At 40.6% G+C, this 57,671-nt stretch carries 55 protein-coding genes and 1 tRNA gene (2 of these 56 cut by a window edge); 26 read left to right on the top strand and 30 right to left on the bottom strand.

Going from position 1 to position 57,671, the window contains the following annotated elements; genetic code table 11:
* On the top strand, positions 1-1,239 hold the 3' portion of the coding sequence (locus WFY05_RS06575) for an McrC family protein (RefSeq protein ID WP_340111967.1). 114 nt of this gene lie to the left of the window's left edge; the window shows 1,239 of its 1,353 coding nt (coding positions 115-1,353); its start codon lies beyond the left edge, outside the window; it ends in the stop codon at positions 1,237-1,239.
* On the opposite strand, the gene WFY05_RS06570 is transcribed toward WFY05_RS06575, so the two are convergent.
* Both WFY05_RS06570 and WFY05_RS06565 read right to left on the bottom strand, forming a co-directional pair.
* Positions 1,201-1,785 (bottom strand): hypothetical protein, encoded by a 585-nt coding sequence (locus tag WFY05_RS06570; protein ID WP_340111966.1) that lies wholly within the window; start codon positions 1,783-1,785, stop codon positions 1,201-1,203. The genes WFY05_RS06575 and WFY05_RS06570 overlap by 39 nt on opposite strands.
* Before the next feature lie 248 nt (positions 1,786-2,033).
* Positions 2,034-2,105, bottom strand: a tRNA-Arg gene (locus tag WFY05_RS06565).
* Positions 2,106-2,241: 136 nt separating this feature from the next.
* Between WFY05_RS06565 and pheS the strand changes: the two genes are divergently transcribed.
* On the top strand, positions 2,242-3,261 hold the full coding sequence (gene pheS, locus WFY05_RS06560; protein ID WP_340111965.1) for a phenylalanine--tRNA ligase subunit alpha: 1,020 nt from the start codon (positions 2,242-2,244) through the stop codon (positions 3,259-3,261).
* A 320-nt stretch (positions 3,262-3,581) separates the two neighbouring features.
* The gene (locus WFY05_RS06555) at positions 3,582-3,749 is read left to right on the top strand and encodes a hypothetical protein (RefSeq protein WP_340111964.1); all 168 of its coding nucleotides are present in this window, start codon (positions 3,582-3,584) and stop codon (positions 3,747-3,749) included.
* Positions 3,750-3,818: 69 nt separating this feature from the next.
* Here WFY05_RS06555 and mgrA read toward each other — a convergent pair whose 3' ends face one another.
* Positions 3,819-4,805: an L-glyceraldehyde 3-phosphate reductase gene (gene mgrA / locus WFY05_RS06550; protein ID WP_340111963.1), complete on the bottom strand. Its 987-nt coding sequence runs from the start codon at positions 4,803-4,805 to the stop codon at positions 3,819-3,821.
* Positions 4,806-4,944: 139 nt separating this feature from the next.
* On the opposite strand from mgrA, the gene rbfA reads away from it, so the two are divergent.
* From rbfA to rsgA, 4 genes are all read left to right on the top strand, one after another.
* On the top strand, positions 4,945-5,289 hold the full coding sequence (gene rbfA / locus WFY05_RS06545) for a 30S ribosome-binding factor RbfA (protein ID WP_340111962.1): 345 nt from the start codon (positions 4,945-4,947) through the stop codon (positions 5,287-5,289).
* 46 nt (positions 5,290-5,335) lie between these two features.
* Positions 5,336-6,568 (top strand): ABC transporter permease, encoded by a 1,233-nt coding sequence (locus WFY05_RS06540; RefSeq protein WP_340111961.1) that lies wholly within the window; start codon positions 5,336-5,338, stop codon positions 6,566-6,568.
* Positions 6,569-6,773: 205 nt separating this feature from the next.
* A complete protein-coding gene (tdh, locus tag WFY05_RS06535) occupies positions 6,774-7,802 on the top strand; it encodes an L-threonine 3-dehydrogenase (RefSeq protein ID WP_340111960.1) in 1,029 nt (342 codons plus the stop codon).
* Between the two features lie 130 nt (positions 7,803-7,932).
* Entirely contained in the window at positions 7,933-8,883 is a 951-nt protein-coding gene (rsgA, locus tag WFY05_RS06530; protein WP_340111959.1) for a ribosome small subunit-dependent GTPase A, read from the top strand.
* Positions 8,884-8,899: 16 nt separating this feature from the next.
* Here the strand turns inward: rsgA and mnmA are convergent, their stop codons facing one another.
* From mnmA to WFY05_RS06495, 7 genes are read right to left on the bottom strand one after another with little or no spacing between them, the layout of a single operon-like run.
* Positions 8,900-9,955 carry a tRNA 2-thiouridine(34) synthase MnmA gene (gene mnmA / locus WFY05_RS06525; protein WP_340111958.1) on the bottom strand — a complete coding sequence of 352 codons (1,056 nt, stop codon included), beginning with the start codon at positions 9,953-9,955 and terminating at the stop codon, positions 8,900-8,902.
* Entirely contained in the window at positions 9,948-11,768 is a 1,821-nt protein-coding gene (gene uvrC, locus WFY05_RS06520) for an excinuclease ABC subunit UvrC (RefSeq protein ID WP_340111957.1), read from the bottom strand. Before uvrC ends, mnmA begins: the two co-directional genes overlap by 8 nt.
* Positions 11,769-11,771: 3 nt before the next feature.
* Positions 11,772-12,293, bottom strand: coding sequence for an adenine phosphoribosyltransferase (locus tag WFY05_RS06515; RefSeq protein ID WP_340111956.1), 522 nt, complete (start codon positions 12,291-12,293; stop codon positions 11,772-11,774).
* 25 nt (positions 12,294-12,318) lie between these two features.
* Positions 12,319-14,199 carry a tRNA uridine-5-carboxymethylaminomethyl(34) synthesis enzyme MnmG gene (mnmG, locus tag WFY05_RS06510; protein ID WP_340111955.1) on the bottom strand — a complete coding sequence of 627 codons (1,881 nt, stop codon included), beginning with the start codon at positions 14,197-14,199 and terminating at the stop codon, positions 12,319-12,321.
* Entirely contained in the window at positions 14,196-14,633 is a 438-nt protein-coding gene (gene ybeY, locus WFY05_RS06505) for an rRNA maturation RNase YbeY (RefSeq protein WP_340111954.1), read from the bottom strand. Before ybeY ends, mnmG begins: the two co-directional genes overlap by 4 nt.
* Entirely contained in the window at positions 14,630-15,013 is a 384-nt protein-coding gene (locus WFY05_RS06500; protein WP_340111953.1) for an ATP-binding protein, read from the bottom strand. Before WFY05_RS06500 ends, ybeY begins: the two co-directional genes overlap by 4 nt.
* A 23-nt stretch (positions 15,014-15,036) precedes the next feature.
* Positions 15,037-18,324 (bottom strand): DUF4175 family protein, encoded by a 3,288-nt coding sequence (locus WFY05_RS06495; RefSeq protein WP_340111952.1) that lies wholly within the window; start codon positions 18,322-18,324, stop codon positions 15,037-15,039.
* A gap of 434 nt (positions 18,325-18,758) precedes the next feature.
* On the opposite strand from WFY05_RS06495, the gene WFY05_RS06490 reads away from it, so the two are divergent.
* Complete coding sequence (locus tag WFY05_RS06490) at positions 18,759-19,130, top strand: response regulator (protein ID WP_340111951.1); 372 nt, start codon at positions 18,759-18,761, stop codon at positions 19,128-19,130.
* A 2-nt stretch (positions 19,131-19,132) separates the two neighbouring features.
* Positions 19,133-20,155 carry a Holliday junction branch migration DNA helicase RuvB gene (gene ruvB / locus WFY05_RS06485; protein WP_340111949.1) on the top strand — a complete coding sequence of 341 codons (1,023 nt, stop codon included), beginning with the start codon at positions 19,133-19,135 and terminating at the stop codon, positions 20,153-20,155.
* A gap of 21 nt (positions 20,156-20,176) precedes the next feature.
* Here ruvB and WFY05_RS06480 read toward each other — a convergent pair whose 3' ends face one another.
* Entirely contained in the window at positions 20,177-21,253 is a 1,077-nt protein-coding gene (locus tag WFY05_RS06480; protein WP_340111948.1) for a glutaminyl-peptide cyclotransferase, read from the bottom strand.
* 85 nt (positions 21,254-21,338) lie between these two features.
* On the opposite strand from WFY05_RS06480, the gene WFY05_RS06475 reads away from it, so the two are divergent.
* The 4 genes from WFY05_RS06475 (at position 21,339) to WFY05_RS06460 (ending at position 25,210) form a co-directional block, all read left to right on the top strand.
* The gene (locus WFY05_RS06475; protein WP_340111947.1) at positions 21,339-22,823 is read left to right on the top strand and encodes a lipopolysaccharide biosynthesis protein; all 1,485 of its coding nucleotides are present in this window, start codon (positions 21,339-21,341) and stop codon (positions 22,821-22,823) included.
* Between the two features lie 112 nt (positions 22,824-22,935).
* Positions 22,936-23,385, top strand: a complete 450-nt coding sequence (gene rpiB / locus WFY05_RS06470; RefSeq protein WP_340111946.1) for a ribose 5-phosphate isomerase B — start codon at positions 22,936-22,938, stop codon at positions 23,383-23,385.
* Positions 23,386-23,388: 3 nt separating this feature from the next.
* Positions 23,389-24,759, top strand: a complete 1,371-nt coding sequence (locus tag WFY05_RS06465; RefSeq protein WP_340111945.1) for a lactate utilization protein B — start codon at positions 23,389-23,391, stop codon at positions 24,757-24,759.
* 7 nt (positions 24,760-24,766) lie between these two features.
* Positions 24,767-25,210 (top strand): RrF2 family transcriptional regulator, encoded by a 444-nt coding sequence (locus WFY05_RS06460; RefSeq protein ID WP_340111944.1) that lies wholly within the window; start codon positions 24,767-24,769, stop codon positions 25,208-25,210.
* Here the strand turns inward: WFY05_RS06460 and WFY05_RS06455 are convergent.
* Positions 25,207-25,584 (bottom strand): VanZ family protein, encoded by a 378-nt coding sequence (locus WFY05_RS06455; protein WP_340111943.1) that lies wholly within the window; start codon positions 25,582-25,584, stop codon positions 25,207-25,209. The two genes, WFY05_RS06460 and WFY05_RS06455, sit on opposite strands and share 4 nt — an antisense overlap.
* On the opposite strand from WFY05_RS06455, the gene hemW reads away from it, so the two are divergent.
* The 5 genes from hemW to WFY05_RS06430 all read left to right on the top strand — a co-directional run bounded on the left by hemW (position 25,583) and on the right by WFY05_RS06430 (position 31,118).
* On the top strand, positions 25,583-26,710 hold the full coding sequence (gene hemW, locus WFY05_RS06450; RefSeq protein WP_340111942.1) for a radical SAM family heme chaperone HemW: 1,128 nt from the start codon (positions 25,583-25,585) through the stop codon (positions 26,708-26,710). The two genes, WFY05_RS06455 and hemW, sit on opposite strands and share 2 nt — an antisense overlap.
* A 110-nt stretch (positions 26,711-26,820) precedes the next feature.
* On the top strand, positions 26,821-27,255 hold the full coding sequence (gene dut / locus WFY05_RS06445; protein WP_340111941.1) for a dUTP diphosphatase: 435 nt from the start codon (positions 26,821-26,823) through the stop codon (positions 27,253-27,255).
* Positions 27,256-29,019, top strand: coding sequence for a tetratricopeptide repeat protein (locus WFY05_RS06440; protein ID WP_340111940.1), 1,764 nt, complete (start codon positions 27,256-27,258; stop codon positions 29,017-29,019).
* Complete coding sequence (gene lolB1, locus WFY05_RS06435) at positions 29,012-29,890, top strand: lipoprotein insertase outer membrane protein LolB1 (protein WP_340111939.1); 879 nt, start codon at positions 29,012-29,014, stop codon at positions 29,888-29,890. Before WFY05_RS06440 ends, lolB1 begins: the two co-directional genes overlap by 8 nt.
* A 37-nt stretch (positions 29,891-29,927) precedes the next feature.
* Complete coding sequence (locus tag WFY05_RS06430) at positions 29,928-31,118, top strand: murein hydrolase activator EnvC family protein (protein ID WP_340111938.1); 1,191 nt, start codon at positions 29,928-29,930, stop codon at positions 31,116-31,118.
* A gap of 155 nt (positions 31,119-31,273) precedes the next feature.
* On the opposite strand, the gene WFY05_RS06425 is transcribed toward WFY05_RS06430, so the two are convergent.
* From WFY05_RS06425 to WFY05_RS06415, 3 genes are all read right to left on the bottom strand, one after another.
* Complete coding sequence (locus WFY05_RS06425; RefSeq protein WP_340111937.1) at positions 31,274-31,633, bottom strand: hypothetical protein; 360 nt, start codon at positions 31,631-31,633, stop codon at positions 31,274-31,276.
* A gap of 2 nt (positions 31,634-31,635) precedes the next feature.
* Positions 31,636-32,472 carry a GNAT family N-acetyltransferase gene (locus WFY05_RS06420; RefSeq protein WP_340111936.1) on the bottom strand — a complete coding sequence of 279 codons (837 nt, stop codon included), beginning with the start codon at positions 32,470-32,472 and terminating at the stop codon, positions 31,636-31,638.
* Between the two features lie 74 nt (positions 32,473-32,546).
* A complete protein-coding gene (locus WFY05_RS06415) occupies positions 32,547-33,248 on the bottom strand; it encodes a Crp/Fnr family transcriptional regulator (RefSeq protein ID WP_340111935.1) in 702 nt (233 codons plus the stop codon).
* A gap of 160 nt (positions 33,249-33,408) precedes the next feature.
* On the opposite strand from WFY05_RS06415, the gene WFY05_RS06410 reads away from it, so the two are divergent.
* The 3 genes from WFY05_RS06410 (at position 33,409) to WFY05_RS06400 (ending at position 37,203) form a co-directional block, all read left to right on the top strand.
* A complete protein-coding gene (locus WFY05_RS06410; RefSeq protein WP_340111934.1) occupies positions 33,409-33,825 on the top strand; it encodes an OsmC family protein in 417 nt (138 codons plus the stop codon).
* A 355-nt stretch (positions 33,826-34,180) separates the two neighbouring features.
* Complete coding sequence (locus WFY05_RS06405) at positions 34,181-35,680, top strand: hypothetical protein (RefSeq protein WP_340111933.1); 1,500 nt, start codon at positions 34,181-34,183, stop codon at positions 35,678-35,680.
* Positions 35,681-35,838: 158 nt separating this feature from the next.
* Entirely contained in the window at positions 35,839-37,203 is a 1,365-nt protein-coding gene (locus WFY05_RS06400; RefSeq protein WP_340111932.1) for an NAD-dependent succinate-semialdehyde dehydrogenase, read from the top strand.
* A gap of 5 nt (positions 37,204-37,208) precedes the next feature.
* Here the strand turns inward: WFY05_RS06400 and WFY05_RS06395 are convergent, their stop codons facing one another.
* From WFY05_RS06395 to hemN, 5 genes are read right to left on the bottom strand one after another with little or no spacing between them, the layout of a single operon-like run.
* Positions 37,209-37,517: a hypothetical protein gene (locus WFY05_RS06395; protein WP_340111931.1), complete on the bottom strand. Its 309-nt coding sequence runs from the start codon at positions 37,515-37,517 to the stop codon at positions 37,209-37,211.
* Between the two features lie 5 nt (positions 37,518-37,522).
* The gene (hemH, locus tag WFY05_RS06390) at positions 37,523-38,539 is read right to left on the bottom strand and encodes a ferrochelatase (protein WP_340111930.1); all 1,017 of its coding nucleotides are present in this window, start codon (positions 38,537-38,539) and stop codon (positions 37,523-37,525) included.
* Between the two features lie 6 nt (positions 38,540-38,545).
* A complete protein-coding gene (gene hemF, locus WFY05_RS06385; protein WP_340111929.1) occupies positions 38,546-39,448 on the bottom strand; it encodes an oxygen-dependent coproporphyrinogen oxidase in 903 nt (300 codons plus the stop codon).
* 10 nt (positions 39,449-39,458) lie between these two features.
* A complete protein-coding gene (hemG, locus tag WFY05_RS06380) occupies positions 39,459-40,814 on the bottom strand; it encodes a protoporphyrinogen oxidase (protein WP_340111928.1) in 1,356 nt (451 codons plus the stop codon).
* A 2-nt stretch (positions 40,815-40,816) separates the two neighbouring features.
* Positions 40,817-42,193, bottom strand: a complete 1,377-nt coding sequence (gene hemN / locus WFY05_RS06375) for an oxygen-independent coproporphyrinogen III oxidase (RefSeq protein WP_340111927.1) — start codon at positions 42,191-42,193, stop codon at positions 40,817-40,819.
* Between the two features lie 82 nt (positions 42,194-42,275).
* Here hemN and WFY05_RS06370 point away from each other — a divergent pair, with 82 nt between their 5' ends.
* The 3 genes from WFY05_RS06370 (at position 42,276) to WFY05_RS06360 (ending at position 46,068) form a co-directional block, all read left to right on the top strand.
* Positions 42,276-42,728 carry a hypothetical protein gene (locus WFY05_RS06370; protein WP_340111926.1) on the top strand — a complete coding sequence of 151 codons (453 nt, stop codon included), beginning with the start codon at positions 42,276-42,278 and terminating at the stop codon, positions 42,726-42,728.
* Positions 42,729-43,068: 340 nt separating this feature from the next.
* Positions 43,069-44,703, top strand: a complete 1,635-nt coding sequence (locus tag WFY05_RS06365) for an amidohydrolase (RefSeq protein WP_340111925.1) — start codon at positions 43,069-43,071, stop codon at positions 44,701-44,703.
* 54 nt (positions 44,704-44,757) lie between these two features.
* Positions 44,758-46,068, top strand: coding sequence for an alpha/beta hydrolase family protein (locus tag WFY05_RS06360; protein WP_340111924.1), 1,311 nt, complete (start codon positions 44,758-44,760; stop codon positions 46,066-46,068).
* A 206-nt stretch (positions 46,069-46,274) separates the two neighbouring features.
* Here the strand turns inward: WFY05_RS06360 and WFY05_RS06355 are convergent, their stop codons facing one another.
* From WFY05_RS06355 to WFY05_RS06340, 4 genes are all read right to left on the bottom strand, one after another.
* Positions 46,275-46,874, bottom strand: a complete 600-nt coding sequence (locus tag WFY05_RS06355) for a methyltransferase family protein (RefSeq protein WP_340111923.1) — start codon at positions 46,872-46,874, stop codon at positions 46,275-46,277.
* 101 nt (positions 46,875-46,975) lie between these two features.
* Positions 46,976-47,908: an outer membrane beta-barrel protein gene (locus WFY05_RS06350; RefSeq protein WP_340111922.1), complete on the bottom strand. Its 933-nt coding sequence runs from the start codon at positions 47,906-47,908 to the stop codon at positions 46,976-46,978.
* A gap of 117 nt (positions 47,909-48,025) precedes the next feature.
* A complete protein-coding gene (locus WFY05_RS06345) occupies positions 48,026-49,054 on the bottom strand; it encodes a hypothetical protein (RefSeq protein WP_340111921.1) in 1,029 nt (342 codons plus the stop codon).
* A 17-nt stretch (positions 49,055-49,071) separates the two neighbouring features.
* A complete protein-coding gene (locus tag WFY05_RS06340; RefSeq protein WP_340111920.1) occupies positions 49,072-49,557 on the bottom strand; it encodes an RNA polymerase sigma factor in 486 nt (161 codons plus the stop codon).
* Positions 49,558-49,654: 97 nt separating this feature from the next.
* Here WFY05_RS06340 and WFY05_RS06335 point away from each other — a divergent pair, with 97 nt between their 5' ends.
* Complete coding sequence (locus WFY05_RS06335; RefSeq protein ID WP_340111919.1) at positions 49,655-50,512, top strand: TraB/GumN family protein; 858 nt, start codon at positions 49,655-49,657, stop codon at positions 50,510-50,512.
* 52 nt (positions 50,513-50,564) lie between these two features.
* On the opposite strand, the gene WFY05_RS06330 is transcribed toward WFY05_RS06335, so the two are convergent.
* The 3 genes from WFY05_RS06330 to dtd form a co-directional block, all read right to left on the bottom strand.
* Positions 50,565-51,614, bottom strand: coding sequence for a branched-chain amino acid aminotransferase (locus WFY05_RS06330; RefSeq protein ID WP_340112268.1), 1,050 nt, complete (start codon positions 51,612-51,614; stop codon positions 50,565-50,567).
* A gap of 221 nt (positions 51,615-51,835) precedes the next feature.
* The gene (locus tag WFY05_RS06325) at positions 51,836-52,171 is read right to left on the bottom strand and encodes a nucleotide pyrophosphohydrolase (protein ID WP_340111918.1); all 336 of its coding nucleotides are present in this window, start codon (positions 52,169-52,171) and stop codon (positions 51,836-51,838) included.
* Positions 52,172-52,627 carry a D-aminoacyl-tRNA deacylase gene (dtd, locus tag WFY05_RS06320; RefSeq protein ID WP_340111917.1) on the bottom strand — a complete coding sequence of 152 codons (456 nt, stop codon included), beginning with the start codon at positions 52,625-52,627 and terminating at the stop codon, positions 52,172-52,174. It abuts the gene before it with no gap.
* Positions 52,628-52,732: 105 nt separating this feature from the next.
* On the opposite strand from dtd, the gene WFY05_RS06315 reads away from it, so the two are divergent.
* The gene (locus WFY05_RS06315; protein ID WP_340111916.1) at positions 52,733-55,114 is read left to right on the top strand and encodes a TonB-dependent receptor; all 2,382 of its coding nucleotides are present in this window, start codon (positions 52,733-52,735) and stop codon (positions 55,112-55,114) included.
* Here WFY05_RS06315 and WFY05_RS06310 read toward each other — a convergent pair.
* From WFY05_RS06310 to WFY05_RS06300, 3 genes are all read right to left on the bottom strand, one after another.
* On the bottom strand, positions 55,111-55,617 hold the full coding sequence (locus WFY05_RS06310; protein ID WP_340111915.1) for an OsmC family protein: 507 nt from the start codon (positions 55,615-55,617) through the stop codon (positions 55,111-55,113). The genes WFY05_RS06315 and WFY05_RS06310 overlap by 4 nt on opposite strands.
* Before the next feature lie 148 nt (positions 55,618-55,765).
* Positions 55,766-56,773 carry an adenosine deaminase gene (locus WFY05_RS06305; RefSeq protein WP_340111914.1) on the bottom strand — a complete coding sequence of 336 codons (1,008 nt, stop codon included), beginning with the start codon at positions 56,771-56,773 and terminating at the stop codon, positions 55,766-55,768.
* 60 nt (positions 56,774-56,833) lie between these two features.
* A protein-coding gene (locus WFY05_RS06300; protein WP_340111913.1) for an acyltransferase family protein crosses the window boundary here: on the bottom strand, positions 56,834-57,671 show its 3' portion. 269 nt of this gene lie beyond the right edge of the window; the window shows 838 of its 1,107 coding nt (coding positions 270-1,107); the start codon falls outside the window, past its right edge; the stop codon is at positions 56,834-56,836.

The following is a 57,671-nucleotide window of genomic DNA, read 5'->3' as shown; positions in this document are numbered from 1 at the left end:
CAAAACTTAGTAGGCTTTGTAGCCGAAAATAATGATACAAACTCTGAGGTTGAACAAGCATTCTCATTTCACCGAAAAAGGGGAAAAGATTTTATTCGGGTTAAAAATTTTGTGGGTGTTCTCGAGACTCGTAGAGGTACTGTAATTGAAGTTCTTCCTAAAATATACAACGACAAATCATTAACTGACATTGAGAAAAAAAGCAAAAGCAAAACGCTACTCTTTAAAATGTTGCGTACCCTTCGTAATGCTCCTTTTAAAAGTATTGACCAAGCCCACCTAAAAGCAAGTAAGGTCCCAATTATAGAGGTTTTTATCGCTGTATTTATTATGGAAATGGAGCTGCTTTTAAAAAAAGGAATTAAGCATTTCTATAATTCATTAAACAGAAATCAAAGATTTCTAAAAGGAAGACTTCTTTTTACTGATAACCTAAAACACAACCTATCACATCGTGAAAAGTTTTTTGTTCAGTACGATGAATACAATGCTGACATACCACAAAACAGAATACTAAAGGCTACGCTTATTTATCTAAAAGAGAAAAGTCGTTCCTCCAAAAACATTAGCGAAATACAAAACCTGTTATCGCTATTTGAAGATGTGAGGATGCCGCCAAATATAGAAAAGGATCTTTTAAAAATAAATGGCCAAAGTAGGTTATTTTCACATTATCAAACTGTTCTTCAATGGGCTAAAGTGTTCTTATTAAATAAGTCATTCCTAAGTTACAATGGCAATCACCTCAATACTGCCATTTTGTTTCCAATGGAAACATTATTTGAGTCGTATGCGGCATATCGAATTAAACAGTTTGATAGTAACTGGGAGGTAAGTATTCAGGACCGTAAACATTATCTTTTGCATGATCTGGGCCTTGATACTGACAAATTCAGGCTAAAACCAGATATAGTTATTAAAACAGCTACAAATACAACCATTGCTGATACAAAATGGAAATTGATAAACGAGGATTTACCTAAAATCAATTATAACATCTCACAATCAGACATGTATCAACTATATGCGTACGGAAAAAAGTACCAAAACTATGACGAAAACATTCACCTGGTTTTAATCTATCCCAAGTCAGAAACCTTTACAAATTCATTACATTTTAAATTTGAATCTAACTTGTTTATTGATGCTATTCCTTTTGATTTTGAAGAGGAACAATCATCTTTAAGCATGTTAAATGAATTAGCTCCATTTATCGAAAGGAATCCTGTTACGTTTTAAGAGTTCTCTATCGACATCATATAAAAGATTATCTTCAGCCTCAATAAATGGATCATACCAATCAGCCTTCCTTCGTGCCCAGGCTAACCAGTCTTGAAGTTTTACATCATTTTTCAAAGCCTTCTCTTCATACCTGTTTATATAATTCCTGAGATTCTCTGCCTTATGCCATCTTTGTGAATCTAAAAGCAAACTCCTGAAGGAAACAAGTTCTGCATCCATTTTATCCTCACGCTCCTCGTGTTTTTGACGTCGAATTTCAATCTGCCTTTCTTCTTCTTCTCTTTGTTCTCGCCTTATTCTACTTTCCTCTCCTCTTAATTCAATCACGGCGACAATTCTGGAAAGCTGATCTTCAAGTTGCTGTTTTCCATCTTTGTATTCTGTGTTTACCCAACGGTCAACAAAAATCGCCAGAGTTCCCTTCGGTTCGTATGGATTTGTCCAAAAATCCTTTCTTTCTGTTTTGCGAAGTTTTTCCTTTACAACCTTATATCCATGTTGTAGTTTTGCCCAGTATCCTATCTTTGGAGTTGGAATATTCATTCGGTTGCAGATTTTTCTTAAACCTACATCTGAAATATTAAATCACTTTGATAATTGAACCATGGATTCCGACCACACTAATTCATAAAGTTCTTGTCGGGTAAATGTCTTTTTCATTTGAATTTGATATTTGATATCAAATATCGACAGAAAATAGAAAATTTCGAATCCGTTGACTAATGGTTGACTAAAAACAAAAAAGAGAGAACTTAAAATCCTCTCTTTCAGCCTTAAAACAAATATAAAAGTAGTCCCGACGGGAATCGAACCCATATCTACAGTTTAGGAAACTGCTATTCTATCCGTTGAACTACGGGACCAAATTTCCGGCGCAAAAGTATACAAAAAGCCGTTCTCCGGCAAATCAATGTTAATTTAGGTATTTATGCCTGGCTTTTCAATTCTGTTTGTTTGAATTGGATTGATTATCTTTGCCGTTCATTTAAACAGGCGATAATGTTAGATAAGATCAAGGCATTACAGGAAGAGATTGACAAAGTAGTGGCTTCGAGCAAAGAAGAAGTTGAGGAGCTGCGTATAAAATACATTAGTAAAAAAGGGCAGATCAGTCAGTTGTTCAACGACTTTAAAAATGTTCCGCCAGAGCAGAAAAAAGAAGTTGGACAGGCGATTAACACACTGAAAAACTTTGCGCTAGATAAAATCAATTCACTTAAAGATGGGTTCGAAAAAGGAGCCGACGAGAAGTCGGGTCTAGATCTGACCATGCCAGGTGAGTCGATGAAACTGGGTACACGCCATCCGCTTTCGCTGGTGAAAAACGAGATCATCGGTACTTTTGCCCGCCTTGGTTTTACGGTAGCGGAAGGTCCTGAAATTGAAGACGACTGGCACGTATTCTCGGCACTGAACTTCCCGCCGGAACATCCTGCCCGCGACATGCAGGACACTTTTTTTATTGAAAAAGATCCGGACGTTTTATTGCGCACACACACTTCAAGCGTACAGATCCGTGTGATGGAAAGAACACAGCCACCAATCCGCATGATCTTCCCGGGACGTGTTTTTCGTAATGAAGCCATTTCTGCACGTTCACACTGCATTTTCCACCAGATTGAAGGTTTGTACGTGGACGAGAACGTTTCGTTTGCCGACCTGAAACAAACACTCCTTCAATTTGCCAAAGAATTGTTTGGCGAGGACACTAAGATCAGGCTGCGCCCTTCATACTTTCCGTTTACCGAACCCAGCGCCGAAATGGATGTAAGTTGTTCGATTTGTGGTGGCGAAGGCTGTAACGTATGTAAATACACCGGCTGGCTCGAAATCCTGGGCTGCGGAATGGTGGATCCGAACGTACTGGAATTGTGCAATATCGACAGCCGGAAATACACCGGATTTGCATTCGGAATGGGAATTGAACGAATTACAATGTTGCGCTATGGCATAAAAGATATTCGTCATTTCTTTGAAAACGATGTCCGTTTCCTGAAACAATTCGAATCGGCTTCATAATTATTAAATTCTTCGAATAATTTATCGGTAAAGCTTCACTGTTCTAACACCTTTTATGGGTGTTCCAGGGCTTATTATTTTCATTTTAAAAGTCGATGCTTTTTGTAAACCGAACAGTAAAATTTTGTAATCATCACGTTAACACCAATTTAACAAACAGGGAAATAAGCACATGTTAAAAAGCATGTTTACTTCAAAAGGCGTATATTTGCAACAGACTTTTTAGTCTTTTATTTAAAAGAAGGCAAATAAAGCAATAATATTTCCGAAGAGTAGAATAGGAAAACGAAAACAATATTCGGAATAATAAATAGAAACAAATGGAAACACAAACAAATCAGAATCAGATTGTTATAAAGACAAATCCTGAGAATGAGAAGAAAATGCTACCACGGGACATGATGTTCACGCTGGCAGCAGGTGCGATTGCCGGAATGGCAATTATTTTCGCGCTCTTTTGGGGAGTGGAAAAATTATTTGGAATGTAATTCATGTACTATAATCAAAAGAAAAGCTTGCCCTTTGGCAAGCTTTTTTTATGTCTGTTAATTTCAATTTTAAGCTTTAAGCACTTCTTCAATCATCGTTAATTCTTCCTCGAAAAACGCCAGTTTATTCAGTGCCTCTACGTTTTGTTCGATCTGTTTTGCCGAACTCGCTCCAATTAAAACCGAAGTAATTCGTTTATCGCGCAATACCCACGACAGCGCCATTTGGGCCAACGATTGCCCGCGCTGCATAGCAATTTCATTCAGTTGAACAATCTTTCCATGTGCCAAATCAACATGTTCTTTCTTGAGGAAAACTTCACGTGCTGCTCTCGATCCTTCGGGAATACCGTCGATGTATTTATTGGTTAGCAAGCCCTGCGCGAGTGGCGAAAACGGAATACAACCAATTCCTTCCTGTTCCAATACATCAAGTAATTCATCTTCTACCCAGCGCTCAAACATCGAATACCTGAGTTGATGGATTAAACAAGGAGTGCCCAGTTCACGCAGAATTTTCGCGGCTTCGCGGGCCATATCAGCCGGATAATTTGAAATACCAACATAAAGAGCTTTTCCCGATCGAACAGCGCGGTCGAGCGCCATCATGGTTTCTTCAAGCGGCGTATCCGGATCTGGTCGGTGCGAATAAAAGATATCGACATATTCAAGCCCCATCCGTTTTAAACTCTGGTCGAGGCTGGCCAGCACATACTTTCTGCTTCCCCACTCGCCATAAGGTCCGGGCCACATCAGGTAACCAGCTTTCGACGAAATGATCAGTTCGTCGCGATAAGCCTTAAAATCTTGCTTCAAAATTTTGCCAAAATTCTCTTCAGCCGATCCCGGAGGAGGACCATAATTATTCGCCAGATCAAAGTGTGTGATTCCCAGATCGAAAGCTCGGTGCAACATTGCCCGGCCATTTTCGAATACATCTATTCCTCCGAAATTGTGCCATAAACCCAGCGAAACAGCAGACAGTTTTAAGCCCCATTTTCCGCATCGGTTATATTTCATGGTATCATAACGACGATCGTCAGCTAAATATGTCATAAATTGTGTTTTATTGTTGATTTAAAGGTAATAATTTTGAGGTTGTTCACAGAATACCGCGGCATTCAACCAAGGCTAGAGGTAAATAAATTCCGGTATTCGGCATTTTAAATTAATTTTGAACCAATAAAATACAATTATGGAACAATACAGCACCCGGCAAAATAAAATTGCCCGCCTGATCCAGCGCGAAATGGCCGATATTCTTTTAAAGCTGAATAAATCCCGTTTTTCAGGAAAACTGATCAGTGTAACCGTTGTGCGTGTAACAAAAGATATGGGAATAGCACGTGTTTATCTTAGTGTCTTTCCCTCAGAATTTGCACAGGAAATACTTGAAGATATACGTATACATAGCAGCCAGTTACGAGGTGATTTGGGTCGAAAACTGGGCAAAAGTCTTCGGGTAATTCCGGAACTGGAGTTTTACATCGATGACAGCCTGGACTACATCGACAACATTGATAAACTGCTCGATTCCTGAACCAATAATATGCGAACTTAAACGTTCGATTACAAAAACTCTTCGGGTGAATTTACCGTTTTATATTGCCAAGCGATACCTCGTTTCAAAAAAGAAACAGAACATTATTAATATCATTTCAGGTATTTCCATGGCCGGCATTATCGTCGGAACCATGGCCATCATTATTATCGTATCGGTAATGAACGGTTTCACACAACTGATCGGTGTTTTTTACAGCGATTTCGATCCCGATTTGAAAATCACTCCGGTTGAAGGTAAAATGTTTGATCCCTCAACAATTAACACCAATGCCATCAGGGATTTGACTGAAGTAGTACAATATGCCGAAGTAATTGAAGAAGTGGCCATGCTGAAATACGGAAAACAGCAATACCCGGCTACTGTAAAGGGAGTACCGCCAAATTACCCGGAATATACCAATATTAATAAGCTGCTTATTGAAGGAAGTTATTACCTCGAAAAAGACGGGATTGATTATGCCGTTGTTGGCCGGGGAGTAGCCAATTACCTCGGAGTTGGTGTATCATTTCTTGAACCGATCAACGTGTACGTGCCTAAAAAAGGCCGTCAACTATCATTAAATCCTTCGCGTTCAATCAACTACGATTATCTCTACCCTTCTGCAGTTTTTGCAGTACTGGAAGATATTGACGCCAAATTCATCCTGGTTTCTGATGCCTTTGCTTCCGAACTATTCGAGTCAGGAAATAATATATCAGCAATTGAATTGGATATTCAGAATAACGCAGATATTGATGACGTTCAGAATAAAATTCAATCGATTGTTGGTGAAAAGTTTCACGTGAAAAACAAGGAACAACAACACGACCTGATATTCAGAACCATGAAGTCGGAAAAATGGGCTGTTTATTTTATCCTGGTTTTTATTTTACTGCTGGCGTCAGGAAACATGATCGGTAACCTTACCATGCTTTATATCGACAAAAAAAAGGATGTTTCCATTCTGCTTAGCATGGGGATGGCGAAAGATAAAATCAATCGTATCTTCTTGTACGAAGGTTGGCTGATTTCCTTTATTGGCGGTCTTATTGGAACTGTTTTGGGTGTGCTGATTTGCTGGTTACAAATTCGTTTTGCCTTAATGAAATTGCCGGGTGCAAACGACTCGTTCGTAATTTCAGCGTATCCCGTACAAATTCTGCTTCCCGATATTTTTCTGGCATTTGTCGCCGTTCTGAGCGTTGGTTTTCTGGCCTCGTGGTACCCGGTAAAATTTATGTCGCCAAAACATTTAAATCCATCAGATATTAATTAGCTGATTTTCCTTAGATTTTCACGGACAGTTTTATCTTATATTAGCACCGAAGAATCATGTGTTATTTTAAAATCTTCTTTGGAAAATGAAACGAACATGAATTTTTATCGTTCCAATTAGCCACATTAGAACGATTAAAATTTATGTGGATTCGTGAATGTAATTTCATCAGTAGACGGATGAACATAACAAGAAAATTGAACAGATGAAAGCAATCGTAAAAAGTAAACCGGAGAGAGGACTATGGATGGAAGATATTCCTGTTCCAAAACCGGGCCCCAATGATATTCTCCTTCAGGTTAAAAAGGCGGCCGTTTGCGGAACTGATCTTCACATTTATAAATGGGATGAATGGGCGCAAAAAACCATAAAAACACCGGTAACTATCGGGCACGAATACATGGGATATGTTGTGGAAGTAGGCTCTGAAGTTGAACGCGTAAAAGTGGGTGAACGCGTAACCGTTGAAGGTCATATTTCGTGTGGTTTTTGCAGAAACTGCAGGCGTGGACGACAACACATTTGCGACAATACCATTGGAATTGGGGTTCAACGCGATGGAGGATTTGCTGAATACATCTCTGTTCCGGCGAAAAACGTGTTGCATGTAGATGAGCGTATTTCGGACGAAATGATGGCCATTATGGATCCGCTGGGTAATGCTGCTCATACTGCTTTATCTTTCCCGCTTTTAGGCGAAGACGTTTTGATTACAGGTATTGGTGGCCCGATTGGTGCTATGGCTGCAGCCATTTGTAAATTTGCAGGTGCACGAAATATCATTGGTACCGATTTGAGCAAATACCGTCGCGATATGGCCCGAAAAATGGGGGCTACGCGCGTAATCGATCCAACCAAAGAAAGCATTGATGAAGCCATGAAAGTGCATCACATGATCAGTGGTTTCGATATCGGTTTGGAATGCTCGGGATCGCCAGTGGCCTTTAACGACATGGTAAATCATATGTACAACGGCGGAAAGATCAGCCTGCTTGGTTTGCTGCCTGATAAAACACAAATCAACTGGAGTAAACTGATATTTAAAGGGCTGACGCTTAAAGGAATTTATGGCCGTGAGATGTACGAAACCTGGTACCACATGGAAATGATGTTGACATCGGGGCTTGATATTACGCCAATTATCACGCATCGCTTTAAGGCTGAAAATTTTCAGAAAGCCTTTGATATTATGGAAACCGGCGAAAGTGGTAAGATCATTTTAGAGTGGGATTAAGATTTGTTCCACGTGAAAAATAAAAATTGATTGTTAATTCGATCGAAGGGTTTCATGCAGAGTGAAACCCTTTTTCAGTTATTTTAATTCGATTACGTATATTGCAACAGGTAATTTAAATATGTAGCTATTGAAAGAAGGCCTGGTCATAAAATCCACCGGAAGCTGGTACACCGTGGAAGACGAAAACGGCGATACTTTTGAATGTAAGATCAAAGGTAAATTCCGCATAAAGGGTATTAAGAATACAAATCCTGTTGCGGTTGGCGATCGTGTAGGTTTTACATTACAAAACGTATCTGCCGACGAAAAAGAGGCGCAGGTTGGCCTGATTACTACCATTTCAGAACGAAAAAACTACATCATCCGGCGTTCCATAAACCTGTCGAAACAAGCCCATATTATTGCAGCTAACATCGATCAGGCAGTGCTGGTTGCTACCTTGAATTACCCGGTTACCACAACCACTTTTATCGACCGTTTCCTGGCTTCTGCCGAGGCTTACCGCATTCCGGTGCTGATTGTTTTTAACAAAGTCGATCGTTACGACAAAGGACAAATGGCACAATTGACCGAAATAAAAGAGTTGTACGAAAATATTGGTTACAAGTGTTTGCTTACTTCCGCCAAAAAGGGAATTGGAATGGACGAGTTGAAAATTGCTCTAACTCATAAAACAAATGTTGTAAACGGGCACAGCGGAGTTGGAAAGTCAACGCTCATCAATATTCTTCAACCGGGATTAAATCTGAAAACGATGGAAATTTCAGATTCACATAAAACAGGAAAACACACAACTACCTATTCGCAACTTTTTAAACTCGATTTTGGCGGTTACATTATCGACACTCCGGGGATAAAAGCATTTGGTGTTCTGGAAATGGAGCCCTGGGAGATTTCTCACTATTTTGTCGAAATTTTTAAGATCTCGGGAAAATGCCAGTACAACAATTGTTCGCACACTCACGAACCGGGTTGTGCTGTAAAAGTTGCTGTCGAAAATGGTGAAATTGCAGCTTCGCGTTTTATCAGTTATTTGGGCTTACTGGAAAGTGATGACAAATATCGACCGGCTTTTTAAATTCGATCGATAAAATCTATTCCGACGATTCTATAAATCCTCCCCCCACCAATCTGTCGCCATCATAAAAAACGGCAGTTTGTCCCGGCGAAATCATGGCCTCAGATTCTAGTAATTCGACCTCAGCCCTTGTCTCATTTAAAATATGCAATTTACAGGGGGTTTCCTGAAGCCGGTATCGCACTTTTACAATCCATGTTTTATTAACGGTAAATACTTCTTTATCAATAAAATAGTAGTTTATAATACTGATCTTATTTCGGTACAAATCCTCGTATTTCGACAACACGATTTCATTGTCATCTAGACGAATTTCGGACACAAAAACAGGAAAATTGAGGTTTAAGCCTAATCCACGACGTTGACCGATGGTATAATTTGTAATTCCCTTATGGCGTCCTAAAATCTCACCATTATGATAAATATAATTACCGGGCTCAGATTTAATTCCTTTTTTTTCGAGAAAATTTCGGTAGTTATTTCCTTCAATAAAACATACACCAAGGCTATCTTTTTTTTCCGATAACTGTTCAAATCCATTTTCTTTGGCGAGGCTTCGAATTTCATTTTTTTTGAATTCTCCAAGTGGGAATAATAGACGATCAACTATATTTCTTTTTAATCCCCACAAGAAAAAGGTCTGATCTTTATCCTCATCATCACCTTGAAAAAGGTATTTTTTGCCTTTATACATTCCGGTTTTTACATAATGACCTGTGGCAATGTATTCGCAATTTTCCTTATCTGCCAACTCCATCAGGTACTTAAACTTCATCTCCGGATTACAATAAGCGCAGGGAAAAGGAGTCCTGCCCTTCAGGTATTCATCGATAAAATACCGTACGACTTTCTCCTCAAATTCTTCTCTTAAATCTGCAACAATGTGTTTAATCTGTAGTTTATTTGCGAGTTGTTCGGCATCATCAATAAAATGGTGATTATGATCGTCTGCCTCACTAAAAAGAAAGGTGACTCCAAGCACTTCATAGCCTTGCTTCTGGAGAAGTAAAGCTGCCATCGAACTGTCAACTCCTCCACTCATTCCGAGCAAAACCCTTTGTTTTTTACTCATCCTTATTAAAATGATTGAACACCGTTTTGGCCTTTGCCTTTCCGATTACTTCAGCAAGTTTATCTTCCTGTTGCCCTTTAATATTTTTCACCGATTTAAATTCGCGCAACAACTTTTCCAGGGTTTTTTCTCCTACTCCTTCAATCGATGTCAATTCAGATCTTATAAAATCGCCGGATCGTTTATTCCGATGAAAAGTAATTCCAAAACGATGCGCTTCGTCCCTCAGTTGCTGAATAACTTTTAGCGATTCCGAGTTTTTATTGATATAAATAGGGACAGAATCACCGGGAAAATAAATCTCTTCGAGCCTTTTTGCAATACCAATAATTGTAATTGTTCCCCTCAAATTTAACTTTTGCAAAGCCTTTACGGCTGCGCTCAGTTGTCCTTTTCCGCCATCGATAACAATCAACTGAGGAAGCGGTTTTTCTTCGTCCTTTAACCGTTTATAGCGCCGATAAACCACTTCTTCCATTGATGCAAAATCGTTTGGGCCTTCAACGGTTTTGATATTAAAATGCCGATACTCGCGTTTTAGCGGTTTTGCATTTTTAAATACCACACAGGCTGCTACCGGATTTGATCCTAGCAGGTTACTATTATCGAAACATTCAATCCTGACAGGTAATTCTTTTAACTGGAGATCCTTTTTTATGGTACTTAGAATGCGTTCAGTTCTTTCTTGAGGATTTTTAATAGCGTTTTGCTTCTCTTTTTCCAATTTGAAATACTTGGCATTTCGTTGCGAAAGATCCAGTAATTGCTTCTTTTCACCCCGCTGTGGGACTTTGAAAGTTACGTCTTCAATCACATTTTTAATTCTGAACGACACCAGAATTTCTTTAGCATTACTAAAAATCTTCTGCCTGATATCAACGATACCGGCCAGCAAAAGTTCTTCTTTGGTTTCATCCAATCCTTTCTTGATCTCGAGAGTGAAGGTCTGAATTATCGCCCCTTTAATAATCTTCAGATAATTGATAAAAGCAAACTTTTCATTTTCATCAAACGAATACACATCGACATCTGTAATCACCGGCGACACAACGGTTGACCGGCTCTGATACCGTTTTAAGGAATCGTATTTTTCTTTGATTTTACTGGCCTCTTCAAACTCCATACTCGCAGATTTTTCCGCCATTAAATCCTCTAAATGCTTGATAACACCTGCCACGTTTCCTTTTAAAATATTGGTAATATCGCAGATTCCCTGGTCATACTTTTCTTTGGAGATAAGCCCCTCACAAGGCCCTTCGCAGTTCCCAATATGATATTCCAAACACACCTTAAACCTCCCCTTGTTTATATTTTCATCGGTTAATTTGTAGTTACAATTCCTGAGTTTATATTCTTTTTTAAATATGTCCAAAAGCGTTTGAACCGTATAAAATGAGGTATAAGGCCCAAAATATTTGGATCCATCCTTAATGAGATTTCGTGTTTTGAATACACGCGGGAATGTTTCGTTTTTTATACAAATCCAGGGATAGCTTTTATCATCTTTTAGCCGAATATTGTAACGTGGCTGGTATTTTTTTATGAGGTTGTTCTCCAACAACAAAGCATCCTGCTCACTAGTTACAACCATGTGTTTTATGTCGGCAATATTCCTTACCAACAAGGCGGTTTTTCGATGTTCGTGCTGTTTTGAAAAATAAGAAGAAACCCGTTTTTTTAGATTCTTGGCTTTACCAATATAAATGATGGTATTTGAATCGTCGAAAAACTGATAAATACCGGGCTGGTGAGGCAACACCGCTATCAATGATTTTAAATAATCGAGCTTGCTATTTACGGTCGTATACTTCACCAATTAATTGTATTTCACCAGAACGTGCGGATCGTATGTTTTTATAAGCTGCTTATTCGGTGTATCAATAAATTCGAGGTCGCAAATAAAACTAAAAAACACTTTTTTTGCACCGCATTTTTGAGCCAGCTTTAAGGCAGCAAGAGCGGTTCCACCGGTGGCCAGTAAATCATCATGAATTAACACCACATCATTATCAGAAATAGCATCGGCGTGCATTTCCACCACGTCATTCCCATACTCCAATTCATATTCTTCACGGATAATATTAAAAGGCAATTTTCCCTGCTTTCGTACAGGAACAAATCCGGCTTCGAGATAATTGGCAATTGCACCACCAAAGACAAAACCACGTGCTTCCAACCCAATCACTTTTGTAATTCCTTTTTGTTTGAATTCCTCACCTATGGTTTGCGTTACAAATTTCACCGCATATTTATTCTGAAAAAGCGTAGTGATATCTTTGAAACTGATTCCCTTTTTAGGGTAGTCGGGAATTTCTCTGATTTCTTTTTTTAAGTCCATTTTATTAATTGTTCCACGTGAAACATTAGCGTCCCATCATCACCAAAAGCACATTTATATCAGAAGGCGAAACTCCAGGAATGCGTTTTGCCTGACCAATGGTTTTAGGTTGTATGTTTGTTAGTTTTTGACGAGCTTCTGTCGAGATCGATTTAATCTGTTCATAATTAAATTTATTTTCAATTTTGATCTCGTCATACTTGCCTAACTTTTCTGCCAAACTTTGTTCCCGGTTAATGTAACCTTCGTATTTTATTGCAATTTCTGCTCCTTGTATAATTTCTGTTTTACGTTCTTCGGGCACTTTATCTAGAAAATTTTTGAAAGGAGTAATGACATCTATTAAATCGAAAATAGTAATTTGTGGGCGTAATATTATGTCAATTAGCTTAACGCCTTGTTTGAGTTCTGTTGTTCCCTTTCTAACGAGTAATTCATTGACAAATTTTGGTTTTACAGAGAAATCACGAGTGTAGGAAATGATCTCTTTTATCAGTTCATATTTTTCAGTCAACAGTTTCATGCGTTGTTCAGAAGCCAATCCCAACTTGAAAGATTTTTCAGTTAGTCTGAAATCCGCATTATCCTGGCGTAAGAGAATTCTAAATTCAGCACGGCTCGTAAACATCCGGTAGGGTTCATCCACGCCCTTTGTTACGAGGTCGTCAATAAGAACTCCAATGTAAGCTTCATTGCGTTGAAGTATAAAGCTCTCACCTGATTCTGAAGCCTTTAAGTGCGCATTAATTCCGGCCATAATACCCTGTGCACCAGCCTCTTCATAACCAGTTGTTCCATTAATCTGACCGGCAAAAAATAAGTTTTTAATAAACTTTGTTTCCAGTGTATGGTACAACTGTGTTGGTTCAAAATAGTCGTATTCAATGGCATATCCGGGTCTGAAAATTTTTGCGTTTTCCAGTCCTGATATCTTATGCAAACCTTTTAGTTGAACATCCCACGGCAAAGAAGAGGAGAAACCGTTGAGGTAAAATTCAATGGTATTTTCACCTTCGGGTTCAAGAAACAGCTGGTGTTTCTCTTTCTCTGCAAATGTCACCAGTTTTGATTCAATACTCGGGCAATATCTTGGTCCGGCAGCCTGGATGGTTCCATCGAACATCGGAGAAACATCAAATCCTTTTTCAAGCTCGGAATGAACGTCTTTGCTCGTATGTGTAATCCAGCACGAACGTTTTTTTAATTGTGATTCGGTTCCGGGTAAATAAGAAAACATAGCAGATTCTCCATCGCCTTCCTGTTCAGTTAACTTGCTGAAATCAATGGTTCTGCCATCAATTCTTACAGGAGTACCCGTTTTAAGGCGGCCGGTTTTAAAACCATGATCGAAAAGTTGTTCAGTAATGTTATAAGCGGCTGCCTCACCAATTCGTCCTCCTTTCATTTTGGCAGAACCGATGTGCATCAAGCCGTTTAAAAAAGTACCATTTGTAAGGATAACAGTATTCGATTCGAATTCAATACCAATTTTGGTACGAACACCTTTAACCTTTTTATCTTCTATAATTAAGGAGATAACAGCGTCCTGCCAAAGATCCAGATTATCAGTTTTTTCAAGAATATGCCGCCATTCCTCGGTAAATCTAAAGCGATCGTTCTGTGAACGCGGACTCCACATTGCCGGTCCCTTTGACCGGTTTAACATCCTGAACTGAATAGTGGTCTTATCTGCAATTATACCGGAATATCCGCCTAAAGCATCAATTTCGCGAACGATTTGTCCTTTCGCAATTCCTCCCATGGCCGGGTTACACGACATCTGCCCGTACTTTGTCATATCCATGGTGATCAACAAAGTTTTTGAGCCTAAATTAGCCGCTGCGGCAGCTGCTTCGCAACCTGCGTGTCCGCCTCCTACTACAATAACATCATAAAATGGCATCATGATTCCAATCCCCCAAAATCAACTTCACTTAAATAATAATTTTCCTTCTCTCTCATCACTTTTTGTTCTTCATCCGTTTTATCATTATAGCCAACCAAGTGTAAAGTACCATGAAAAACAACTCTGTAAAGCTCTTTTAAGGTGGAAATACCGAATTTATCGGCATTTTCTTTTACACGGTCCAGACTTATGAATAAATCGCCTGAAATCGCCTCTCCTTCAACATAATCGAAGGTTATTATATCAGTATAATAATCGTGATCAAGGTATTCTTTGTTCATTTCGAGCAAATATTTATCGGAACAAAAAATAACCGTCAAATCGCCAATTTGTTTTAACTCATTTTTAATCAATGAATTAAGATGCAAAAGTAATATTTTTTCGTGAATTTGAACAGCTTGAAGGTCTTCGAAGAAAAATTCGATGGAATTCATGAACAGTTTATTTGAAAATGCAGACTATTGGTTTCCTCGTTAAATTCTATCACATCAGAAATGGATCTAATGATATGAATTCCCCTTCCCGATTCATTTAAAATGTTGTCGCGTTGCGTTGGGTCCGGAATTTTCGAGATGTCAAAACCTTTACCTTCGTCGCTCACCATCACTTCAACCGTTTTTTGCTGACAATTGATATGAACTTCTATTTGTTTATGTGCAACCTTTTTATTGCCATGTATAATGGAATTATTCACCGCTTCTGATACACATAAAAATACCTTGTTGAAACATGAGTCAGGAAGTTGATGATAGACAAATATTTCTTTTAAAAACTGCTCTACTTTATTAATTTCCTTCAGTTCTGATTTTATCATCAATTTATGATTCGGAGCTACTTTCACTGTTTGGTTCGAATATTATTTAAATATTGTTTGTACTTCAGATTGTAGAAATTATTCAGTTTGTGTGCATTTTTATTTAAATACTCTATCGAATAGTTTTCTTTCTCTTTATACTCAAAAAACTCAACAGGGTTACTGTAGAAGTCTTCCGCACTCTCCGATTCACGCTTTTGATCGAACTCGCGTTCCATTTCGGCTTTTTCAGCTTCCAACAAACGTGTAGTAATTAAATGCTGGCGTTTCAGCGTTTCAGCATTGATTTGTTTGCTCATTAACTCCCTCCGGTTCTCCTCCAGCATCTGGTCAATTTGTTGCAAGGCATTTCGAGCATCGCTGCCAACACTTCCGTTGTTCATCATGTCGCGAAGCATTTGTTGCATCATTTCGTGCTGCATCAGGCTTTGTCCGAGTTGCTGACTCATCCCCTGATTATTTCCGTTTTTCATTTGCTCTATCATCTTTTCGAGCTGTTTTTGCAGACTTTCCGACGATTCTTTTAAATCCTGCATACCGGAACTACCCTGCCCTCCAGGATTCTCGCACTGCTGATCGCCTGGTTGCGAATTGGCCTGTTGTTTTTCAAGGTTTTCTAGCGCTTCATTGAGCAATAATGCCAGATTATTAGCCGATGTAATAACAAATTGCTGACTGCTTCTGGCCTGAGGAAACAACGCTTCTTCCATTTGCGATGCCGCTTTATCCATGTTTAATTCCATGCTTACCAATTCGTTATTTATTGTACTTGATATCGCAGGTGTTCGTAAAGCCAGAGCATATAATGAATCTTTTACAATTTGACTCTGATCGACAATACGTTTTTGCTCCTGGTTCAGCTTAACCAACATCGGATCTTTTGAATCAACCCCGCTTAAATTACCCAATATATCTTCTTGCGTAAAACTTATATAGATTAGATTGCTCAGTATCTGGCGAAGATTCTGGATATTCTCCATGTTCTGTTCCGATGAATTCATATCCAGCATTTGCTGCATCGCAAATGCCATATTCTTCATTTTCTCCGAAGTTTCTTTCATGCTACTGCCGGATTTTTTTCGGTTCTTTTTGTCCAGGTTTTCCTTACTCTTCTGTATGCTTTCGTCGGTATCTTTAAACTCTTCGCTGAAGTCGTCGAAATTCATCGGTTTTTCCAGCTCCTTATTCATTTCAAGCGCATCCTCAATTTTATTTTGAAGATCATCAAGTTCCTTTTCGTGCTGTTCAACCTGCTCTTTTGCTTCTTCAAAATTCTTTTCCTCACTCACTTCCTGGGCCATTTTTTCTTCTTCTAAGGCCATTTCATTTACCCTGTCGATAACATCCTGCAACTTTTGCTCTACCTTCATTTTTTTGAGCATTTCAATGTTTCGATCCAGTTGCTTTTGAAGATCATCAAAAGTGAGGTCCATATTCTTCGTCAGTTCGTTCAGTTTTTTACTGTCGAATTCCTCCGCCAGTTTATTAAACTCTTCCATCAGTTTCTTCAACTCATCCGTAAAAACTTCCTCAAGCAACTCTTCAATTTGCTTTTGTTTTTCCAGCATTTCCTGATTTTGCTGATCGAAAGAATTCATGTAATTATTCAATCGCTCGTTGTCCTGTTTTATTTGATCGTACATTTTTTCCAACTGCGATTGTTTCTGAACAATATCATTCACCATCTGCGATTTTTCCCAATCCGAAATATTAGTGTCCATATTCTTGAGTTGCAGGTTTTTCATGTCTTTTTGAATTTCGCCTGCCAGTTCGCGGCTTTGTTGCAATTTATTCTCAAGATTTTTAAATTGCTCATTATCAAATGCTTCTAGTTCTTCTTTGTTGGGGAACTGAAACGTAAAACTTTTCGAGGTAGTTGTTTTATAATGATTGATTACATCGTTATCGCTCACCGAGAAATAGTACGAAATCACTCCTTCGGGTTCGGGCAGATCGCTAAAATCAAAACTGTAATAAAACTCCTGATCATTCATCGATCGAACGACAGGAATGCTAACGGCTGAATCTTCGTTGGCAATGTTAAAATGAAATTTCAGCGAAGAAAAACCATAATCGTCACCAATTAAACCTTTAAAAAAGAAGCGGGTAATTTTTGTTGAATCCTGAACTTCGAGCACCTCAATTTCGGGGTACAGATCCGGAATAACTTCTACAAAATACGACAGTGTCAATTCGGGCTCGGTTACTTTGTTTTGGATGTAAACACTGTATTCACTCGATTTGTAAAAAGTCTTTTCAACCGTATAAATTCCATCTTCATTTACCGCATCTAAACGCACCGAATCCTGCAAAATGAGGTACAGCGAATCTACATCTATTCCTGAAAAAGTCCATTTTACTTTGGTTCCGTTGGGAATTTGTAAATCGCCCAGGTTCTCAAAAACCTGATTTTTCAGCGCAGTGTAAACAGGTGGCGTAATTTCACTTTTAAAACTGTTGATCCCGGGTTTTGGTAACAGTTCAAGTCGGTATGCATCTGATTTGTACTTTAAATCGGTAAAATAAAACTGAACAGAATTGATCACCGAAGCCATTTCAAAGGTGTATGTACCTGGCTGGCTGCTTTTCATCAGGTAATTATTACCGTCGATATTAATGTATACGATTTGAGGTAGTTCCTCTCCTTCTGCCGTAGCTTTTATGGTATACGAATCACCTTTTTTTGCCTGAAGATTTTCATTCTGTAAAAAGAAAGTAAACGGCGCAGGCTTTACAAATTGCTGGTTGTAGTGAATAATGCGATGTGTTGAATCGGTAAATAAATGTTTATTGCTTATAAACAATCCGCCGGTAATGAGTGCACTTAATAGGAGATAAACTGAAATAACACGAACCGTGCGGTAACTGATAGCTTCATTAAAATCAAAAACCTTTAATTCTTCTATTTTCTGATCGATACTGGCCAGCACGATCTCGTTTGAAACATCAGAATTTTTATACTCCGACAGTTCAATAATATTGAGTAATTTGTCCTGAATACCCGAAAAATGATTTTGAATAAGCTGCGTTGACGAACGTAAACTTAAAGGTTTTAAAATATTTGCCAGATGCAATAAAGGAACTCCTATAAATCTGATTAATAATAATATAGAAAATATAATGAATCCAAAAAATGCCAGTTTTCGAACTTCCGAAGAGAAATAAACAAAGTATTCTATTAGAGAAAAGGCCGTGAACAACAACAACAATACAACAGTTGTTAAAACCAAACCTTTTAATAAATGGAAAGAATAGTACTTTAGCTTAAAAGCATTGAGCTTATTAACAAGTATGTCGAAATTTTTTGTCATTCTCTTGTTTTCAGGCTTTTAGAAATTAGTACAATGTTAATATTTTGTGCGTTATCTGCTAAAAAAACAAAAATAAACTTTTCAATTTAAGTTTGGACAATTCACAAATTTCTACATATAATAACACAACTCAAACTAATTTGTTATAAATGTAATTATTTGATGCCGATCTTTTAACAGGATTTACACAGGTTTATATCTCGAAAGGCTTATAAACAAAAGAAATTAACAGTTGTTGGTAACAATTAGTATACAATTATTTTACAATGAAGTAAGGTAGAAATGACCTGTTAAAAACGAAGGTTAAAAAGCGTTAATTTCGACTTAAAAATTGGTAGCAAAATCTAATTCACCGTTTTCAACAGGATATAATAAACAATATTAGTTTTTATATTTGTTTTAAAGAATAATATATAATTATAGAATCAGAAGATTTGGACATCCTTTTAGTAGAAGACAATATTTTAAACCAGAAAGTAGTTTCTTTTAACCTGAAAAAGTACAACTATTCGGTTGTTGCTGTTCGCGATGGAGTTGAAGCACTTGCAGCCATTAAAAACAGGAAGTTTGACCTTGTTTTAATGGATCTGATGCTTCCGGGAATGAATGGCTACGAAATTACACAAGAGATCAGGAAATACGAAAAAGAAACAGGCGTTGAAAATGGAGTTCCCATTGTGGCCATAACAGCCAATACATTAGATAACGACCGCGAAAAATGTTTCGAGGCAGGAATGAACGAATATTTACCAAAACCCTTTACAGCTGAGCAGCTGATTGAAAAAATACGGATTTTTATCGATTAGAGATGGATGACAATTTGGACATAAGAGGAGATTCCTACACCGAAACGGATCGTGAGCTCGACAAAAAGTTGCGGCCACTGGAGTTTAAAGATTTTAGGGGGCAGAAACAAATTGTTGAAAACCTGGAAATATTTGTTCAAGCAGCTAAAATGCGCGGCGAATCACTTGATCATGTACTATTGCATGGTCCACCCGGATTGGGAAAAACAACGCTTTCGAATATTATTGCCAACGAACTTGGAGTGGGCATAAAAATAACTTCAGGACCGGTACTTGATAAGCCCGGCGACCTGGCCGGCTTATTAACCAACCTGGAAGAAAGCGATGTACTGTTTATTGATGAAATTCACCGTCTCTCTCCCATTGTTGAAGAATATTTGTATTCGGCAATGGAAGATTTCAGGATTGATATCATGATCGACAAAGGTCCAAGTGCTCGCTCGGTACAGCTCGAACTTAGTCCGTTTACCTTGATTGGAGCTACCACACGCTCGGGTTTGTTAACCTCTCCGCTTCGTGCCCGTTTTGGCATCAATTCGCACCTTGAATATTACGACGCAGATGTGCTTACCCAAATTGTAAAACGCTCGGCGGGTATTTTAAATGTGCTTATTACCGATGATGCTGCAGGCGAAATAGCGCTCAGAAGCCGTGGAACGCCCCGTATCGTCAATTCTTTGCTTCGTAGGGTTCGTGACTTTGCCCAGGTAAAAGGCGATGGAAATATCGATATTAAAATTACGCGTCACGCGCTTGCGGCATTAAACATCGATAAACATGGTTTGGATGAAATGGATAACCGGATTTTAACCTCAATCATCGATAAATTTAAAGGCGGCCCCGTTGGATTAACCACCATTGCTACTGCAGTTGGCGAAGATGCCGGCACTATTGAAGAAGTGTATGAACCATTTCTGATAAAAGAAGGTTTTATTAAGCGAACGCCGCGTGGACGTGAAGCTACAGAATTGGCATACAAACACTTAGGGCGTGTTAATTTTGGTGGCTCTCCTACCCTTTTTTGAAATAACCTGATTAAATAAGTACTAATTCTTTTCCACAAATTTAACCTCGAATAAACGCGGATAAAGTTTTCCGGTAACAAACATCCGGTCGTTTTGCTTGTCGTAGGCAATGCCGTTAAGGTAATCGATCCGGTCTCCATCTCGGTGATACAGGTTAATAATTCCGGTCAGATCAATTTCTTCCAGCACTTTTCCGGTGGCTGCATCAATTTTTACAATAAGGTTGGTGGTGTAAATATTGGCATAAATAATTCCGTCAACGAATTCCAGTTCATTTAAATTAGCCATCAAATTATTATCATCTGCCACCTGTATTTTCTTAATTACCGAAAAATCAGACGGATCGAGCCAGGTAAGAACATGCGTGCCGTCGCTCATGATCAGGTTGGTACCATCGTTGGTCAATCCCCAGCCTTGTGCCGAATTAAATTGAAAACTGTCTATAACGGCGAAACTTTTAAGGTCGTATACAAATCCTTTTTTAGCGCGGTAAGTAAGCTGGTAAATTTTGTTTTTCAAAATGGTAATTCCTTCTCCAAAATACTTGTCGTCTAAATCAATAGACTGTTCAGGCTTTCCGCTTTGAAGATCAATTTTCATTAATTTTGAATGCCCCTCTTCGCCCGTTCCTTCATACAAATAACCGTTGTAATATTCCAGTCCCTGGGTGTACGATGTTTTAAGGTGAGGAAAATTATTAATCACCTGGTAACTCATTTCCTGAGGCTTAATATCAGAAACTACGGTTATTATTTTTGATCGGGAGTTTTTTAATCCGTCGGTTTTTTCGGCATTAACAACCAGTTTACTGTTACCCAGTTTATTCAATTCAATATCGTTAACGGCAAATTCCAGTTCTTTGGTACTTTTCAGGGTTTTGTTTTCGTACAGTAAATCGATGGATTTTATTTCACCGTCTTTTAATTTTGTTTTTACATCGGCAGAAATTTTTTCGCCAAAAACAAACTGGTTTTTAGATGGTTCGATGCGTATGGAACTTACGGGTTTACGCGGTCTTTTGGTCGATTTGCTTGAACACGAAAAAAAGATGACAAACAAACTTAATACCAGTACTATCGGAAAAAAACTACGCTTCATCAAAATAATTTTAGGATGTTCAAAGATATAACTATAAACGTTTTGATGTAAATAGAATTTTATCTTTGCTAAAAATTATGCCCAATTGAATTCATTTAAGCGATTAGCAAGCGATACCGCAATTTACGGAGCCAGCAGTATTGTTGGCCGGTTTTTAAACTGGTGGTTGGTACCCTACTATTCATTTATGTTTTTGCCCGAAGAATATGGCGTGGTAACCAACATGTATGCCTATGTTGCTTTTTTCCTGGTGTTGTTAACTTATGGGATGGAAACTTCTTATTTTCGATATGCCTCGAAAAGCAAGGAGCCCGAAAAAGTATATTCCACTTCCATTATTTCGCTGTTTTTTACCACCATTTCGTTTGTATTGCTGGCATCTGCCTTTCGACACGAAATTGCTGCGTTGATTCAGTATCCCGATCATCCGGAATATGTGCTGTGGTTTGCCATTATTTTAGGAATCGATGCATTTACAGCTATTCCTTTTGCCCGCTTGCGATTGAATAACAGGCCCGTAAAGTTTGCATTTATCAAATTTGTATTTATTGGATTCAATATCGGTTTTAACCTGTTTTTTATTTCGCTGTGTCCAAAGTTGATGGAAAATAATCCTGAATCAATTGTCCGCCTCGTTTATTCCGAAGATATTGGAGTTGGTTATGTATTTATTTCCAACCTCTTAGCTTCGGTGATTACTTTAATTCTGCTGTTGCCGGAAATTTTAAGAATATCATTTTCTTTTGATAAAGCTTTGCTCAAACAAATGCTCAGTTATGGTTTTCCGATTTTGATAGTTGGATTAACGGGCATGGTCAACCAGAATATCGACAAAGTACTGATTCCTTTCCTGATACCCGAAAATCAGGATCCGATGTTTCAACTTGGAGTGTACGGAGCCAACTACAAACTGGCGGTACTGATGAACATGTTTATTCAGGCGTTTCGTTATGCTTTCGAACCTTTCTTTTTTGCACGAAGCGATAGCAAAAACGATCCGAAAGTTTATGCAACCGTCATGAAATATTTTGTGATTTTTGGTTTGCTCATTTTCCTGGGAATGGTGCTGTACATCGATCTGGTTAAAATAATCATCGATTCCAAGTATCATGTCGGATTAAAGGTTGTTCCTATAATTCTGATGGCCAACCTGTTTTTTGGTATATATTTTACTTTATCGTTGTGGTACAAACTCACCGATAAAACACGCTATGGTGCCTATATGGCACTTATTGGAGCCGCAATTACACTGATATTGAATATTATTTTAATTCCGAAAATCGGTTACATGGGATCGGCTTATGCTGTATTTTCCTGCTTCTTTGTCATGATGATTGTATCGTATGTACTCGGGCAAAAATTCTATCCCGTGCCTTACGATTTAAAACGTATTGCTATCTATTTCTCACTTGCCCTCGTAATTTATTTGGTTTCTGTTTACACCGCTGATCTAAATTCAATTAATAAATACATTTTTAACACTGCCTTGATTGGTGTTTTTCTTTTTGGTGTTCTTCAATTTGAAAAATCAGAAATCAGAAAACTGTTTTCACGAAAAAAACAGAACTAATTGGTTGAAAATTAGTAATGCTTATTTAGTCTGATTTTGACTTAGCTTGAATTTTTTATAAAAATTAAGAATGAATGAGATAAATATGAAAAAGTATTAAATTTGTGATATTATGAAGCAAACAAAACCTAACGTTATTGCTCTTGCAAGTGATCATGCAGGATTCAGTAAAAAGCAAGTCATTATAAAATACCTCGAAGAAAAGAATATACCTTACAAAGATTTGGGCTGTTACACCGATGAGAGCGTGGACTATCCGGTTTATGCACATAAACTTGGCGACGCGATCGAAAAAGGGGAATTCGAACTTGGAATCTCATTTTGCGGCAGCGGTCAGGGAATTAGTATTGCAGCCAATAAACACCAGGGCGTTCGTTCCGGAGTCTGCTGGAATACAGATATTGCTGCTTTGGCCCGGCAACACAACAATGCCAATGTGTGTGCTATACCCGGACGATTTGTAAGCGATGAACAAGCGATTGCCATTGTTGAAGCATTTTTAAATTCTGAATTCGAAGGTGGCAGACACGCTCGCAGAGTAGACCAGATTCCTTTAAAATAGTGAATGGCCGATTTAAAAGACATATTTCTGGATGATTCCAAAATTGCGTTTGACAAAAAGCATCGACAAACTTTAAATTTTAACATTTCGAAGTACGACGAAGCTGTTGCCAAAGGTAAGTTGAGGTACAGAAATATGAATTTGGCCAAAGAAAGGGCTTCATACCTGAAGGGAAAAATTGTGGCCAACCTGGCCGCTTACCTCGAGGAATTTGAAAAAAATGCTCAGAAAAACAATATTGAAGTAATTTGGGCCCGCGATAGTAAAGAAGCTGTTGCTGAAATTATTAAGGTACTCAAAGCGGCTGAAGCCAAGCTCCTGGTAAAAAGCAAATCGATGATCTCGGAAGAAATCGAGCTCAACGAAAATCTGGAGCAATCGGGTTTTGAACCGGTTGAAACCGATTTGGGCGAATTTATCGTTCAGGTTGCAGGCGAGAAGCCCTATCATATTCTCACGCCGGCCATGCATAAATCGAAAGAAGATGTTGCGGGGCTGTTTCATGAAAAATTCAGTACGCCTGAAAATTCAACACCCGAAGAACTTACTGCTTTTGTTCGCCAGGTTTTGCGCAAAAAATTTACTTCGGCCGATATTGGCGTAACCGGCTCCAACTTTCTGGTAGCCGATGTTGGGGGAGTGGCGCTCACCGAAAACGAAGGAAACGGATTGATGTCGATTTCTTTCCCAAAAGTGCATATCGCCATTACCGGGATCGAAAAGATTATTCCTTCAATTCACGATTTGCCCTTGTTTTTTCCTTTGCTTTCGGCACTGGGAACCGGTCAGCAAGTAACGGTTTACAACTCCTTAATTACAAGTCCAAAGCGTAAAAATGAAGCGGGAGGACCCGAGAAAATGGTGGTGGTTTTACTCGATAATAACCGAACTGAAATTGCCCGACAGGAGGAACATTACGAAGCCTTGAAATGCCTGCGATGCGGTGCCTGTTTAAACGCTTGTCCCATTTACAAAAATATTGGTGGTTATACCTACAACACCATTTACAGCGGGCCAATCGGTTCGGTGATCACACCTTTTTTAAAAGGATTTGATGCCTACGATCATTTAAGCTTTGCCAGTACACTTTGTGGTGCCTGCAGCGATGTTTGCCCGGTAAAAATCCCTTTGCATAAATTACTGCTGCTTAATCGGAAAAAAAGTATTGAACAGCATCGTGGATCATTTTCCTGGAACACAGGAATGAAGGTTTATCAGTGGGCATTTAAGAAACGCAAGAACCTCGATTTGGTTAATGGGAATGTAAAAAATGCCCTGTTAAAAACGAACAAAAATATTCTGGGTAAAGAAAAAGAGCTTCCACCGGTAGCTCATCACTCGTTTAGTACAGAATGGAAAATAAATAATAAATAATTGTGTCATGTTATCAAACACTTGTAAGTACGCATTAAGAGCCCTCATTTATCTTGGAAAATTTTCAACTGAAGACAAAAGGATCGGTATCAAAAAGATTTCGGAAGACCTTGGTCTTTCTTCTCCGTTTTTGGGAAAAATCCTGCAAAACATGGTGAAACAGAAATTGCTGGTATCGACTAAAGGACCTAACGGAGGATTTTCGCTGGCAAAAAAATCGGGCGAAATATCGCTTTGGGAAATTGTAACAAAAGTTGATGGTGAGGAATTCTTTACCAACTGCCTGATCAGTCTCGAGCCTTGCAGATCGCACGATCCGTCAAAACCGCTTTGTCCGGTTCATGGTCAGTACGAAATGTTGCGCGGACAAATTAGAACCTTTTACAAGGATACCACGCTCGAATTGATAAGTAAAGACATCGATAAGTACGAGGATCTGGTAAAACTTTAAACGAGTTTTTCCAGTTTTTTACCCGACACAAAATACCTGAAAAATACGGTTGCTGTAAGTAATCCGGCTGTATTGGCCAGTAAGTCGAGAGCATCGGTGTGACGGCTGGCTGAGATTTTGTGCTGAACAGATTCGAGTAGAACAGCCAACACAAAACTTACCAAAGGGGTCCAGAAATAGTAGTTCGGCGTGAGTTGTTTTACCGGCCTGAATGACAGAAGACACAGAATAAAAAACATCGAGAAATGCACCATTTTGTCAAAATGCGGGATCTTTAAGAAGGGTTCGGAAGGCAATTGACTGGCCGGCATAAAAAGCAGGTAGCACATTATCAGCAACCAGGCTGTTATTCTCCAGTAGATCGAAATTTTCATGGCAGGTATTTATATTCATATTCCATTTTGCAGGCAGAAATGCTATTACTGCGATTTTTACAAAACCGTAAATACATCGCTGAAGCAAAAATTTCTTACGCTTTTAAACGAAGAGGCAAAGGTAAGGAAAAACTACCTTGAAAATGAAACGGTGGAAACCATCTATTTTGGTGGTGGAACACCATCGGTGCTTACGACAGAAGAACTTGATAACATTCTTTGGAACATTGACGCGAATTACAGTATTTCACCGGATGCCGAAATTACCTTTGAGGCCAATCCTGATGACCTCACTCCGGAATATTTGAACGGGATTAAATCGACCGGAGTAAACCGACTGAGCATTGGAATTCAGGCGTTTCAGAATGAGCACCTTAAAAAAATGAACCGTCGCCACGATGCGACGCAAGCGGAAGAAGTTGTTCGAAAAGCAGTTGAAACGGGCTTCAATAACATCAGTGTCGATCTGATTTACGGGCTTCCCGGACTTACTGATGAGCAATGGAAAGAAAGCCTGCAGCGCGTTTTTCAACTTCCAGTAGAACATTTATCGGCTTATCATCTCACTTATCACGAAGGAACACCTTTTTTTACCTGGTTGAAAAAAGGAACGCTCAAAGAACTGAGTGAGAACGAAAGCGTAAAGCAGTTCAATATTTTGGTTGAAATGGCAGAACAAGCAGGTTTCGAACAGTACGAAATTTCAAATTTTGCCAGGGATGCTTTGTATTCTCGGCACAATTCTTCGTACTGGCTGGGGAAAAAATACCTTGGCCTTGGACCGTCGGCACATTCCTATAATCTGCTTTCCCGACGATGGAATGTATCGCATGTCGAAAGTTATGTTCGCGGTTTGGAAGCCGGTTCCGATTATTTTGAAGAAGAAATCCTCAGCAATAAAGACCACTACAACGAATATATTCTGACACGTATCCGCACAAAATGGGGCGTCTTGTTATCAGATATCAGGCAAAATTTTGGAACTGAATTTTACGATTACCTGCTGAAACAAGTCGCAAAATACAAGAAAAGCGGTCTGGTCCTTCTTTCTGAAGGGAAGCTTTTATTAACGAAAGAAGGACTTTTTGTATCCGATGAGATCATGGGCGACCTCATGATTATTTGATTGTTAACCAATAAGTTGAATTCGGTTTCAATTTTCTAAATTATTGTTAATGCATTCGCTCAACGGCATTATTTAATTATCTTAGCGGTTCTTTTTTAAAAACAGATTGAATGCAGGTAAAAATTGTAAACAAGTCGAAAAATGATTTGCCGGCCTACAGCACTGTTCATTCGGCCGGAATGGATTTAAGGGCTAACCTTGATGAAGCGGTTGTTCTGAAACCTCTGGAACGGGCTGTGGTACCCACTGGACTTTTTGTAGAGCTGCCTGAAGGTTACGAAGCACAAATTCGACCCAGAAGCGGCCTTGCACTGAAAAAGGGAATTACAGTTTTGAATACTCCGGGTACCATCGATGCCGATTATCGTGGCGAAATAGGAGTAATACTCATCAACCTGTCGCAGGATGAGTTTGTTATAGAACACGGAGAACGCATTTGCCAAATGGTTATCGCTGCTCACGAGAAAGTGGAATGGGATTTGGTAGAAGTGCTGGAAGAAACAGAAAGGGGAGCCGGAGGCTTTGGCCACACCGGGAAAAATTAGATGAAAAAAATTATTACAGGAATAACAACCGCCATGCTTTTTGCTGCGGTGGTTTCATGTTCAGGACCAAAAAAAATTACGGAGCAGGAAGTGGCCAAAGCGGCTGTTGACGCGCCCGTTGACGAACTGGCCGAACAAAAGCAAAAGGAGTTTGAGTATTATTTTGTGGAAGCGCTGAAACAGAAAATGTTTGGCAATCCGCAAACCGCCATTCAGATGTTATCGACATGTCTGGAACTCGATCCGAATTCATCGGCTGCCATGTACGAACTGGCAAATATTCATGCGGTAAATAACGATTTAACGAGTGCATCGTTACTACTCGAAAAGGCCATTAGCATCAATCCCGACAACAAGTGGTACAAATTGTTACTGGCCCAGATCTATCAGAAAGCGCGCAAGTTTTCTGAATCAGCAGATCTGTATGACCAACTGCTTCTGAAAGAACCCGACAACCTGGAATACATTTACATGAAAGCGGCATTGCTGGCTAGCGCCGAACGATACGATGAAGCCATTGATGCCTATAATAAAATGGAAAAAGAAACAGGTGTTCATGAGCAGATTTCAGTGGCGAAACAGCAAATTTATGTAGCTACCGGACAGATTGATAAGGCCTTTGCTGAAATTCAGAAGCTCATCGATTCAGATCCGACAGAAGCTAAATATTATGGTTTGCTGGCCGATTTGTACCAAAGTCAGGGCGACTCGGAGAATGCACTGAAAAACTATAAAAAGATACAGGAACTCGATCCCGGCAATGGTTTTGTACATTTTTCGCTGGCCAATTACTACCTCGAAAATGGCGATCTTGAGAAGTCGTTCGAAGAAACCAAGGAAGGCTTTAAAAGCGAATCGGTAGATATTCAGACAAAGCTGCAACTCTACATGATGCTTACTTCGGCACGAACTTCGTTGAGTGAAGATCAGCAGGAAGAACTGATACAAATCCTGCTTGAACATCACCCCGATGAAGCTCTGGTGTACACCATTTATGCCGAAAATCTGCTCAAGAAAAATGAACTGGCAAAAGCACGTGTACAGCTGTTAAAAGCGCTTGATATTGAGCGAAACGATTATGTCGTATGGGAACGCCTGATGTTTATCGATAACGATTTACAGGATTGGGAAGGTTTGTACAAACACACCAGCGACATCATCGATCTTTTTCCCAATCAGCCGCAGGGTTATTTTTTCAAAGCCATTGCCTGTGTGCAACTCGAAAAGTTCGAAGAAACTGTAGATTTGGTTGATGAGGGTCTGATATATGTGGTTCAAAATCCGCAACTCAAAGCCAACTTCCTGATGTTAAAAGGCGAGGCACTTTACAAACAAAAGAGCAAAGAAGAAGCTTTTAAGCTATTCGATAAAGCCGTTGAAATCGATCCTGAAAATTACCTCACTTTAAATAACTATGCTTACTACCTTTCGGTCGACGGAAGAAACCTCGATAAAGCCGAACGCATGAGTGGAAAAGTCGTGGAACGTTTTCCCGATAATTCTACTTACCTCGATACTCACGCCTGGGTTTTGTTCAAAAAAGGCGATTATAAACTGGCCAAATTCTACATGGAATCGGCCATTAAAAACGGGGGAGATGAAAACCCGACCCTGCTTGAGCATTATGGCGATATTTTGTTTAAGCTCGAAAAACACGATGAGGCTATAAGCTATTGGGAACGAGCCAAAACAAGCGGGGGAGACTCCGAAGTATTGCTACGTAAAATTCAGGAAGGAAAATATATAGAAGATCCAAATGAATAGGCGTTTTGTTGTTCGTTTTCCTCTGCTGGCCGGGATTTTATTGCTGATTATAGCCACTTCTTGCAGAGGACCAAAAGAGTTGGCTGTTGGCGAAGCAAAACCAATGGGCACCAACAAATTGCTCAAACGTATCGAGCAAAATGCCTTTGATTATGAATACCTTACCATCCGAAAAATCAACTGTCAGTTTTCGAGCAACCAGTCAAAAGCTTCATTTCGCATTCGGTTAAAAGCTAAAAGAGACGAGAAAATACTGGTGTCCATCAGCAAAATTAATATTCCGGTTGGCCGGGTATTGCTCACACCCGACAGCGTGATCTATGTCAATTACATCGATCACAATTATTTCTACGACGACTACAGTTTTATCAGCGACTTTTTGAACATGGACGTGGATTTTAAAACCGTTCAATCCATCATTTCAAACAATGCTTTCTCGTACAGGAACGATCCGCGCGACGATTATAAAACCTTCGATTCGTATGTCGAAAACGGGCAGTACGTGTTGCAGTCGGAAAAGAACCGCAAGATCTACAAACTGGATGACGGAAAGCCCCAAAAAATTGAACGCCGGCTTCGACGTTTGGATGATGAAGCCCTGATTTTACAACGAATGTTTTTCGAACCCCGAAATTTTTCGCTTACGCGACTCAATATTCAGGATAAAACCAACAACCGAAATATTCTCATGAATTTTAACGATTTTACTAAAGTAGAAGGAAAAGAGTATCCGGGTGAGATCGATATGGAATTTCTATCGAATGTGGAACAGATAGAAATGAAGATCCGCATGAGTGGTTTTTCAACCGACGAAATCAGTTCATTCTCCATTAAAATTCCTGAAAAATACGAAGAGATTCAGGTAAAATAAATTTGAATTCTCTTACTTTCGTGGAAATCGAAAACGTATGCGTGTTTATTTCACAGCGGTTTTATTATTCTGTCTTCCGTTTATCGGTCTGTCGCAATCCATTTCCGACCTGCAACAACAAAAGCAGGAAACACAAAAGGAAATTGAATACGTGACCCGTTTGCTCGAGGAGAACCTGAAAAGCGAAAAATCGTCGCTGAATAAACTACGTTTGCTCAACAGTCAAATCAGTCAGAGAAGCCGTCTTATCTCAACTATAAATAACGAAATCGAGATTTACGACCAATGTATCCAAAACAGCGAATTGTCCATAGAAATGCTTCAAAACGATCTTGAGGAACTTCGAGAAGAATATGCCGAAATGATCAGACAGGCCTACAAAAATAAAAGCAATTTCAACGAGCTGTTGTTTTTAATGTCGTCAGAAAGTTTTAACCAGGCTTACCGGCGTATGCTTTATTTCAGGCATTACACCAAGTATCGACAAAAACAGGGTGAGATTATCGAAGCGGTAAGTGGAGTTTTAGCCGACAACATTAAAAAACTGGAGGAACGCCAGCACGAGAAAGAAGCGTTAGTCGATCAGGCCAGGCAGGAATACCGCAGACTGACAGGAGAAAAAGGACTGCAAAATGCTGAACTGCAAAAACTGACGGACCAGAAACAAACACTGCGACAAACTTTACGGCAACAAAGAAGGATTGAACAGCAGCTCGAGCAGGAAATTCAGCGCTTGATAGAAGAAGAAGCCCGGAAAAACAGGGCTAAAGGCGAACCGGGCTATGCACTAACTCCCGAGCAAAAACTGATCGGCGACAATTTTGAACAGAATAAACACCGTCTTCCATGGCCCGTTGAGCGAGGAATTATTGTGGAGCGTTTTGGCGTTCATCAGCATCCGGTGTTGAGCAACGTGCAGGTCAGAAACAACGGTGTAAACATTGCCACTGAAATTGGAGCAAAAGTTCAGGCGGTGTTTAAAGGCGAGGTCAGCCGGGTGTTCGGAATTTCGGGCGGAAATACCGCGGTAATCATTCGCCACGGCGCATTTCTGAGTGTTTATTCGAACCTGCGCGAAGTGGTCGTAAAAAAGGGTGATACAGTGGAAACCAAACAAAAAATAGGAACCGTTTATACCGAGCACGACGACGACAGTAAATCCATTCTTAAATTTCAGATCTGGCACGAAAGTCAGAAAATGGATCCCGAAGATTGGATTGTTCGGTAAGCATATTAAATTGTAATTGTGATATGTGTTGCACCGTCCTTTAGGGCGGTGGTTAGGATGTAACGACGGCGATCTGAATTTTAAAGATTTTCAGAAATCACCGCACTAAAGTACGGTGCAAAAAATAATTCTAAATCGAAATTTAACTGACGCGTTTAATTTTGTTGATCGAGCTTGCCTTTTATATCCTTAATACTCTGAAGAATTTCCATGGTAACCGGGTTTTCTGAAGCTGCATTCCGCATTTCTTCACGCCGCAGACCCAGCTTGGTATCCAGCCGGCCCAAAACCAGCGAGAACAACAGAAAAACCACCATCATCACCGGATAGGTGATCAGCTTGTTTTCATCGAGGAAATGCCGGATCGTTTCATCCTTAAAATCATTGAGGAACATAAAAGCGATCATTACAAAACTAATGTAGCCAATGTACATGCGTGCGCGGTCGATATAAATTTTCCAGCGGATAAATGTGCGCCGGTTCATTTGTATTCCAAAGAGTTTCATTCTCTTCATGTTTATAATTTTAAAGTCATTTTATGTTGAGTAAGAAAATGTTTCAAACCAATCTTTTTCAAAAAATATTGAGTGTACTGTTCCGGATCGTCAATGTTATTAACGTTGATTTCGGTGGAAACGATATCTGCAAAATGCCTAAAAAGGCTGCTGCCGATGTTTTGTTTTCGGTATTCTGGTGCCACAGCAAACTGCAATATACGCGCCCTTTGCGGAATGGTGCTTAAATAACCCACCGGTTTATTCGCCACAAAAGCGACAAAAGTTTTGCAGGAAGACAGCTTTTTAATGGTTTCTGATGCGTTTTGCCAGGTGGGTTTCCAATCCCAAAACGATTTAAAAAGGTGATGATCGAACTGATCGAATTCGTGAATTACCAGTTTATCATTTTTAGTTGCAGGCTTCGGAATGCCGCTAAAACAATCGAGGTCGGCGATTTTTTGAAAACCGACTTGCTTATACGATTTAATCGCTGCGGTGTTTTTATCGATCACTTCCAATTCTATTTCATCAACTCCTTTTTCCTTTAAAACAGGGATGAGCTGCCCGTACATTTTTACGGTTACATGCTGTCCCCGGTACTCTTTTATAACTCCTGTTCCACCATTGTAAGCCACATTTTTGCCATTTATTTCACGCAGACCGTGCAACATAAATGCCACCGGTGTATTGTTGTTGAACATCCCCATTGAAAGATCACTACGAATGTCTTCCGATTCAATTTTATCCCAGAGCAATTCAGGGGTGAATTCAACTTTTACAAAATAGTCGGCAAAAGCGTCATTAAAAAGCTGCGCTATTTCAGGAATAGTAATATTTTCGATGGTTTTGAAGTACATTATAAAAGGTTATTCCGAATTTTTGGTACAAAAAAACCGGCTATGTAGCCGGTTTTCGGTCTTTATTTATTTCGTTATAAATTGGCCACTCTCGTAAGGGTGGGAATGTCCAAAAATTTAATTTTTCGTCCCTGCAATTCAATCAACTTGTCGTTTTTAAATTCCGAAAGCAGTCGGATCACCGATTCGGTAGCTGTTCCTACCATGTTGGCCAATTCTTCGCGTGTCAGCGAAATTTGTAGGGTGTTCTGGTTATCCAGATCGAAATTTTCCTTGAGTAGAAGCAGTACTTCAGCCAGGCGTTCACGAACGGTTTTCTGTGCAATATCGGTAATGTAATCGTTGGCTTCGCGCAGCTCGCGGCAAACAATTTGCAACATGTGGTGCGAAAACTGCCAGTTACTTTGGATGAGGTAAAGCAGCGTTTGATAGGGGATGTGACACAGCGCAGCTTCATCGATCACTTTGGCTGTGGTACAGGCCAGTTCCTGGCTTAGCAGCGAACGGTAGGCAATGATTTCGCCTTTTTTTGCAAAACGGATAATTTGTTCCTTCCCGTCGATACCGGTCTTAAAAATCTTAACAATACCTTTGGTTACACAGAAAAATCCGGTCAGGCGGCTTCCCTCACGGTAAATAATCGTGCCCTTCTTATAGATCGAGCAAGTCTTTTCGTAGTTCAAACGTGTAAACTCATCTTCAGTAAGTTTTTTGAACAACTGGAATCCACTCAAATCTGTCTCTGTTTCTGTTGGCCTCTTAATTGCACTTCTCATATTCAGGCTTCAATTAGAAAATTAGAAAATCATTCTTTCTTAAGGTTAAAGCTACAAAAATACAATTATCCGCATTATTCAGAAAACTATTTATATAGATAGTTAGATGTTGTATATTTGCAATGCAAAATAATTGAAAACTATTTAAAATTAGGATGTTATGAAACATGTAGTAGATATGGCCTGGACCGATAAGGTAGCTTTCGAAGCCGATATGGATGGGCACAAAGTAATTGTTGATGCCACAGAAGAATCGGGTGGCAGCGATTTAGGACCACGCCCCAAAAAATTGATGCTAACAGCGCTGGCTGGCTGCACCGGTGTGGATGTGATTATGATCTTGAAAAAGATGAAAGTGGAGCCTGAGGCTTTTAATGTGATCGTGGAAGCCGATGTAACCGAAGAACATCCTAAACATTATAATAAAATGAAGGTGGTCTATCAGTTTAAAGGAAAAGATCTGCCTTACGCCAAATTGGAAAAAGCGGTTAAACTTTCCGAGGAAAAATACTGTGGTGTGACTGCCGTATACCAAAAAGCCATGGAAATGGAAACCGAGATCCGCATTATTAAATAAATTGATGCTTGCTGATTCTAGCCTGCCAATTTGTACTTGAAAAGCGGTACGAATTGGCAGGATGAACCGGAAATAGCTGGCCTTTGCTTCCTGAGATTTCAAAAACCGGTAATTCTTATTATTATTATCAAGCCCAAAGACTTGAATCTCATTTTCATCGATATTTCCATATTATTTATTACCTGTTTTTCACCTTTTATCAATCATGATAATCAGGATTTTGGTGGTTCGGTAAATTATGATTTCAACCATAAAAGCCGTAACTTTTATTGTACAATTTTTCAATCATTAAATCTTCAAAATCATTCAAACCATGATTTTGAATAATAATTTTTTAACCCAAAATTTATTTATCATGAGTACATTAGTTAGTACATGGGTAGATGTACCCATCAATTTGGACGATTCCATCAACGATCCTTTATGGGCAGATGCTGGTGTTTTGAGCATTGCCAAAGGGAAAATGATGGTAAAAAACAACAGCGAGTTTCTGTATGTGGCATTGGATGTAACCGCCGATCAGGGAAATGATCCCGGCACGGGAGATTATTTTTGGTTTACATTCGACCGTAACAGAAACGCAGCAATCACCCCTAACTACGATGTTAATTATGGTCTTTACCCGGGAAACCCGGATAAAATGGGCCGGCAATATTATCTTGGACCCGGCAGATGGACGGGATTAATCAACGAAACAAGTCCTTCGAAATGCAGAATAGAATTTGGCCCTTCGCCGAATTCGGAGACACCACACCGCATTTGGAAAATGCAGTTTCTTTTATCCGATCTTAATGTCTCGCTCGGATATTGGTTTCCGTACACCCGATTTGGATTTCGGATCGCTTCCAGCAATCCCGCTTTTCATCACAACGAACCCGGTGATTTTTATACCAATTTTGCGGCTTTGCATTATTTATTCCTATCTAAAAAACGTGTTTTCCCTTCCGGATCAATGGGAACTGTTTTTGGTGGTGTCGGTTTAATACCATTCGACAAAATTGTTTCGGGAAGAGCAACTACAGCTTCCGGTTATCATCCGTATGTTCAGAATGCGGCATTTGGAGGCAAACTAAATATCATTGGAAACCGAACAACCCTGGCATCGCTGGCCGGAAAAAAATACAGGGTGTTGCACCGCGAAGGAACGTCGGGAGCCTTTTCTCCTTTGCTAAGTTCGTGGAAAAATTACAAATGGGATAATGCAACTCATCAGTATATTTTGCAGCACTTTGGCCCCGATACCGATGATAAATATGTTATTCCGAGTCCGGCTGTCGATTATTCCATCGACGATTTATTGATTCAGTTTAGTACGATTGGAATGGGAACCGGTTTACATCAATTCCGAATAGACGTAGATGCTTATTCAGCCGATACTGAAATACTGACGTTGTATATTGATAACAATCTGCCGGAATTAAACATTAACAGTATTACACATAATGGTGCGCAACAACAGGCGTGTTCCATTGTAAAACTTACCAGCGATACTGATGGATTAAAGTTTAACATTACCGCACACGATCCCGAGGGAAATTTGCGATTGTTTCGGCTAACAGCTCATTACGGCAGCAATCAAAGTACGCTCATCGATTCACAAAACTATCCCGGATCGGGAAACTGGGCAGGCGTGCTTAATCTGCAAATACCCGCAAGTGGTGTTTGGGTTCCACCGGTTACCTGTGCCTATCAATTTCGTTTAACCGGTTGGGCCAGAACAACTAACGGCTATGGTTATATTGGTAGTGCAGAATATTCAGAGCACTTAACGATTCTGAAACCCGGATACGATAAAATCAGGTTTAAAGTTCCGGTAACTGACTTTATATTAGGAATGACAGACGGCAAATTATAACTGTTAACTTAGTTTGGATTTTGAAAAGGAGCTTCCCGGTAAAGAAGCTCCTTTTTTTGCAAATTTAACCCTGATTTTAAATGAAGACCAATCCAAAAGCGTATTAACCGGAACATATTTTTTGTAAATTCGATTTTTATTCAAATCAACAGATATAGATGATGCAATCGATCAATCCAGCAACCGGTGAGCGAATTAAGAATTACAAAACGCATACGCCCGACGGAATAGAAAAAATCATCAATTCGGTAGATAAAACCTGGCACCACTGGCGAAGTACTTCGTTTATGTACCGCAGCCAGTTGATGCAAAACCTTTCGAGCGTACTGAAATCGAAGAAAAATGAACTTGCTTTTCTTATGGCGCAGGAAATGGGGAAAGTGAAACGCGAAGGCATTGCCGAAATTGAAAAGTGTGCCTGGGTTTGTGATTATTATGCTTCGAATGCCGAAAGTTTTCTGGAAAACGAACCGATAGTAACGGAAGCTACAAAATCGTATGTTTCGTATCAGCCCCTCGGAACTATTCTGGCGATTATGCCCTGGAATTTTCCATTTTGGCAGGTGTTTCGTTTTGCTGCACCAACGCTTATGGCCGGGAATACTGCGGTGTTGAAACATGCGAGTAATGTGCCCGGCTGCTCCTTGGCCATCGAAGAATTATTCCGCGAAGCCGGCTTTCCCGAAAATGTTTTTCGCAGCTTATTGGTTGGAAGCAAACAAGTGGCCAAAATCATTCAGCATAAAGCAATAAAAACGGTTAGTTTAACCGGATCAACTCCGGCCGGGAAAAGCGTGGCTGCCCTTGCAGGCGCCGAGCTAAAAAAATGTGTGTTGGAACTGGGTGGCAGCGATCCGTATTTGATTCTTCAGGATGCCAACATTGAAAAAGCGGCCAAAAAATGTGCTGCCGGACGTCTCCTGAATGCCGGGCAAAGCTGTATTGGTGCAAAGCGTTTTATTGTTGAAGAAGAGGTTTATGCACATTTTCTGGAAGAATTTACCCATGAAATGGCTGCTGCAGGTTTTGGCGATCCTACCGATGAAGATTCAGCAATAGGGCCACTGGCACGTACCGATCTTCGCGACGAATTACACCAACAGGTAGTTGACTCGGTGAAAAAAGGGGCTGAAGTTATTATAGGTGGAGAAGTTCCACATCGCAACGGAGCTTATTATCCGCCCACAATTTTGGAAAATGTACAGCCCGGAATGCCGGCCTACGATGAAGAATTGTTTGGACCGGTAGCTTCGGTAATAAAAGTGAAAGACGCGAAAGAAGCCATTGCCGTAGCCAACGATACTGATTTTGGATTGGGTGCAGCCGTGTTCACCCGCGATCTGAAAAAAGGAGAACATATTGCTGAAATGGAACTGGAAGCCGGTGCCTGTTTTGTAAACGACTTCGTAAAATCAGATCCTCGCTTACCTTTTGGCGGGATAAAAACCAGTGGCTTTGGACGCGAATTGGCTGCCCAGGGAATTAAAGAGTTTATGAATGTGAAAACTGTGGTAGTGAAATAAAATAACTACTCTTTCTTTTTCCGAAAAGGATATTTAGCATAGATCTTGCGCCCGACATATTGCCCCAGGAAAAAGCTGCCCAATAAAAATGGAGCCAAAGTCCAGGTGAGTTTAAGGTCGTGGAATTTGCGGATCAGGATGATCAATGGAACCGGTGCGTGAATAAATACGAACCACCAGAATGATAATTTCCGAAAACTGCCGCGCATGTATCCAAAAGGGAGATTTACCAGGAATGTTGCAATACAGGTGACCGTCACCCTCCACCACAATTCGTTGCTTGTCACACCTTCAAGTAACTCTATTTTATCCAACAATATCATTTCGTCATTTCTTCTTCCGAAATGATCCCGGCCAGCGCATCTACCCAATGATCTTCTGCATTCAAGCTGTCAACCATTTGCAGTTTTTCGCCTCCTTCAGCTCTAAAATCATCGCCATATTCCACGCCAATTTCAAGGATTGTTTCCAGACAATCGGTAACAAACGAAGGCGCAAGCACGATCACCTTCTTTTTGCCTGCTTCAACCAATTTCATCAGCGTTTTATCGGTAAACGGAGTGAGCCAGTTTTTCGACAGACGCGATTGGAATGAAACCGTATAATCCGTTGGTTTTAGTTGTAAACGATCGGCCAGTAAACGCGAGGTTTCGTAGCAGGTGGCACGGTAACAATATTTTCCATGCTCGGGAAGACTCTTTTCGCACGAACAGGTATCAACCGTAATTCCCGGGTGGCATTTTTCAACCTGCCGGTTGGGCAAACCGTGGTATGAAAATATTACATGATCGAATTTCGAGAGGTCGTATTTTTGAGCTTGTTTAACAAAGGAATCCACAAATTTGGGGTGGTCGTAGAACTGCTCTGTTTTTAAAACTTTTGCCTGAAGGCCCAGTTTTTTTATTTCCTTTTCTGCTGCAACGATTGCTGTTTCAGTTGTAGACATGGCATGCTGCGGGAACAATGGTACCAGTACCAGTTCATCATACCCTTTTTGCTTAATTTCTGCCAACGCTTTTTTGTAACTTGGATTTCCATAGCGCATGCCCATATAAATATCGGCTTTTCCGGCCATTTTTTCTTGCAGTTTTTCCTGAAGATCGCGCGTAAGATAGATCAGCGGAGAACCTTTTTTGGTCCAAAGCTGCAGGTACAGTTTGGTCGAATTTTTTACCCGAAACGGAATGATGATGAGGTTTACCAGGAATTTCCGAAGCAGCCAGGGCAAATCGATAACATGCTTATCATTCAGAAACTGCGTCAGGTAACGACGTACTGCAGGTACTGTTGGTGCATCGGGGCTGCCAACGTTGATCAATAGTACAGCTCTCTTCATAATCCGTTAATTTGTTTTAAATCCGATCCAATTTATATCTTTTTTCAATAGCTCCTGTGTTTTTTCTTCCTGCGATCCCGGCTCCGGACTGAAGTTGTATTCCCACGACGCATTGGCGGGCATGCTCACTAAAATAGATTCGGTGTTTCCGTTTGATTCCAATCCGAATTTGGTTCCACGGTCGTTCACCAGGTTAAATTCAACATACCTTCCCCGGCGAATTGATTGCCACCTTTTTTCACGTTCTGTATAAGGCTTTTCACTATTCTTCATAAACTCAGAATAAATCAACGGGTAAGATTTGGCCTGAGCTACCACAAATCCGAAAAGCTGCTCGAAATCAACATCTTCATCCGGCTTTAAGCGATCGAAGAAAATACCGCCAACACCACGAGTTTCGTTACGATGAGGCAAGAAGTAATAATCATCGGCCCATTTTTTAAACCTGGAATAATAATCGGGGTGAGAACGATCGCAAATTTCATTTAGCTGCTCGTGAAACCACCTGGCTTCTTCGGGAACAATGATGGAAGGAGTAAGGTCGATTCCGCCTCCAAACCACGATACACCATTGTCGAGGGCAAAATACCGAACATTCATGTGTATGGTCGGAACCCAGGGATTTTTGGCATGCAGGATGGACGAAATTCCCGTTGCAGCGTAATTATCGGCTTTTTCTCCCAGAACCGCTTCCATACGTTCGCTTAATTTTCCTTCAACAAAAGAAAAATTTACCGCTCCTTTTTCAATCACGTTTCCGTCTTGAATAACCCGTGTTATTCCGCCACCAATTTCTTTTTTCCATTTATCGCTTCCAAAATGTGCTTTGCCGTCGGCAAGCTCCAGATTGTGGCAAATTTCTGCCTGCAGTTCTGAAAAAACGGATGCAATATTTTTAATGTTCTCCAATGCGATACGATTAAATTTCTTCGGCCAGTTTATCGGCTGTAAGTCTTCCCTGACGAATCCGGTCGGCCATGCCAATTCCGTCGCGGATATTGCCGGCAAGTACCAGGCCAGGAAATTCGTTTTGGAGTTCAACAATCGCAGCCAGTTTCTGTTCACTCTCAAAACTGTATTGTGGGATAGCATGCTCGTAACGGAAGATCCTGCAAACATCCGGATCAAATGTTTCCAGCTGCATCATGTCCTTCACTTCGCGTTCAACAATTTTAAGCAGTTCATCATCGTTCAGTTCGAACAATTCCGGACGTCGCACTCCACCCAGAAAGACCGAGAGCAAAGCACCGCCTTTTGGTGCGCGTTGTTTCAGAAACGAAGAGAGAAATAATATACCGAGCACATCGCGTTTTTCTGCTGATGGAACCAGGCCGCCAAACGATTTAATCGGGATGCCTTTCCATTGTTTGAAACCCAAAGTTACCTGTGTTACTTTGGCGTATTTCATTTTATCGATCTGTTGTGCTTTCTGTTTTGGCAAAAAGGGAAATACATTTTGAATGGCATATGCGCCAACGGTGGAGATAACGTGCGTGTATGATTCGTCTTCAAATTTATAGCTATTCGAATTCTTGTCTTTTTCAAAAACGGGATTGCAGCCCAAGGTGATGTTCTCTTCCCCAATGTGTTTAGCCAGTGCTTTTATGAGGTTTTCCAATCCGCCTTCGGCAGAAAATACGTCTTTCGTGGCTTTTTTATCCCGCTCGGTTTTTGGCTCTTTAGCCTTTTTAATCCCGCCTTTTATAAAGCTTCCGTACTCTTGTTCGAGTGCATAAAGTTTAGGCAGTGCAAAACGTGTGACCAGTTTTTCAGGATCGCCCGAGTACACACCCGAAATAAACGGATCGACTGCATTTCGCAAAAAGGTTTTTCCCATGCGCCGACGTACCAGTTCGGCAATGGTTTCGTCGGGATTGCTTCCCCGTTTCCGGAAAGGTTCGCCCAGCAAGCGCAATTTGTCTGAAAAGCTAAAAAGGGGAGTAGTAATTCCCCCGAGTAGTCCGGAAGGAATAACACACCATTTTCCGTTCAGCCAAATCCAGCGTGCTTTGGCTGATTCATCGGCGGTTTCAAGGATGCAATCGTCGCCCAAATCTTCAAAAAGTTCTGCGGCTTCAACCCGCGACATCGAGCCGGTATTTGGCCCCGATTCAAAAACAAAACCTTCTTCGTGTGTGGTTTTTATCACACCTCCGGCACGATCCGCTTTTTCGTAAACATGAACGCGGAAACCATGTTTTTTGAGGTAAAATGCGGTGGTGAGCCCGGAAAGTCCTGCGCCCACAACGGCAATATTCGCATCTTGTTTATTCATAACTAAAGTGCCTTTGAGAATTTTTGTGTGGCATTTTTCATGCCCGGATCAAAGCTTGCTGCAATGTTTCTGACAAAGTATTTTCCCTGGTCGAGCACTACAATTTCTTGTTCGTTGAATGTCAGCAATCCTTCATCAGCAAACTGCTTGAGAATGGATGTTTCGTAATTGACCGTATTCCTGATTTCTGCCTCGGATGCATTCAGTCTCAATTCGGCATCTTTCCACGAAAGGTAATAGTTGCACATAATTTCGTTGATGACGTGCCGAATAATTTTTTGTGCCGGACTCAGCTCGTATCCTTTTTCAACTGTAAAACGGCCCTCGTTGATCGATTTCACATAGGTATTTGTGTCTTTCGCATTCTGAGCATAGGCATTTTCCAGCTGACTGATTCCGGTTGATCCGAATGCATATACCTGCCCGGTGGTTTCGCGGGTAGAGTACCCCTGGAAATTCCGGTGCAGTTTTTTCTCACGGAAAGCAATGCTCAGTTCATCGTCGGGCCGGGCAAAATGGTCGAGACCGATAGCATCGTAACCATTTTCAGTGAGTAAACGAAAACCCGTTGTAAACATGCCCAGTTTTTCTTCGGCCGAAGGAAGTCCTTTTGTTTCGAGAATTTTTTGTGCCTTTTTCACCCACGGAACATGCGCGTACGAGAAGGTAACCAGGCGATCGGGTGAAATGCCAATGGCTTTGTTAATAGTGGCTGCAAACGACTTTTCATCCTGATATGGAAGTCCGTAAATAAAGTCGAGGTTGACACTGGTATTTTTGTGGCTCCTGATCATGTCAACCAGCCTTTGAACCGGAATAATTGAAGGATCGCGGTTGACATTTTCCAGTACTTTGTCATCAAAATCCTGGATACCCAGGCTAAATCGATTGAATTTCAGCGCTACCAGTTTTTCAATAAAATTCTCGTCGAGCATGGCAGGGTGGCATTCCATGGCAATTTCGGGTTTCTCAATAAAATCGAAATTAGCATGAATCAGTTCCATGATCTCTTCAATCATTTCAATGGGCAGCGAATTTGGCGTTCCGCCCCCCCAGTGTACCTGCGAAACTTTACGGTCGGTATCTAGGTACTTGCGCACCATCAAAATTTCCTTTTTCAGTGCATCTACATACAAGCGCATTTTGTTCACATCTCTTGTCAGGTGAGTGTTACAACCACAGTAATAACATATTTTCGGGCAAAAGGGAATGTGGATGTAAATGGAAATGTTCTTTGGCTCCTCACTGTTTGAACGCTCCAATGCCCGAATGTAGGCGTCGGAATCAAATTCGGTGGTGAAAAAGTTAGCCGGCGGATAACTGGTGTATCGCGGCACGGGGGTATTGTATTTATCGATCAGTTGTTGCGAAATCTTCATATTAAAAAGTTTTATCTGGAAGAGCTCTACACCTTCTGTAACCGGACAGTGTTGCTCTTTGTTGTAAAAATCGTGTTTAAAAATGAAAGGAACAAGAAGTTTGATCAGGAGCATCTTCTTTTTGCCCTTTAAATTCGTTGATGGAAATTCTTTTGTTCTGCAAATACTCAGATTGGCAGGTACACAATGTAGAAAAAGCGGCATAAAATTTTTTCATGTCGAAATTAAAAATTTGGAAATCACCTTTTTAAAAGGTTTGGTTTTAGATTTTGGTTGTGTTTTCGGAATTATGCCAACTCCGGTGGAGGTCGGCAAAAAAGACATTCGGCGACGTGTTCCTGAAGATGAAAGGATTGCTGGTGTCGCCACTTTAATTTATGATGCGCCCATTCATAATTCAGGAAAGCCATTTCCTGTTTTTTATGAAAGATGGAACGCTGAAAATCGAACGTGGAAACATATTCCGAATGATGCTTATTTGAATGATATTCAATTTGTTGGGAGCGATCAGACAGCAGAATCTTTCCATTGTTAGCTTCTTCCATGCCAAAGATCAGAAACCAGGCATAGAAAACCACAAAAACAATGTAGGGAATATGTGTTGTAAATATACCAACCGAAAACATCTGCTTCTGCTTTTCGTGAGCGGTCAAAGTTAATAATATCTTGAATTACAAAACTATTGACGATATGTTTTAGAAAACAGAATGCTTAATATATATTTGTTTTTAATAGTGTTGAGCAAACCTTTATCTGGATAAAATTATTTAGACGAAGAACGAGTATTAAATTTAACCTGTCAGATTTCAAAAACGAGAGGTTAGCACCTAGTGCTTGTTACATGATTTACAACTAAAACAAACAATTTTTTACTTATGAAATTTAATCCGGCAATTGCCCTAATATTGTTGTTTACTATGATGTCGTGTTCGCAAAAACAGGTTGATCTGATTATTAAAAATGCCAGCGTTTATACGGTTGATGATGCCTTTGCAAAAGTAGAGGCGCTGGCCGTTAGCGAAGGCAAAATTGTTGCTACCGGTACTTCGCAACATATTCTTGATAAGTACAAAAGCACCAAAGTGGTAGATGCCGAAGGTAAATTTGTTTACCCGGGTTTTAATGATGCTCATTGCCATTTCTACGGATATGCTACCGACTTAATGCAGTATGCCGATTTGCGCGATACCAGAAGTCCGGAAGAAATTTACCTGATTTTGAAGGAACATCACGAAAAATTTGGGGGCGAATGGATACTGGGGCGCAGCTGGGACCAGAATGACTGGGAAGTTCAGGAATTTCCAACAAAAGAGAAGCTCGATGAATTGTTTCCTGATATTCCCGTTTACCTGGTTCGGGTCGACGGACACGCCGGTTGGTGCAACTCTAAAGTGCTTGAAATTGCCGGAATTACTGCCGAATCGAAAGTGAATGGGGGAGAAGTGGTGGTAAAAAACGGGGAGCCCACCGGAATTCTGATTGATAATGCCATGAGCCTTGTTCGAAAATTCATACCCGAAATGACTCGCGAGCAGCAGGAAATCGGTTTGCTAGAAGCGCAAAAGAATTGTTTTGCTGCCGGCTTAACTTCAGTAACCGATTGCGGACTGAGTAAGAATACCATTTTGATGATGGATGAACTGCAAAAAACAGGTGAGCTGAACATGCGTATCAATGCGATGTTAGACCCTACGGAAGAGAATTTCGAACACTTTGTACGATCGGGAATTTACAAAACCGATCACTTGCTGGTAAATACCATAAAAGTTTATGCCGACGGGGCTTTGGGATCAAGAGGTGCATTAATGTTGGAAGATTATTCCGACGATCCCGGAAACCGCGGACTGCAAATCGAAACTCAGGAGTTTTACGATAAAATCTGCCAGCTGGCTTACGAGAATAATTACGCAGTAGCAACTCATGCTATCGGCGACGGTGGTAACCGCTTGGTTTTGGATACTTACGCTCAATTCCTGAAAGGCAAAAACGACCGTCGTTGGAGGATTGAACATTCGCAGATCATTAATCCCGATGATTTTGACAAATTTGGAAAGTATTCGATTGTGCCTTCAGTTCAACCCACACATTGCACCAGCGACATGCCCTGGGCCGAAGACCGGGTTGGAGCTGAACGGATTAAAGGTGCTTATGCTTACCAGACTTTGCTGGAACAAAACAGTTGGATTCCCGCAGGAACCGACTTTCCGGTAGAAAATATTTACCCGCTCTATTCTTTTTACTCGGCGGTATTTCGTGCCGATCACACCGGCTGGCCCGAAGGTGGCTGGCATATGAATGAAGGCTGGTCGCGAGAACAAACCTTGCGGGCCATGACTACCTGGGCAGCTAAATCGTCGTTCGAAGAAAATGAAAAAGGACAGTTGGTTCCCGGAATGCTGGCCGATTTTGTGATCCTGGATACTGACCTGATGACCGCTTCGCCACAGGAAGTTTTGGATGCCAAAGTTGAAAGTACCTGGAGTGCCGGAGAAAAGGTTTTTGGTTTGTAGAAAGCTACACTTATTCTGAAGGTATTTCCATTTATAATTACTAAACTGCTGTTGATGAGGTACTTTTTTGTGGTTTTAGTTTTTGTCCTGTTGTACGGACTTCAATCGTGTAACCAGGCCGGCAAGCCTGAAAAATTAGTGCCGGTTATAATTAAAACCGACAGTTGTCAGCAGGACCCGAAACACACGTACGAGGTATTTGTCCCTCAGCGAAAAAACACGGTAGAAAAACTACCGGTTGTGATTCTTTTAGATGCTCACGGAGGTGGGAAATTGGCTCTCAATAGATTTAAAGCCGGTGCCGAGCAATACCCGGTAATTCTTGCGGCCTCGAATCTTGTTAAAAATGCATACGCAAATTATCCGACGGCGATTCAAACACTACTTGAAGAAGTGCGCCAAAAATACCCGACAGACCAAACGGTTTTTATCAGCGGTTTTTCAGGTGCCGCGCGGATGGCGCTGGGGTATGCCTCATCACATCCGGTAAACGGATTGATTATGTGTGGTGCTTTGTCAGGTGCCGATCAGATCAGGGCACTCAGTTGCCCGGTTATTTCCATTTCGGGAATGGATGATTTTAATTTTGTGGAAACTGCTCAGTACCTCTTTCAGGAGCAAACAATTCCCGGAAACCTGAAAATAGAATTGACCAATGCTTCGCATTCCTGGCCCGATAGTTCGATGCTGGCTGATGCCCTGGGTTTTCTTTATTTGTCCGAAAATCCGTCGGCAGATAAGTCTTTGATAAAGGCTTATTGCAATAATCAACATGAGCGGATTGATAAACTGAAACAACAGGGCGATTTTCTAAAAGCTACACTGCTTGCCTGGAATATGTCATCAACTGCTCCCTTCAATACTGATAAAGATTTTGCGGCTGAATTCTTCAACTTGAAAACCGGCGACGATTACAAAAGTCAGGTGAAGAAGCTAGAAAAGTGCCTGAAATTTGAAATGAGTGTGCGTCAGCCCTACCTGGAAGCATTGACAACAAAAGACAGTTTGTGGTGGCAGAACGAGATAAATTCAATCAACAAAAAATTGAGTACGGAACAGGATTCTTTTAATGTTGACATGTATCGGAGAATTAAAGCGTTCTGGGGAATTGCCTGTTATTCCCTCGGCAATCAGGCCATTGCAAAGAAGGAATCAGCAAAGCTTGAAAATATTTTAGCTGCCTATAAAATACTGGAACCCGAAAATCCGGAAACGCTCTTTTTTTCTGCGTTTCTGTTATACTGGAAAGGCGATCAGGAAGAAACCATTTCCACACTCAAAAAAGCACGTGAAGCAGGTTTTTCGGAAACGGATCGTTTAAAGAGTGCTTTTCCCAAGAATATTATTTCTCAATTGGATTTATAAACTGTTATTTGTGAACCCCAAAATGGTGCTGTGTTAGCCTGCTTTTATATACCGGATCTAAAAACTCTGTTTTATCTCCCTGTATTTCAATAATTTTCTTGTTTGCGAATGCTTGTTTTATTCGGCTCACATTTGCCGAAGTTCCTTATTTTCTATTAAAATCAACTAACTAGATTGTAACTAACCGATCAGTTAGCTAATGATTTTTAGAAATATCTTCGTGTTTTCTGGCGGTATTTCAGGTATTCTTCACTGTAATTATCAGCCATAAAACGTTCTTCTTTCAAAATAAAAAAGTGAATGCTGACTACTGTAGTTGCTGCAAAAACCAGAAAGAAGATACTTGGCAAAACCATTGCAGTCCCGATGAAATAAATATCGAGCGAAAGAAAAAACGGGTTGCGAGAAATCGAAAAAATTCCGATGGTTATTAACTTTCCCCTGGTGTTTTTGTCGAGGCCAAATCGAAGCGAGGTGTTGAAATGTGTGAGAGTTATTACCCACATAATCAAAGAAATTAGAATAAAAATACTACCGGTAATTTTCAATATAATACATTCAGAAAGCCAGTTTGAAAGAGGTTCAGGAAGAAAATGTAAAGAAATTTGAAAAGCCGGTCTTACGATTTCAAATAACCAAAGTAGAAATATCAGTACAAAAACCGGAAGTAAAAGTTTAGAAACCTTATTATTATTCGCGGCCTTTGAACTAAGCTGAATACCCTGTTTGTGCAGAGTTATTATGCGGGAAAACAAAATTAACGCAAGAAGTAGAAATCCTACTAAAGGTACGATATCCAAGATCATCTGATAAAATGTGATTTCACCCTAAGTTAATCAGACTACGCGAAATAAAAAATCCCCGGCTATACACCGGGGATAATCTTGAATATTATTCTTGTTTGGCTTTAAATATTCGGGAATGATATACCTATCATCAACGGATAAATCTCAGGACCCTTGTTGTCTTTAAACAGCGAAGTCATGCTGTAATTAGCAAACACACAAAAATCGCCAAAACCAATACGTCCGGTTACCTCATATTTCCATTGGTTGATATGATAACCACCTTTTGATTTATTTTTTTCACCTCCGTGATATTTATATTTTGTATGTGAACCCAAATACAGGCTGCCAATAACACCACCGGCCAGATATAAACGCGAGCTACCCATTCGAAGCGGAGTTTTTACTTCGAGCATTAATGGCGCAGTTATGTAATTAACATGTAACTTCGATTTTCGAACAGATTCGTTATCCTTACGGATATCGACCGGCACAATCATTCCATAACCATCCTGTTTTTCTATGGTTACAGGATCATTAAACGCATAATCAGTAAAACTGAATCCGAGACCGGTTACCACGCCAAAAGTTTTACGTTCGTTTTTAAAAGCAAATTCCATGATGTTTAGGTTCCAGGTCAGCGATTTTCCCGGATTGAAATCAAGAAATTCACCATACTGTTCATATTCCGTTCCTTGATAAAATGAATAATCAGCCTTGCCAATCATGTTTGGTCCAACTTCAAGACCGGCCCAGTGAGGATTAAAACGACCCGACCATTTTGGACGGTTTTTGTCTTTTTCCACTTTTACGTAGGTTCCGTTGTGTCCTTCAATAACTTTAAAGGTGCGTCGTCCAATACGAATGTGTGTGGTATCGCCCCAATCATCGGTAATTACTTCCATGCCATCGCCAACGGCTACTTCCACGCGATCGTCGTCTTCAACAATGGTAACCACATTCTTTTTCATCACTTTAACCTCGGTCGTATCGTTTTGCGCCAGGCTGCCGGTGGCCACTAATCCGCAAATAATAAAGATCAATAATTGTTTCATTTCTTTTCCAGTTTTAATGTTCTGATGCTGTGACGGACGGTGCGGGTGAAAAGTTACAGGCAATAAAAAAAGAGTTGTCCGTAAACAACTCTTTTTCTGAAATTATGTGATTAAATATTATTCCGTTTCTGAAGGAGATGAAGGAATGGAGAATGCCAGCAGTCGTGATTCGTAGTTGTATTCCGTTACTTTTCCTTTGTCGTTGGTTTCGTAGGTAAACCGTTCGTTCGAAATGCTGGTTACCAGATTTAATCCTGCTTTGGTAATCTTTTTCAGGCTGAATTTTTTTTTCAGGTTGTCGGCCAGCAAATGTTCTTCATCCGGTTCATTTACTTCGTAGATCAATGTCATAGTAGCGAGTACCGGCTGCGGTTCCTTAATATCGATTGATGCAATCAGCGAATTCATTTCTGGCATGTTCTCGACGGGTACACGGAACTGTGTCAATTTCTTTTCTTCTAAACTTAGGTTTGTTGCGTTCCGAATACTATTTGTTGTTTTTGCCTGAAGAAGCTCTTCTTTTGGTGTTGTTTCTGCAAGCTGATTTTCAACGGCTTCGGGAATTGTTTCTTCTGTTTTAACCGTGTTTGCCGGTTCTGTATTTTCAGTTTTTTCTTCTACCTGAGCCACCTGGTTTTCTGGAGCCAGGGTTTTATCGTTAGTATTCATCAAACTAAAAATGGCGAATGCCAAAATTAGCACGGCAGCTACTCTGCCTGCCCAGAATAATACAATTGTTCGCCCGGATTTTTTATACAGCTTTTTTTTGTGTTCGTAGTGAATGTTTTCGTCGGCTTTGAGGATGGTTTGAGAGAAAAGCTCTACGTCTCTCTGCTTGTCAAGATGATCAGACAGGTAGTTTTCAAATTCACGTTTTTCTTTTCCCGAAATTTCTCCTTCAAGGTTATCGATAGCGGTTTTGTTAAATGCTTTCTCCTCGTCGTATTTTACTTTGTATAACTTGTCTTTTTTCGAAAATGAAGTTGATTTGGGAACAACCTCAATACCTTCAAAAAGATTTAATTCTTCTCTCAGATCGGGATTTTTCTGTAAAAACTCAATAAAGGTGTCCACCAGTTTTTCTTCGAGCTTACCTTCGAGGTAATCGACAAAATATGCTTCGTAATTTTTCCTTGTAATTTCCATCTCGCTCTCCTCTCCTTTTACGCAACAGCTTCAATGCTCCCGATATACTTTTTCAAAAATACCCGCGCCCTGTAAATGTATACTTTCACCTGTGCTTCGCTCAACTTTGTCAGTTCACCGATTTCTTTATAATTATACCCTTCGTAATCGCGCAAGAGCAAAACCATTCGCTGAATTTCGGGTAGCCGATCCACAGCTTCTTTCAATATTTCGCCCAGATCCGAATAACTGTTTTCACGCCCTTGTTCCGGGATGCTGGTATCTTCCGCAAGCACCGATTTTTTTTCCTTGCGAATGCGGTCGATCATCGTGTGGTAAGCTGTCGTGAAAAGATATGATTTTACTTTTACAGCATTAACATTCTCAACATTCTTCCACAGCTTCTCATAACTATCCTGCACAATATCTTCAGCCTTATGCACGTCCTTAATGCTTTTCAGCACAAAGCGGAACAATCGGTCCGAGTATTCATCAACAGCCTGGTTGTATTCGTCTCTTGTCATTAGTTTTCTGAGGCATTTACATCCTATACGACGGATAACTTGTCGGTATGTTACAGGTAAATTTTATCTTTAACAAAAAACTCATTAAAAATAACCGATGAAACACCTATTCTTCGCAACCGCCATTCTTTTACTGATTTCATTTGCAGCGCATTCTCAATCTTCGGTTTGGAAAGTTGAGGGAAACGATACCCAGTTCTATATCGGAGGCAGTATTCATATTCTGAGAAACCAGGATTATCCTTTGCCGGAAGAGTTTTATGAGGCTTATGATCATTCTGATATCCTGACTACAGAAATGGATATGAATGAAATGAATAATCCCTCGAATGCCATGAAGATGCAGCAGAAACTGATGTTTCAGGATGAAAGCACATTGAGTGGCGTGTTGAGTGAAGATGTTTACAGTAAATTGGATTCGGTATGTAAAGGTCTGGAATTGAATATAAAAGTTATGGACAAGTTTAAGCCCTCTATGGTCATTATTACGCTCACGTTTCAGTCGCTACAAAAGCTTGGCGTTACTACCGAAGGTGTTGATGTACACTTTACAGCAAAAGCTAACCGGGATGAGAAATCGCTGCTTTTTTTAGAGACATTTGATGAGCAACTTAGTTTCATCGAAAGCATGGGAGAAGGTAATGAAAATGAATTTGTACTGTATTCGCTGGAAGATATTGAGACCAACGAAAAAGAATTTATTGATTTAATTGAGGATTGGAAAACAGGACAGCAGGAACTACTACAGCAACAGATGCAGGATTTTAATTTGAATTATCCCGATATCTACCAAACGCTGGTTGTGAAAAGAAACAACAACTGGATGTCTCACCTGGAGAGCTACCTGAAAACACCGGAAGTAGAATTTGTAATTATGGGTGCTGCACATTTGGTAGGTTCCGACGGAGTTCTGAATAAACTCAGGCAGAAAGGGTACACGGTGAGCCAGCTGTAACAAAAAAACCGCTCTTCATACGAAGAACGGTTCCTGGTTTATGCTGCGTATTTTATTCTACAACTTCTACCCAACCGTATGTATCGGGTTCGTCGCCATACTGGATGGCACGCAGTTTATTGTAAAGTTTGGTCGACCATTCGCCGGCTTCTTCCTGATTGCCGTATTTAAACCATTTGTCGTTATCGGCATCGTAAACGCCTTTAATTGGAGATATAACAGCAGCGGTTCCGCAGGCTCCCACTTCTTCAAACTCCGCCAGTTCTTCATACGGAACTTTCCGGCGTTCAACCTTCAGTCCCATTTCTTCAGCCAAAACGATTAGACTTTTGTTGGTGATCGACGGTAAAATTGAATCCGATTCCGGAGTAATGTAAGTATTGTTTTTAATCCCGAAGAAATTGGCAGGACCGCATTCGTCGAGGTATTTTTTCTCTTTACTATCGAGGTAAAGCACAGCAGAAAATCCTTCCTGTTTGGCCTTTTTACCTTCGTACATGCTGGCTGCGTAGTTTCCGCCAACTTTGTATTTACCTGTTCCCTGTGGCGCCGCGCGGTCGTATTCGCGGTAAATTACCAGGTTGGTGGGTTTAAATCCTTCGGGGAAATACGGGCCAACCGGCATAACAAATACCATGAACAGGTATTCGTCGGCAGGTTTTACACCAATTTGCGGACCGGAACCAATCAACAACGGACGAATGTAAAGAGCAGCTCCGCTATCGTAAGGAGGAACAAAACGTTCGTTTTTCTTAACGGCCAGTCTTACGGCTTCAGTAAATTTTTCAACCGGTAATTTTGCCATCAGAATTCCATCCGATGAACTCTGCATGCGTTTCGCATTTTCGTCCATGCGGAAAATGCGGATACTTCCGTCTTTTCCCTTAAAAGCTTTTAGTCCTTCAAAAGCTTCCTGTCCGTAATGCAGTGCCGTTGCCGACATATGTATGTTGATTGTGTTGGATGTGCTGACTTCCAGTTCGCCCCATTCACCATTGCGGTAGTAGCAGCGTACGTTGAAATCGGCGTCGCGGTATCCAAAACCCAGGTTTTTCCAATCGAGATTTTCCATTTTTGCTTTTACGTCTTGCTTGTTGCTGATAATAAATGCAACTTTTGTTGCATGAGCAAAGTAAGGAAAATTTCTGTTATGAAAACAGTATTTTAGTCATGAAACCCGTTTGTTATAAATGTTTTATAACGTACGGAAATATGATCAGACTTTTAATTCATAAAGACAACGGGCGTGATTTCGGGAAATTTTACAGCGGAACAGGATTTTTCTTCAGAAATGTAAAACAGGACTGTAAACCCGGGAACAGCTTATTTAAGTTTGTCATTATTCCGGTGCCGGTCTTTGTCGCGCGATGTTTTTTTAGCCATGTTTTTTAGAAATGCTTCGTTTAAATCCACATCGGTTTGGTTGGCCAAACATATAAGTACCCAAAGCACATCGGCCATTTCATCTGCCAGCTTGTATTCTTCGTCCGACTTTTTAAACGACTGATCGCCGTATTTACGGGCTATGATCCGCGCCAGTTCGCCCACTTCTTCCGTAAGTATCGCCATGTTGGTAAGTTCACTGAAATAACGCACGCCGATAGTATTGATCCATTCGTCAACTTGTTGCTGGGCTTCGTTTATCGTTAATGTTTTCATTTAAAAATCTTTTTGTTTCGAATCGATGATAATAGTAACAGGGCCATCATTAATGAGTGCCACATCCATCATGGCTCCAAATTTCCCGGTACCTACTTTTTTCCCAAGAGCAGTCGTAGTTGCCGCCACAAATTTTTCGTACATGGGAATCGAAAGCTCAGGCCGGGCAGCGCGAATATAAGACGGGCGGTTGCCTTTTTTGGTGCTGGCCTGAAGCGTAAACTGGCTCACTACAATCACATCGCCATCAACATCAGCAACCGACAGGTTCATCACTCCGTTTTCATCGTCGAATACCCGTAATTGAACGATCTTTTTTACAAGGTAGGCAATGTCGTCATCGGTATCTTCGCTTTCGATACCGACCAAAACGAGCAGCCCCTTTCCGATCGATGAGATCATTTCACCTTCAACCGTAACTGAAGCTTCTTTTACTTTTTGAATAACAACTCGCATTATTTTCTGCTTTAATTCAACTAAGGTAAAAAAACGAAGGATTCTCTCAACTTTTATTTATTATTGTTGTTTAATTTTGCGACAATTAGTTTAGACAGAAAATACATGAAAACCATAAAAATCATCTTCATCTTTATTATTGTTCCATTCTGGGCCATGGCGCAAAAGGCTTCGTTGAGCGGGAAAGTGCTCGATGCCACCAGCAACGAACCACTGCCTTTTGTTAACGTATTAGTTTCCGGTACTACAATTGGAACGATCACTGACGAAGACGGACGTTTTGTTTTTAATGATCTCGATCCGGGATTTATTCGGGTTGAAGCTTCGTTTGTTGGATACAAAACAGCGATTTCAAGTGAAATAGAAGTCAACCGGAGCGGCGCTGCTTCATTGGAAATTAAGCTCGAAAAGAGTACATCAGAAATTGAAGAAGTAACTGTTACGGCATCGCCTTTCCGAAAAACGCCTGAAAGCCCGGTTTCGCTCCGAACCATCGGGATTGGCGAAATTGAAAAAAGTCCCGGCGCAAACCGCGATATTTCAAAGATTATTCAGTCATTCCCGGGAGTGCAATCAACCCCGGCATTCCGAAATGACGTAATTATTCGTGGTGGAGGTCCTTCGGAAAGTACGTTTTACCTCGATGATGTTGAGGTTCCGTTCATCAATCATTTTGCAACTCAGGGAGCATCGGGTGGTCCGGTTGGTATCTTAAATGCCGACTTTATCCGCGAAGTGAATTATTTTTCAGGAGCATTTCCGGCCAACAGGAGTGAAGCACTTAGTGGTGTTCTTGAGTTCAAGCAGATTGATGGAAATGATGAAAAGCTTAAGTTTCACGGAACCCTTGGAGCCTCCGAAATTGCAGCTACTCTTGACGGCCCGATCGGTGAAAAAACAAATTACGTGTTCTCGGTGCGTAGGTCTTACCTCCAGTTTTTATTCAGTGTTTTAGAACTGCCATTTTTGCCCAATTTTACCGACACGCAGTTTAAAGTGCGTACCCGTTTCAACCGTAAAAACGAGCTTACGGTTATTGGTTTGGGCGCCTACGACATTAACAGGCTGAACCTCGATATTGAAGATCCGGATGAACAGCAGGAATACATTTTGAGCCAGCTGCCCGAAAACCGGCAATGGAGTTATACCCTGGGGGCGGTGTATAAGCATTACCGCGACAACAGTTACCAAACATTTGTAGTTAGCCGAAGTCATCTGAACAACCAGGCTGATAAATACCTCGAAAATGACGATTCCTCGGAAGCCAATAAAATAATCGATTACGAATCGCAGGAGGTAGAAAACAAGTTTCGTTTCGAAAACACCTCGCGCATCGACGGCTATAAACTTAATTTTGGTGCCAACCTTGATTTGGTGAACTACCAGAACACGACTTTTTCGGGTAGGTTCTATAACGGCGAATTAATTCCGGTGAACTACGACACCAACCTCGATCTGGTAAAATACGGCTTGTTTGCGCAGCTAAGCAAAAGTGTTTTCCACGAACGGCTGGCGCTTTCACTCGGCGTTCGTACCGATGCCAATAATTATTCTTCGAGCATGAATAATGTGCTCGATCAGTTTTCTCCGCGTTTTTCGGCTTCGTACAGCTTAACGCCACAATGGAGTGTGAACTTCAATACCGGGCGATACTACCAGTTGCCTTCGTACACTGCGCTTGGTTTTAAGGAGAACGATGTTCTAGTGAATAAGGAAAACAAACTGAAATACATTTCGGTGGATCATTTGATTGGCGGGCTCGAATTCCGACCAAAATCAACGGTGCAGTTATCAGCTGAGGCATTTTGGAAAGGCTACAGCGATTATCCTATGTCGGTAAACGATGGAATTAGTCTGGCCAATAAAGGTGCTGATTTTGGTGTGATCGGCGATGAGGAAGTGGTTTCTACATCCGAAGGCCGTGCTTATGGAGCTGAATTTCAGGCACGAATCAATTCCACCGACGGCTTCAATTTTAACCTGTCATATACTTTGGTGCGCAGCGAATTTACCGATGCAAGCGGGAGTTACATTCCTTCGAGCTGGGACTCGAAACATTTGCTTGTTTTGACTAGCACAAAAGATTTGAAGAACGATTGGCGTATTGGTGCCCGCTGGCGTTTTGTAGGTGGTTTGCCCTACACGCCATGGGATTTGGAAAAATCGTCGCTGGTGGAAGCCTGGAACCTAACCGGCGGACCGTACCCCGACTATTCAAAACTGAATACCTTACGCTTCGATCCGTTTCATCAGCTCGATCTGCGTGTGGATAAATCGTTTTACTGGGAAAAATGGACAGCCAAATTTTATATCGACATTCAGAACCTGTACAATTTTCAGGCAGATCAGCAGCCGATCGTGGTACGCGAAACCGATGCCAACGGGAACTTTCTGCTGACCGACAATGGTACTCGTTATGTGTTAAACGAAATAGCCAACACAACCGGTACAGTACTGCCCACGATTGGGATTATTATTGCGTTTTAGTGGATTGAAATAGATGAGCTGACCGGAGTGGCAGTAGTTATTGTTTGCAAAACCACGCAATATCTTTCAGTAAGTTTTAAGAGTGTGGCTTGCGTTTCGGAGTTGGCATTACAGTCCAGCACAAAAGAAAGTCGGATATTTCGAAAACCCACCGGTGCTTCCCTTGAAACAGCAAGTGTCCCTCTGAAGTCGAGATCGCCTTCTGCTTTTACCATACCGCTTTTCAGGTTAATGCCAATTGCTGTTGCAACCGATTTTAGGGTAACTCCTGCACAGGCCACCAATGCTTCAAGCAACAAATCGCCCGAGCAGGCCAGTGTTCCGTCGCCTCCGGTGGCCGGGTGCAAACCAGCCTGCGCCAGCCGCTGTCCGGTTTCAACCTTACAGGATATTCCATCTCCAATATTTCCTTCGGCTGTTAATGTAACCACAGCAGATTCTGGATTGCTTTTATATTCCTCCTTCAGGGGTGCCTGCATTTTCCGTAGTTCTTCAGAATTCATGACTTTTAATTTTAGATGGTGCAAAAATACGGCCTGAACCTGCAGATGAAGGTTAATCATTGAGTTTGACATGCTAAAATCAAAAACAATTGAAATCTTCAGAAGTTTTGTGCTTGAAACATTGAAAAGGGGGTGCTAAAATTTATGTTCAGAATGCAGCCAACTCAGCAATCCAGCGCTCCTTTTCATGTTCACTAAGAAAACTGGCTTTGAAAGAATTGGCAGCAAGCTGAATAATTTCATCTTTCGAAAGATTAAGGGCTTCGGCAGTTTTCAAATAATTCTGAACCAGGTAACCTCCAAAGTAAGCCGGATCATCAGAGTTTATGGTCGCCATAACACCTTTATCAAGTAGTTTTTTCAGAGGGTGGTCTTTCAGGTCGTCTACCACTTTTAGTTTCAGGTTCGAGAGGGGACACACCGTGAGCGGCATGTGCAAGCGAGCCAGTTCCTTCAACAGTTCTTCATCTTCAATGGAGCGCACACCGTGGTCGATGCGTGAAACGCCAAGCAGATTTATGCTGTCCCAAACATTTTGAGCCGGACCTTCTTCTCCCGCGTGTGCAACAGCACGGAAACCTTCTTCGCGGATCATTTTATAAAGTCGTTCGAACTTAGCCGGCGGGTGTCCCACTTCCGAAGAATCGAGACCAAAACCTGTAAAATATTCCCTGAAAGTGAGCAGTTCCTTAAAAGAGTTAATCGCATCTTCTTCGCTTAAATGCCGCAGAAAATTGGGAATTAGCCTGCTGGTAATTCCCCAGTTCTGTTTCGCCTGATTCAATGCCAGTTGTATGCCATTTACCACAGTTTTTAATGGCACTCCACGATGGGTGTGCGTTTGCGGATCGAAGAATATTTCGGTGTGTACAATGTTCTCTTCACGGCATTTTTTCAAATAAGCCATGGTGAGCTCGTAAAAATCCTCTTCCTGTAAAAGTACCCCGGCACCTTGGTAGTAAATATCAAGAAATTCCTGCAGGTTACTGAAACTATAGGCCGCGTGAACTTCCTCAACCGAAGTATGGTTTAGCTTGATATTGTTGCATCCGGCCAACCTGAATATAAGATCAGGTTCGAGTGTTCCTTCAATATGCACATGAAGTTCGGCTTTGGGAATGTCGCGAATCAGTGTTTGCAAGTCGTTTGAATTCATTGCTTGTTGTTTATTCAAATATAAGAAACCTGATTGAGAGGAAAATGTTGAAAAATCAGCTTAAAAAATGCGTTTTAATAACGGAAGTTGTTTGATCAGCCAGGCAAAAAGAAAGGCTACCAACATTGCTATTGGAGCCACGATCACGAATTTCAGCAATTGCGGTACACTAAATCCAACAAGAAGCGCACTAATTCCTACAATAATAGGCGCATGAAAAACAAATACGCCATAAGCACTGTCAGAAAGGGCCTTTGCCAGTTTTCCCTGTCTGTTTGCATATTTTTTTGCCAGTCCCAGCAGGCCAATGATCAACGCAAATCCTGTTACCTGTTCCCAGATGGCCCAGGCAAAATTTTGCCAGGTCATTCCACCCAGAAATGGATCCATTCCATTTTCCTTACCTCCAAAATAAAGAAAAGTTGGCAGAACGATCATTATCATTATTTGCGCAAAAATAAACCAGCGTTTCCCCAGTTTGAAATCAATAGAATCGAGCCAGTTATTTTGATAGGCAATAATACCAACAACAAAAAGCACAATGTACTGGATGAAAAAAGGTAGCTGCAGATTGGTGTGTGGAATGCTCCAACCCACATGAAAGCGTAATCTTATAAGAAATTGAATCAATCCAACGATTAAAGCAGAGAGGATAATCAACCTGGTTCCGGGAAAACTGATGCGGATGTTCAGTAAGGACCTGCGGAAAATTAAAAGAAGAAAGGTAAAGATCAACAGAGCCTCAACAAACCAAAGCGGGCCAAAACCCCAAACCCGGTATTTCCATATAAAATTCCAAAGGCTGGCGTCGTCGTTTCGGATGAAATGATAATTGATCCAGACGGTGAGCGCTTGCAGTATAAAATAAAAGATTGCCAAAGGAATTCCCAAACGAATG

This window comes from Maribellus mangrovi, from assembly GCF_037646455.1.
Classification (GTDB): domain Bacteria; phylum Bacteroidota; class Bacteroidia; order Bacteroidales; family Prolixibacteraceae; genus Draconibacterium; species Draconibacterium mangrovi_A.
This window is presented reverse-complemented; position numbering and strand designations above follow the sequence as displayed.

What these genes read in the sequence shown, in the direction of transcription:
- WFY05_RS06570 (WP_340111966.1), bottom strand. Translation starts at nt 1,785, where the DNA reads ATGAATATTCCAACTCCAAAGATAGGATACTGGGCAAAACTACAACAT.
- pheS (WP_340111965.1), top strand. Translation starts at nt 2,242, where the DNA reads ATGTTAGATAAGATCAAGGCATTACAGGAAGAGATTGACAAAGTAGTG.
- WFY05_RS06555 (WP_340111964.1), top strand. Translation starts at nt 3,582, where the DNA reads ATGGAAACACAAACAAATCAGAATCAGATTGTTATAAAGACAAATCCT.
- mgrA (WP_340111963.1), bottom strand. Translation starts at nt 4,805, where the DNA reads ATGACATATTTAGCTGACGATCGTCGTTATGATACCATGAAATATAAC.
- rbfA (WP_340111962.1), top strand. Translation starts at nt 4,945, where the DNA reads ATGGAACAATACAGCACCCGGCAAAATAAAATTGCCCGCCTGATCCAG.
- tdh (WP_340111960.1), top strand. Translation starts at nt 6,774, where the DNA reads ATGAAAGCAATCGTAAAAAGTAAACCGGAGAGAGGACTATGGATGGAA.
- mnmA (WP_340111958.1), bottom strand. Translation starts at nt 9,955, where the DNA reads ATGAGTAAAAAACAAAGGGTTTTGCTCGGAATGAGTGGAGGAGTTGAC.
- WFY05_RS06515 (WP_340111956.1), bottom strand. Translation starts at nt 12,293, where the DNA reads ATGGACTTAAAAAAAGAAATCAGAGAAATTCCCGACTACCCTAAAAAG.
- mnmG (WP_340111955.1), bottom strand. Translation starts at nt 14,199, where the DNA reads ATGATGCCATTTTATGATGTTATTGTAGTAGGAGGCGGACACGCAGGT.
- ybeY (WP_340111954.1), bottom strand. Translation starts at nt 14,633, where the DNA reads ATGAATTCCATCGAATTTTTCTTCGAAGACCTTCAAGCTGTTCAAATT.
- WFY05_RS06500 (WP_340111953.1), bottom strand. Translation starts at nt 15,013, where the DNA reads ATGATAAAATCAGAACTGAAGGAAATTAATAAAGTAGAGCAGTTTTTA.
- WFY05_RS06495 (WP_340111952.1), bottom strand. Translation starts at nt 18,324, where the DNA reads ATGACAAAAAATTTCGACATACTTGTTAATAAGCTCAATGCTTTTAAG.
- ruvB (WP_340111949.1), top strand. Translation starts at nt 19,133, where the DNA reads ATGGATGACAATTTGGACATAAGAGGAGATTCCTACACCGAAACGGAT.
- WFY05_RS06480 (WP_340111948.1), bottom strand. Translation starts at nt 21,253, where the DNA reads ATGAAGCGTAGTTTTTTTCCGATAGTACTGGTATTAAGTTTGTTTGTC.
- rpiB (WP_340111946.1), top strand. Translation starts at nt 22,936, where the DNA reads ATGAAGCAAACAAAACCTAACGTTATTGCTCTTGCAAGTGATCATGCA.
- WFY05_RS06465 (WP_340111945.1), top strand. Translation starts at nt 23,389, where the DNA reads ATGGCCGATTTAAAAGACATATTTCTGGATGATTCCAAAATTGCGTTT.
- WFY05_RS06460 (WP_340111944.1), top strand. Translation starts at nt 24,767, where the DNA reads ATGTTATCAAACACTTGTAAGTACGCATTAAGAGCCCTCATTTATCTT.
- hemW (WP_340111942.1), top strand. Translation starts at nt 25,583, where the DNA reads ATGGCAGGTATTTATATTCATATTCCATTTTGCAGGCAGAAATGCTAT.
- WFY05_RS06455 (WP_340111943.1), bottom strand. Translation starts at nt 25,584, where the DNA reads ATGAAAATTTCGATCTACTGGAGAATAACAGCCTGGTTGCTGATAATG.
- dut (WP_340111941.1), top strand. Translation starts at nt 26,821, where the DNA reads ATGCAGGTAAAAATTGTAAACAAGTCGAAAAATGATTTGCCGGCCTAC.
- WFY05_RS06440 (WP_340111940.1), top strand. Translation starts at nt 27,256, where the DNA reads ATGAAAAAAATTATTACAGGAATAACAACCGCCATGCTTTTTGCTGCG.
- lolB1 (WP_340111939.1), top strand. Translation starts at nt 29,012, where the DNA reads ATGAATAGGCGTTTTGTTGTTCGTTTTCCTCTGCTGGCCGGGATTTTA.
- WFY05_RS06430 (WP_340111938.1), top strand. Translation starts at nt 29,928, where the DNA reads ATGCGTGTTTATTTCACAGCGGTTTTATTATTCTGTCTTCCGTTTATC.
- WFY05_RS06425 (WP_340111937.1), bottom strand. Translation starts at nt 31,633, where the DNA reads ATGAAGAGAATGAAACTCTTTGGAATACAAATGAACCGGCGCACATTT.
- WFY05_RS06420 (WP_340111936.1), bottom strand. Translation starts at nt 32,472, where the DNA reads ATGTACTTCAAAACCATCGAAAATATTACTATTCCTGAAATAGCGCAG.
- WFY05_RS06415 (WP_340111935.1), bottom strand. Translation starts at nt 33,248, where the DNA reads ATGAGAAGTGCAATTAAGAGGCCAACAGAAACAGAGACAGATTTGAGT.
- WFY05_RS06410 (WP_340111934.1), top strand. Translation starts at nt 33,409, where the DNA reads ATGAAACATGTAGTAGATATGGCCTGGACCGATAAGGTAGCTTTCGAA.
- WFY05_RS06405 (WP_340111933.1), top strand. Translation starts at nt 34,181, where the DNA reads ATGAGTACATTAGTTAGTACATGGGTAGATGTACCCATCAATTTGGAC.
- WFY05_RS06400 (WP_340111932.1), top strand. Translation starts at nt 35,839, where the DNA reads ATGATGCAATCGATCAATCCAGCAACCGGTGAGCGAATTAAGAATTAC.
- hemH (WP_340111930.1), bottom strand. Translation starts at nt 38,539, where the DNA reads ATGAAGAGAGCTGTACTATTGATCAACGTTGGCAGCCCCGATGCACCA.
- hemG (WP_340111928.1), bottom strand. Translation starts at nt 40,814, where the DNA reads ATGAATAAACAAGATGCGAATATTGCCGTTGTGGGCGCAGGACTTTCC.
- hemN (WP_340111927.1), bottom strand. Translation starts at nt 42,193, where the DNA reads ATGAAGATTTCGCAACAACTGATCGATAAATACAATACCCCCGTGCCG.
- WFY05_RS06370 (WP_340111926.1), top strand. Translation starts at nt 42,276, where the DNA reads ATGAAAGGAACAAGAAGTTTGATCAGGAGCATCTTCTTTTTGCCCTTT.
- WFY05_RS06365 (WP_340111925.1), top strand. Translation starts at nt 43,069, where the DNA reads ATGAAATTTAATCCGGCAATTGCCCTAATATTGTTGTTTACTATGATG.
- WFY05_RS06360 (WP_340111924.1), top strand. Translation starts at nt 44,758, where the DNA reads ATGAGGTACTTTTTTGTGGTTTTAGTTTTTGTCCTGTTGTACGGACTT.
- WFY05_RS06355 (WP_340111923.1), bottom strand. Translation starts at nt 46,874, where the DNA reads ATGATCTTGGATATCGTACCTTTAGTAGGATTTCTACTTCTTGCGTTA.
- WFY05_RS06350 (WP_340111922.1), bottom strand. Translation starts at nt 47,908, where the DNA reads ATGAAACAATTATTGATCTTTATTATTTGCGGATTAGTGGCCACCGGC.
- WFY05_RS06345 (WP_340111921.1), bottom strand. Translation starts at nt 49,054, where the DNA reads ATGGAAATTACAAGGAAAAATTACGAAGCATATTTTGTCGATTACCTC.
- WFY05_RS06340 (WP_340111920.1), bottom strand. Translation starts at nt 49,557, where the DNA reads ATGACAAGAGACGAATACAACCAGGCTGTTGATGAATACTCGGACCGA.
- WFY05_RS06335 (WP_340111919.1), top strand. Translation starts at nt 49,655, where the DNA reads ATGAAACACCTATTCTTCGCAACCGCCATTCTTTTACTGATTTCATTT.
- WFY05_RS06325 (WP_340111918.1), bottom strand. Translation starts at nt 52,171, where the DNA reads ATGAAAACATTAACGATAAACGAAGCCCAGCAACAAGTTGACGAATGG.
- dtd (WP_340111917.1), bottom strand. Translation starts at nt 52,627, where the DNA reads ATGCGAGTTGTTATTCAAAAAGTAAAAGAAGCTTCAGTTACGGTTGAA.
- WFY05_RS06315 (WP_340111916.1), top strand. Translation starts at nt 52,733, where the DNA reads ATGAAAACCATAAAAATCATCTTCATCTTTATTATTGTTCCATTCTGG.
- WFY05_RS06310 (WP_340111915.1), bottom strand. Translation starts at nt 55,617, where the DNA reads ATGAATTCTGAAGAACTACGGAAAATGCAGGCACCCCTGAAGGAGGAA.
- WFY05_RS06305 (WP_340111914.1), bottom strand. Translation starts at nt 56,773, where the DNA reads ATGAATTCAAACGACTTGCAAACACTGATTCGCGACATTCCCAAAGCC.